This is a genomic window from Streptomyces sp. NPDC002057 (assembly GCF_040296665.1).
Classification (GTDB): Bacteria; Actinomycetota; Actinomycetes; order Streptomycetales; family Streptomycetaceae; genus Streptomyces.
The window spans coordinates 1-55,910 of record NZ_JBEOXR010000025.1 but is presented as its reverse complement, the minus strand read 5'-3'; the positions used below and the strand labels follow the sequence as shown (position 1 = coordinate 55,910).

Genomic DNA, 55,910 nt, shown 5'->3' with positions numbered 1-55,910 from the left:
CTCGTCGCAGTCGGGATGCGTGTACGCGCAGAGCAGCGCGTAGTCGTGGGAGTCGAGGTCGTGCTGCTCCCAGACCCCCGAGCCCTCCAGCATCCCCATCTCCCGCGCCCAGTCCCGGGTGTGCGTGCGGGCGGCCTCCACATGGGGGTTGAGCCGTGCCGGATACGGAACATAGAAATCCGGCATAACGAAGGGCTGAGGCATGTGCTGGGGGGCCTTCCGGTGAGCGAGGTCGTTGTCGGGCCCACCTTTACCCGTCGCCCGTACGGCGCACGCGATCTTCCGAATAGTCCTATGAACGCCGACGGGGTGGTGCCGGACAGCCCGCCCGGCACCACCCCGCACCTTTCGGCCAGACCTCCGTCAGGCCCGGGAAACCCGCACGTCAGACGCCTTGACGAAGGCCACCCGATGGCCGAACTGAATCTGGTAGTACTCCTCCTGACCACGCACCACCTGGTGCCCACTGCTGTCGAACACCGGCGCGAAGTAGTACTCGCCCGGGGTCCGGTCGCCCACCACGTACCGCTGCCCCGCGAGCAGCCGGTACGGCAGCGGCGACACCGCCTGCACCGGCACCCCCGCCGGATACGCCGAGGCCTCCGGGTAGGCCCGCCCGTACACCGGCACCGACGCGAGCCCCTCGCGGGGCTCCAGGACGAGACCCCGGACGTTCACGGCCGTCGGCTCCTTCCGCGGATTGTGGAACCACGCCTTCTGCCCGAGGTACCAGATCGCCGTCCACTCGCCCCGGCGCTCCGCCACCGCGTAGCTCTGCCCCGTGGAGGCCCGCGCCCCGGTGTCGTTGACCCCGGTGGTCGACGCCTCCCCGCCCGGCCGCAGACCGATGTCCGTCACCAGGGGCGCGTCCGGGTCCGGCCCGGTGTGCAGGCGCACCGCCCCGCTCCCGTGCGGCGCGCACGCCACCCCCGCCGTCACACACCCCGTGTAGACCGGCCGGTGGTCGCCGTAGTCGGGCCGGATCGTGACCACTCCGGCCGCCGGACCGGCGCTCGGCGTGATCGGACGGCCGAGCAGCCGGAAGTAGTGCGCCCAGTCCCAGTACGGCCCCGGGTCGGTGTGCATGCCCCTGATCGTGGACGTCACCGTGCCGGGCACGTTGTCGTGGCCCAGGACGTGCTGCCGGTCGAGCGGGATGTCGAACCGGGCGGCGAGGTACCGGACCAGCCGCGCCGACGTCCGGTACATCGCCTCCGTGTACCAGGAGTCGGGCGCCGTCAGGAAGCCCTCGTGCTCCAGACCCACCGACTTGGCGTTCACGAACCAGTTGCCCGCGTGCCAGCCGACGTCCTTGAGCGCCAGGTGCTGGGCGATGTGCCCGTCGGAGGAGCGCAGCGAGTACTGCCAGGACACGTACGTCGGGTCCCGCACCAGGTCCAGGGTGGTGTCCCAGACCGCCTCGGTGTCATGGATCACGATGTAGTCGATCGACTGGGCGGAGGGCCGGTCCGCCTTGTCGTGGTTGCCGTAGTCGCCGTCGCCGAACTCCTCGTACGGCGCGGGGATCCACTCGCAGGCCACCGTGCGCGGACACTCCACGGGCCCGGACCCGGGCCGGCGCAGCCCGAGGCCGGCCAGCTGCTCCGTGGCGGGCGCGACCGCCGGCGCGGCCCGGAGCGTCACCACCTGTCCGCTGTCCGTCGTCCGGGACTCCCCGGTCCGGATCACGTCGAACACGTCGTTCGCGTACGTCGTCGCCGTGGCCGAGTCGTCCGCGCCCGAGTAGCGCGCCACCGCCCCGAACCACGCGGCCGGGTCCGCGCTCGCCGGAAGCCCGGCCTCCCGCTGCGCCGCGGCGAGCAGCGCCGCCCCGCCCTCGATGTTCGCCGCCGGGTCGGTCCGCAGCTCCTCGCCCGGAATCCCGGACAGCGCGGACGCCCGCTCCAGGGTGCGCAGTCGCGCGGGCAGCGAACCCGCGGCCGGGACCGGTGCGTGGCCGCCCGGGCGCACGGCCCGGGAGGAGTCGCCGCGCGCGTCCTCCGTGTCCTCCGAATGGTGCGGGACGGCCTCGGTCAGCGCCGTCACCGCGTCCGTCAGGTGCATCGGCCCGTAGCCCCCGGTCACGCTCGGCGCACCGCCGTGCGAGTCCCAGCGCGACTGGAGGTACGAGACGGCGAGCAGCACGCTCTCGGGTACGCCGTGGCGTGCGGCGGCCCGCGCGAAGTCGCCCTGGAGCGAGCCGGACGCGGGCACACCGGCACCGGCCGGCGGAGCGGCCGACAGCAGGGGCAGGAGCAGGGCGGCGGACGCGAGGGCGACCACCGTTCGTGGTCGACGACGTGAAGCCGTACGAGGCAAGGCAGCCTCCAGAGGCGGGGGTGACACCGGGGGTGCGGGACCGAACCCGTACAGGGGTATCGGCTCCCGGACGATCCGTCAATCACGCCTCAGAAAAGAGAAGTTCCCACGTCAGAGCGGGAAAGGAGGCCATCCGGCGGAGTTTCGCGGCGACGGGCCCCGGGCCTGGGGCGCGTCAGTGGAGTGGACCACTGGCCAGGCTCCGGGACGCGCGGCGGGGGCGTACACGCCAGTGCGCCGCGTCCCGGTGTGTCGGCACCGGGCGCACGGCGCACCCTCCCCCGTGTCGTCGGTCGGACCCGCCCGTTCAGCGCGTCCCGACCGCCGCGCGCACGGCCCGCCGTGCCATGGCGCAGTCGTCGTGCAGCCGCCTCAGAAGCAGCCGCTGTTCCTCACCGGGCGCGAGCGCCCCGGTGGGCACCGGCACGGAACCGGCCGGCGGAGCCTCCTTCATGGTGCGGTGCACCGCCGTCTCGTAGGTACGGATCTCCCGCGTCAGCACGATCATCAGGTTGACCAGGAAGGCGTCCCGGGAGGCCGGACCCGCCTGCTGGGCGAGCTGACTGATCTGCCGCCGGGCCAGCGGGGCGTCCGCGAGGACCGCCCACAGGGTCGCCAGGTCGTATCCGGGCAGGTACCACCCCGCGTGCTCCCAGTCGACCAGGACCGGTCCGGTGGGGGAGAGGAGGATGTTGGAGAGCAGGGCGTCACCGTGACAGAACTGCCCCATGCCCTGACGGCCACCCGCGTGCGCCAGACCGTGCAGCAGCTTCTGCAGGTCGTCACGGTCCCGGTCGGTGAAGAGACCGAGCTCGTGGTAGCGGGCGATCCGGGTGCCGTAGTCCAGCGGGGCGTCGAAGGTCCCGGTCGGCGGCCGCCAGGCGTTGAGCCGGGTGATCGCGCCGAGCGCGGCCCGGACGTCGGCCCGCGGCGGAGCCTCGACGGGGTGGCGCGAGAGCGCCGCGGCCCGCCCGGGCATCCGCTCGATCACCAGCGTGCAGTTCTCCGGGTCCGCCGCGATCAGCCGCGGCGCCCGCACCGGCGGACGGTGGCGGACGAAGGAGCGGTAGGAAGCTATCTCGTGCCGGAACCGCTCGACCCACGCGGGGGAATGGTCCAGTAAACACTTCGCGACCGCCGTGGTCCGCCCGGTCGTCCCGACGATCAGTACCGACCGGCCGCTGCGCCGCAGCACCTGCACCGGGTTGAACTCCGGGCAGATGCGGTGGACGGAGGCGATCGCCATCTTCAGCTGCGCCCCCTGGGGGCCTGACAGATCGATTCTCCCGCTGACCGTCTGGGTACCCGTGCCGGCCGCCCAGCGCCTCGGCCGTACGGCCTGGGGGGCGGGAGCGAGGTAGGGCCCGGCGCCGGCCGGGACGATGCGGTGCTGCGGCCGGGGCGGGGCGGACACGGAGGACGATGCTGTGTACATGGAGGTGACAGATCCCTTCGTGGTCCGACGAGTTGCGTGCGTCGCCCCGCCCGCCCCCCGGTCCGCACCCTGGGGAATGAGGGCCGGTCGGCGGGGCGGGGTGGCGCTTTCCTACCTGACACCCGGGCGCGGGTGGCGGAACATCGGGCGCACCCTGGCGAACCCTGGCGAATAGTCGCCAGCCCTATGACAGGGGGTTACTGTCAACTCAGCCGAGAACCTGGGGGCTTAGACGTGACCGGACAAACCAACACCCGCCTGGCAGACCTCTTCGGCCTGGCCGGCTGGTCCAAGGGCGAACTCGCGAGACTCGTCAACCGGCAGGCGGCGGCCATGGGCCACCCGCAGCTGGCGACCGACACCTCGCGGGTCCGGCGCTGGATCGACCGCGGTGAGACCCCGCGCGATCCCGTTCCCCGGGTGCTGGCAGCACTGTTCACCGAGCGACTCGGCCGTGTCGTGACCATCGAGGACCTCGGGTTCGTACGACACGGGCGCGCCGGAAAGCGGCAGGACGTCAGGAAGACGGAGAACCCTGACGGGCTGCCCTGGGCACCCGATCGTACGGCGGCGGTCCTCACCGAATTCACGGGAATGGACCTCATGCTCAACCGACGCGGCCTGGTGGGCGCGGGTGCCGCGCTTGCCGCCGGCTCCGTACTCAGCAACGCCATGCACGACTGGCTGCAGACCGACCCCGCACGCCAGTCCACCCCCCAGCGTGCCACCGATCCCCTCCACGCCGACCCCGCCGGGTTCGACCGCTACGAGGCCGCCCCCATCGGGTCGGAGGAGATCGAGGCACTGGAGCACTCGGTGGAGGTGTTCCGCGCCTGGGACGCCTCCCGGGGCGGCGGCCTCCAGCGCAAGGCGGTGGTGGGCCAGCTCAACGAGGTGGGCGGCATGCTCGCCTACCGCCACGCCGACCACCTCCAGCGGCGCCTGTGGGGCGTCGCCGCCAACCTGGCCGTCCTCGCGGGCTGGATGTCGCACGACGTCGGCCTCGAACCCACGGCCCAGAAGTACTTCGTGATCGCCGCCCACGCGGCCCGCGAGGGCGGCGACCGGCCCCGGGCCGGTGAGGCCCTGTCCCGCGCCGCACGCCAGATGGTGCACCTGGGCCGGCCCGACGACGCGCTCGACCTCATGAAGCTCGCCAAGGACGGCTCCGGCGAGCGGGTGCTGCCCCGGACCCGGGCCATGTTCCACACGATCGAGGCCTGGGCGCAGGCCTCGATGGGCCGCGGGCAGGCCATGCGCCGCACCCTCGGAGAGGCCGAGGACCTGTTCGTGTCCGACCGGCGCGACGAGCGGACGCCGAGCTGGATGCAGAACTTCGACGAGGCGGACATGCACGGCATGCAGGCCCTCGCCTACCGGACCCTCGCCGACCACGACCCCACCGCCGCGGTCCCCGCGCAGCGCCACGCCAAGCTGGCGATCGAACTGCGGCGCGGCGGCCACGACCGCTCGAAGCTCTTCGACCACATCTCGCTGGCCTCCGCCTGCTTCATCGCCGACGACCCGGAGCAGGCCGACCGGTACGCCAGGCTCGCCCTGATGTCGATGGGGGAGACCTCCTCCCACCGCACCTGGGACCGGCTGCGGGAGATGTACCGGCTCACCGGGCAGTACGCCGGCTACGCCAGGATCGAGCACCTGCGTGAGGAGATCGAGCAGGCCCTGCCGAGGTCGCCGGTCAACCGTCCGAGGACGGGACAGGCCTGAGGGGCCGACCGGCCCGTCGTCCGCCACGGCGACCACGACGGCGACGGCAGGAGCGGTGCGGGCACGTGGGCGCACCCGCCGAGGACGACACGGGCACGAGGGATCGACCGACCGAGCACGGGGCAGGCCCACGGGGCCGACCGACCGGGGACGGTCCGCTTCCGAGCGGCTCGGGCCGGACCGGCAGGCGTCAAGTGGCGCTCGGTGCGAGGTGGTTCAGTTCCCGACCCGGACCACCATCACGCAGGCGTCGTCCGCGCGCTGTTCCTCACCGAACTCCTCCACCACCGCACGCACACCGTCCTGGGCGTCCCTCGCGCCGGAGAGCCGGTGTCCCAGGGCGAGCAGTCGTCGCGTGCCCGTGTCGTCGTCCGCGCCGCTGCCCCGGGTCAGCCCGTCGGTGTGCAGCACGATCAGGTCGCCGGGGCGCAGCCGGGTCTCGGCCTCGTCGTACACGGCCCCGGTCGTCGCCCCCAGGAGGACACCCTCGGGGCGCCGGAGGGCGTGCCCCGTCCCGTCGCGGAACAGCAGCGGGGCGGGGTGGCCGGCCTGCGCCCAGGTCAGCGTCTGGGCGACCGGGTCGTAGCGGCAGCACATCGCACTGCCGAGCGCGGGCTGTACGGAGGTCTCCAGGAGCTGGTTGAGATGGCCCATGAGCGCGGCGGGCCGGATTCCGGCCACGGCCATGCCCCGCAGCGCGCCCAGGAGCATGGCCATCGAGGAGGTCGCGGCGACCCCGTGGCCCGTCAGGTCACCCACGGTGAGCAGCGCGTCCCCGTCGGGCAGGGCCAGCGCGTCGTACCAGTCGCCGCCGATCAGACCGGTGCTGGCGGCCGGGAGGTAGTGGGCGGCCACGTCGAGCGGGGCGGGGCCGCCGTGCGCGAAGCTGAGCGAGCCCCGCCACGGCGGGAGCACCGCCTCCTGGAGCTCCACGGCGACCCGTCGCTCGGTCTGCTCGATGTGGCGGCTGCGCTCCAGGGTGTCCCGGCTCTCGCGCACGGCCCGCTCGCTGCGCCGGAGTTCGCTGACGTCGCGGAGGACGGCCCACATCGAGGCGGTGCAGCCGTCGGCGTCGAGCACGGGCTCGCCGGTCATGTGCACCGTCCGCACACAGCCGTCGGTCCGCACGATCCGGAACTCGCCGTCGATCGGCTTCCCGTCGATCAGACAGTCCGTCACCATGCTCTGGAGGACGGACTGGTCCTCGGCGAAGACCATCGTGGGCATCTCGTCCAGCGACATGGGGCCGCTCTCGCGGGTACGTCCGAAGATCTGGTACAGCTCCTCGGACCAACTGACCTCGTCGGTCAGGAGGTTCCACTCGGCGCTGCCGACGCGGGCGAGCAGCGATCCGGTGCGCTGCGGGGCGGCCGCGCCGTACGCGGTGCCGGGGTCGGTCGGGAGGGCCGTGTCGACGACGGGGTCGGGCGCCGGCTCGACGGCGACCTCCTCCGGCGCGCCCGCCCGGAGCTGACCCAAGTGCGCTCCGAGATCGTCCAGTTGGTGGACCGCCAGGTCGCAGAGGGCGCGCTGCCAGCGCTGCTGCGGATCGTCGTCGTTCACCACGGCGTCCCGGCGCACGGCGGCGAGCTCGCCGCGCAGACGGCGGGTCTGTGAGATCAGCGCGTCCACCGCGCCCGGCTCCGGCTGCTGGGCGGGGCGGTCCGCGAACAGTGGGGACGGCATGTCGTACTCCGATACAGGCGCGGCACGGCCAGGCCAGGTGCGAAAGGGAGGCCCGCATACGACTGTTGCACAGCGGGGGACGGCCCGTAAGGGCTTTGGCAACACTCGATCCGGTGGTGCTTCCGGCATATGCCAAAGGCCCGGCGATTATCGGCCAGGCCGCGACGCGTTACGGTGCGGGGGTGGTGAACGACGACGGAATCGGCACGGTGGGCACGCGCACGGCGGTCACGGGCGGGGCGGGTACGAGCACGGGGACGGGCACGACGGACGAGGTACGGAGAGGCCCGGCGGGGGCCACCGCCACGGGCACCGCGTTCCTCCTCGCGGCCGCGCCCGCCGGACGCGGGCGTGCCATGGACGCCGCCTCCGTGCTGCCCGCCCTCGCCGCCGTGCCGCCCGGGGTCCTCACCGGCACCACCACCGCCACCGTGGTCGAACTCGCCGACCCGCTCGACCCGCAGACCGTCCTGACCCGGCTGCGCGCCGCCGCGGCGAGCCCCGGTCCCCTGGTCCTCTGCCTCGCGGGACAGCTCCATCTCGACCGCCGGCAGCAGCTGCCCCACCTCGCCCTCGCCCGCACCACCCCGGCGACGCTCCGCTACACGGCGCTGCCCTGGCACTGGCTCGCCGGCGAACTCGGCGTGCGGGCCCCCGGCACCACGACCGTCGTCGCGGACCTCGCCGCCGACGCGGCCGTGTGGGAACGCCTCGCCGCCGCGCCCGGCCCGCTGCACCTGGGGCCCGGACCGGTCCTCTACGGACGGATCTCCCCGGCCCCGCGCCGGGGAGAGCCCCTGGCCCCCGACTACCTGCGCTCCTGGGCCGAACTCTGGCGCTCCGGCGCCCGGCTCCCCCACCCCACGCTCCACGCCGAGTCCGCCGCCCACGCCGCCTCGGCCCTGCCCGGCTCGCTCTTCCTGGCGCCCGCGCCCGCTCCCGCGCGGACCCCGGAGCAGGACCCGCACCCGACGATCCTGGCCGCCGCCATGGCGGGCCGGCACGGAGAGGCGGCGGCGGTCGCCGCGGCCTGGGAGAGCGAGGCCCTGCGCCGCCACGGCCCCCGGTCCGGGGAGGCCGTCCACTGGACCGAGGTACGGGCCGATCTCGCCCGCCTCGCCGGGGACCCCGCCCGCAGCTGCGAACTGTGGCTCGCCGCCGCCGAGGCGCGGCTCGCCCTGCGTCAGCCGACGGACGACCCCGACGTCGAAGGGGCCGTGGACCGGGCCCACCACCAGTGGGGAGAGATCGGCGACCCCGCTCGGGCCCGCGCCCTCGGCCCCGCCCTGATCTCCCTGCGGGAACGGGTCCCCGGCCGCCGACCCGGGGCGCTGGCCGCCCTGCGCCGCCGCATGGCCGCCTGAACCCCGACCGCCGCACGTACCGCGCTCTCCCGAAAGGCCGCCGCGTGACCTCCCTCGCCGTCGCCCAGCGTTCGCTCGCCGACCCGTCCGTACGCCATCCGCTCTGGCCGCCGCTCACCCAGGGGTGCCCGGTCACCTCGACCGACGAGGTCGCCCACCCCCTCGACATCGACTACGCCTACGACGAGGTCCCCGCCGACCTGTTCACCCGCCCCGCCGCCCACGGCCTCGAACGGTGGGCCCCGCTGCTCCCGCCGCTCGCCGCCCCCGGCCTGGGCGAGGGCAACACCCCGCTGGTCCGACTCCCCGACGGCGTCTGGATCAAGGACGAGTCACGCAACCCGACCTGGAGCCACAAGGACCGGCTCAACCGCGTCGCCGTCAGCGCGGCGGTCGCCTCGGGCGCGCGCGGCATCGTCGTCTCCTCCTCCGGCAACCACGGCGCGGCGGCCGCCGCCTACGCGGCCCGCGCCGGGCTGCCCTGCGCCGTCTTCACCTCCCCGGACGCCCCGCCCGCCGTCGCCTCCCATCTGCGCGCCTACGGAGCGACGGTGCTGACCGTCCCGTACGCGTCGGTCAAGCCCCTTATGCGGCGCATCGTCGACGAGCTCGGCTTCCAGAGCGTCAGCAGCGTCACGGACACGGGTCACACCGGACACCCCTTCGGCCCCGAGGGCTACAAGACCCTGGCGTACGAGATCGCCCTCGATCTCGGGCGGGCTCCGGCCGCTGTGCACCTCCCCACCGGATACGGCGAGTTGCTCTTCGGGGTGGCCAAGGGGTTCCAGGAGCTCGCGCGGCTCGGGGTCACCGACTCCGTCCCCCGCGTGTACGCCGTCGAGCCCTCGGCGGCCGGCGCCCTCACCGAGGCGCTCCGCACCGGCGTGCCGGTCGCGCACGTCCCGGTGGGGCCGACCACCGCGTACGCCATCGACTGCGCGGTCAACAGCTATCGGGGTGTCCGCGCCGTCCGTGACACCGGAGGCGCGGCCCGCACGGTGACGGACCGGCACATGGCCTCCGCCGTCGCGGAGCTGGCCGCGCAGGGGCTCTGGTGCGAGACCTCCGCCGCCGCCGGACTCGCCGGACTGCGCGCGCACGGACCGCGCGAGGACGACGGCCCCGTGGTGTGCGTGGTCACCTCCAGCGGCTACAAGGACATCGGCACCGCGCGCGACACGTACGCACCGACGGCCCCGGACTGGCCGTCGATCCAGGCAGCCCTGACGGCCGCCGGGACGTGAGGGCCCGGGAACCCCCGAGGGGGCGCCGCGCCGATCAGGCCGTGCCCCGGGCGGGGAGGACGACCCGGATGCCGAACTCGTAGGTGCCGGTCGCCTCCGCGATGCCCGTGAAGAGCACGGCGAAGGTCTCCTGGCCCCGCGCCGTGGCGATGCCGCCCAGGTCGAGCACCGCGTCGTCGGACCAGCCGAGGTCGGTGACGAGACCGCGCACCACCTTCTTCGCCTCCGCGTCCTCGCCCGAGAGGAACACCGTGCCGGGACCCTCCAGGGAGTCCGGCGCGACCATCACGTTCCGGTCGACCGTGGCGAGCGTCTTCACCACCCGGGTCTCCGGGAAGGCCTGCTGGATCTCCTCGCCGAGGCTGACGACCGGATGCGAGAGCGTCCCGTCCTCCAGGAACCCCACCCCGACGTCCAGGAGGGTCTTCCCGGCGAGCGCCGGAGCCCCGATCGATTCGAGCACGGCGACCGAGACGGTACCCGGGGTGGCGTTCACCAGGACGTCGGCGTGCGCGGCCGCCGCGGCCGCGCCCACGATCCGTACACCCGCCGCGGCGAGTTCCCCCAGCTCCGAGAGGAGCTCCTCGTCGTCGGGCCGCCGCGACCCGACGACCACGTCATGACCGGACAGTGCCCACGCCGACGCGAGGGCCCGTCCCACATTTCCCGTACCGAGAATTCCGATTCGCATGGCCGTCATCCTGGCGTCCCCTGCCGGCGCGGCGCCTCGGCCAGGAGACCCCACCCATGTCGGTCTCTCGGCCTAGGGCCCGTCCGACCGATCCCGCCGGGGTCCCGGCCGCACCTCGGTCGCACGCACCGAACGCCCCGACCTGATCCGACGCCGATGGTCGGGACAGGCCCCAGGGCCGGGTGCCGCCGGACCGAGGCGGGGCTGAGATGATCGAAGGCATGACCACCGTTCCGCCCTCGGCCCCGAAGCCGGCCCCGACCCCGGCGCCGGGCCCGAAGCCGGCCGGCGCGGCGGCGCCCGCCCCGCACGCGACGCTCACCACCGACCGCCTGCTGCTGCGCCCGGTCCGCGCCGGCGACCTCCCGGCCATGACCCGGCTGTGGACCGACCCCGAGGTACGGCGCCACCTCGGCGGTCCCGTCACCGAGCCCGTCATCCGCATCCGGCGGCGGCGGATCGTCGGCGCGCCCGGTTTCCGTGCCGTGGTCCGGGCCGAGGACGACGTCGTGCTGGGGCTGGTCACCGTGGAGCCCGGCGCGCGCGAGGGCGAGACGGAGGTGTCGTACCAGTTCCTGCCCGAGCACTGGGGTCACGGCTACGCCCGCGAGGCCGTCGCCGCCGTCCTCGACGTCACGCTCCGCGACACGCCCAGCGTGGTCGCGGTGACCCAGCGGGCGAACGGTCGCTCCCGGCGGCTCCTCGAAGCGGTCGGCATGACCCATGCCGCCTCGTTCGTCGAGTACGACGCCCACCAGGTCCTCTACCGGCGTCGGCGCCGAGCCCCATGAACCCTTCCCTCAGCGGACCTTCTCGCCCGCCGCCAGCTTCGCCACCATGCGCTCCAGCCGCCCCGCCCGCCCCTTCGGCGTGCGGGCCTGCCAGAGCCGCATGATCACCAGGTACTGATCGGTCCTCCCCAGCCCCTCGTAGAAGGTCCGCGCCCGCTCGTCGGCCGCCAGCGCCGCCGCGAGATCGTCCGGCACGGTCGCCTCCGCCTGCGACGGGTACGCGGTCTCCCACCGGCCGTCCGCCCGCGCGGCCCGCACCTCGGCGAGCCCCGGGGCGCGCATCCGCCCCGCTGCCGTGAGCGCCTCGACCTTGCGGACGTTCACCTGGGACCAGAGGCTGCGCGCCCGCCTCGGCGTGTACTTCTGCAGGTAGTAGGTGTCGTCGCCGCCCTTGCGCTGCCCGTCGATCCAGCCGAAGCACAGCATGCAGTCGAGGATCTCGGGATTCGTCAGCGACGTGCCCCCCTTGTCCTTCTTGGCGATCCTCAGCCACACCCCGGGCGTGTCGGCGTGGTGGGTGTCCAGCCACGCCTCCAGCTCCGCGGTCTCCGTGACGGTCATCAGCTCGAGCCCGTCGTGCCGCTCCATCGCCGCTCCCCTGTCGTCGTCGTGCGGCCAGGATAGGGACAGCCCCCGGGAATCTCCCGCTCCGGCCTGCGACGATGCCGGAACCTACGTCAAGGAGCTCTGACCCATGTCCTTCCTGGTGATCGGCGAGTGCGTCGCCGACATCGTCCGTGCCCCGGTGGGCTCCGGCGTCGCCGACCGGGTCCACCCCGGTGGCAGTCCCGCCAACGTCGCCTACGGCCTGGGGCGGCTCGGCCGGGACGTCACCCTGCTCACCCAGCTCGCCGACGACCCCACCGGACGGCGGATCGAGGCCCATCTCCGGAGCGCGGGCGTACGGGTGGAGGTCGGGGGCGCCCCCGACCGCACCCCGTCGGCCGTCGTCGGCCTGGACGCGGAGGGCCGGGCCACGTACACCTTCGACATCGCCTGGAGCCTGACGGCCCCCGCGCCGGCCGGTCTCGCGCCCGACCATGTGCACATCGGGTCGATCGCCGCCGTCACCGCACCCGGCGCGGACACGGTCCTCGCCGAGACGAGACGGCTCAGGGACCGGGCCAGCGTCAGCTACGACCCCAACGTGCGGCCCGCGCTGATGGGGGAGCACGGCGCGGCCGTCGCCCGCGTCGAGCGCTGCGTCGCCCTCGCCGACCTCGTCAAGGCGAGCGACGAGGACCTCGCCTGGCTCCACCCCGGCGAGGACCCGCGCGCGGTCGCCGCCCGCTGGCTGGCCCTCGGCCCGGCCGTCGTCCTGGTCACCCGGGGTGCCCGGGGCTCGTTCGCCCTCACCCGGCGGGAGACGGTCGCCGTGGACGCGCCCCGGGTCGCCGTCGTGGACACGGTGGGCGCGGGGGACTCCTTCATGTCCGCCGTCCTGGACACCCTCGCCGGGCGGGGGCGGGAGGAACTCCGCGCGCTCGACGCCGCGTACCTCGCGGGGCTCCTGCGGAGGGCGGCCGCGGCCGCCGCCGTCACCGTCTCCCGGGCCGGCGCCCAGCCGCCCGACCGTTCCGAACTGGACGCGGCCGAAGCCGTGTTCGGCGTCAGATCCGGGCGTGCGTCGTGATGTCCGAGGCGAACTGCTCGACCAGCTCGGGGGTGACCGTCGGCCGGCACTCGCCGATGGCCGCCAGATAGTCGGCGGTGCTCGCCCCGGGCGCGGCGCCGTCACCGGCCCGGGCGCCGGGCGCGAGGAGATCCCGCTCGAAGGAGGCCTGGGCGGCGATCCGGGCCGCGTGCTCGATGTCGGCGGGGGTGAACAGGTCGCTCGCCACGACCAGTTCGTCGATGTCGACGTCCGTCCGGCCGTCGGTGTAGCGGGACCAGATCGCCGCTCGCGCCGCCTTGTCCGGCGTACCGATCGGGATGAGGTAGTCGAAACGCCCGGGCCGCAGGAACGCCGGGTCGAGGGAGCGGATGGAGTTGGTGGCACAGACGAGCAGCCGCTCATCCCGCTCCCGGAACCCCGGTATCAGCTTGAGGAGTTCGTTCGTCACCCCGTGCATGCCGCCGGGCTGCGCGGGCTCCGAGCGCACCGGGGCGATCTCCTCGACCTCGTCGATGAAGACGAGCACCCGCTCCAGCTCGGCGATCCGGGTGAACGCGGACCGCAGGGCCGCGGCGAGGTTCCCCTCGTCGGCGAGGCGGGAGGGCAGGATCTCCACGAAGGGCCAGCCGAGCCGCGAGGCGATCCCGCGGGCGAACGTGGTCTTGCCGGTGCCCGGCGGTCCGAACAGGCAGACCGCGCGCGGCGGTCGCACCCCGTGCCGGCCGGCCCGCTCCGGTTCGGCGAGCGGCAGCACCACCCGGCGCTCGATCAGGTCCTTCTCCCGCTCCATCCCGGCGACCTTGGCCCACAGGTCGCCGGGGAGCAGCCGCCCGCCCAGCTCGTCGAGGAGTCCGGCGGCCGGCCCGTGCAGCGGCTCCACCTTCTCGAAGTAGGCGACGGCGGGCTGACGTGTGTATCCGGCGTTGAGCAGCCCCTCGCCGAGGAGCTCCTCCTCCGGGAGGACGTACGCGATCCGCCCGACCCTGGCGGCCACGAGCCGTCGTTCCAGCTCCACGAGGAGGGCGCTGGCGAGACCGCGGCCGCGCCACGCCGAGGAGATCGCGACGCGCATCACCCACGCCCGTTCGCCGGAGACGCAGGCGAGCGCGGCGCCGATGGGCTTGCCCTGGTGGACGGCGACCACGGCGGGCTGGCGGGTGGTGAGGGCGCCGATGCACTCGGCCAGCGAGAACACGGACTCCTGGCCGAGCTCGGCCGTGGTGTCGATCAGATGGACGACGGCGGCGAGATCGCTCTCGCGGTAGTCGTGGATGTGCCAGTTCACCGGTGGTACCGCCCCTCGTTGGTGCCGTTGCGGCGAGGCTAGGCGGGGTCCCGGGCGCGGGTCGTGCGCCATCCTGCACAAGGGGGTACGGGCGAACGCGCCGTACCGGCTCTATGCGGAGCGGTGCCGGGGAACGCCGAAGGCCCCCGGAAGGAGTTCCTTCCGGGGGCCTTCGTGTACGGACGGCGCCTCAGGGTCCGGGCGTCAACAGCCCGGGAGCCTCGGCGGACCGGGGCCTTCGGCAGGCCGGGACGGTCAGTAGGCCGGGGCCAGCTTCGGGTTCGGGCCGTGCTCGTTCTCGTGCTGGTCGCCCTCGGTGGCGGCGAAGACGATGAGGATGATGGCGCCCACCAGCGGGATCAGGCCGATGAGGACCCACCAGCCGGAGCGGTTGGTGTCGTGCAGTCGGCGGATCGTCACACCGAGGGACGGCAGGAAGATGGCCAGCGAGTACAGCGTGCTCAGCAGCGAGAAGTCGAGCGCCACACCTATCACGGCGAGCACGATCGCGATGATGATGTTGAAGAGCTCGAACATCCAGAATTCCTTGCGGCGCGCTCGGCCGCTGAAGACCGCGTACTTCTTGATGACGTCGATGTACCAGTTCACTTTGTCCCCCCAAGGACTGGGTATGCGTGCGGGAGCCTGTCCCTGTGGAGCAAGCTTTACGCAGAACTTAGGTGGCTGAAACCACATGGGTCAATTCGTTACCGGCCGGTGCCCGTTCCGGGTCCGTAAAGAGCGAACGGCGGCGCCTCCGGGAGTGGAGGGCCGCCGTTCCGGGAGAGGATCAGAACATCACGTCCTTCTCTTGCTCATGAGCAGTCCGCCGGCCGTGAGCGAGAACAGGCAGACGCACGCACCGGTGATCACGTTGCTCAGGACGGTGCCGGTGTCGGGACCCTGTCCGACCACCCACGGGGCGACGATCAGCCACGCGCCCATCAGCAGGACGACGAAGTTCAGGTCCTGCGACCGCTCCGGAACCAGCGACATGCACAGGCCGAGGACCGCGAGGGCGATACCGACGACCAGGTTGCTGATGGCGAGGGCGGGCTGGGTCGCGGAGAAGTGGACCGTCCACGCGGAGATCGCGGCATAGACACCGGCGAGGATCACGAGCTCCTCGACAGCCGCGACACCTCGGGTCTGGAGCATACGGGCATATCGGTCCCGCATTTCCGGCGCGTCCGGGTGTCCCGCGATATCACCAGGACGGTGAGAGACGTCGGCCATACGACTCGCCTCCTTCTGGCGTCATACACCTATGAGCGCACTTGCGACACATGGTGCCGCTGCTTCATTGTGCGCTTATCTGGCCTTTATGTGTAGGTCTGCCCGTTAAGGGATGCGCACAGAATTTGAGCCGTGGATGTGCGGGGACCCGCCAAATGGCGATCTCTGTTCAACAGAATGTGCGGTGCGGAAGTGATCGGACCGACGCATTGTCATGCGCGACGCCGGGTGCTATTCGGGGCGTAGCCTGGAGGTGGACTCGGGGACCGACCTCTCCATCGCCGGGAGCGGATGATGACCGGCATTGTGAAGAAGAGTTTCGACGCGGCGGACGAGACCCGCCCCTTCGAGGACGGCAAGGGCAGGCTCGACCTGGTCAACGGCGAGCGCGGTGCGGTCGGGCGCGCGGTGTTCGAGCCCGGCTGGCAGTGGTCCAAGCACATCAAACCGCTCGCCGGCACCGACAGCTGCGAGGCGTCGCACGTCGGATACGTCGTCAGCGGCCGGATGAAGGTCGTCATGGACGACGGTGACGCGACGGAGTTCGGGGCGGGGGACTACATGGAGGTCAAGCCCGGTCACGACGCCTGGGTGATCGGTGACGAGCCCTGCGTCGCCGTGGACTGGACGGGCTTCGGCGACTACGCGCGCCCGGCCGGCTCCTGACGGCACCCGGCCGGGGGCGGAGCGCCGGGCCGACCCGTGACAGCGCGTCGCCACCGCTCCGGGACGGCGACGGGCGCCGCCCCGGAGCGGCGGTGCGCGCCCGGCTCCGTCACACGGAGGCGGGCTCCTCCGTGGAGCTGCCCGAGGCGATGCCGAACGCCGGGTCCGGGACGGACTCGGGGGCGAGCAGGACCGAGGACGTGCCGTCCACGCCGACCGGCACGTCACCGTCGATGGTCACGCGGCGCAGCTTGCGCACGTGGTCGTCGGAGTCGTCCACGCCGTAGTGCTGGGTGGCGCGGTTGTCCCAGATGGCCACGTCGCCGACCTGCCACTGCCAGCGCACGGTGTTCTCCGGGCGCTCGACGTGCGACTGGAAGAGGCCGAGGAGGGCGCGGGAGTCGGCGCCCGTCAGGCCGCTGATCCGCTGGACGAAGTTGCCGAGCAGCAGCGTCCTCTCGCCGGTCTCGGGGTGGACCCGTACGACCGGGTGCTCGGTGAGGAACTTCGTCGAGGCGAAGATCTCGCGGAAGCGTGCGAGCTGCTCGGGCAGGACGCCCGGGCGCAGCGCGGCGTAGTCGTAGTCGTTGGAGTGCACGGCGCGCAGGCTGTCGGCCAGGGCGCGCAGCGGCTCGGGGAGGTTCTCGTACGCGGTCGCCGTGTTGGCCCACAGGGTGTTGCCGCCGTACGGCGGGATGACCACCGCGCGCAGGATCGAGAAGGCGGGGTAGGCGGGCACGAACGTGACGTCGGTGTGCCACTGGTTGGCCCGGCCGCCGTAGTCCGAGTCGATCGGGAAGGAGTAACGGCCGTCGGCGGAGGGGACGGTGGGGTGGGCGACGGGCGTGCCGAGGAGCCGGCCGAAGGCCTCGTGGGCCTCCTCGTCCAGGTGGTCCTGGTCGCGGAAGAAGACGACCTTGTGGGCGAGGAGCGCCGCGCGGATCTCGGACACGGTCTCTGCGGGCAGGTCGCCGCCGAGGCGGACGCCGGAGATGACGGCGCCGAGGCGGCCGCCGACCTTCTGGACGGTGAGGGTGCTGGTCGCGGTCGACATGGCGGGTCCTTTCGGGGCCGGGGAGGGCCCGGTCGCAATTAATTTCGCAGCGGAAGTAATGAAGGGGTGCGGGGTCCCTGAGGGCCGACGGGTCCCACCTGATCCGTGGGGGACCGAGAGGCCCAGGGGATGCCGTCGGGCCTGTGGGATGCCGTGGGTCTCCGGAGGGTCACCGGAGTCGAGGTGGGTCAGGCGATGGGGCGAGGCCCGCGAGGGCCCGACGTGACGTGACCGGCCGGGCGGTGGGCGGGGAGCCCCGTGGATCGGGCGGGAGGTACGGAGGCGGGACCGGGGAGCCGATCACGCGAGGGGGTCGCGAGGATCAGGCGCCGGAGACGGCGGTACAGGAGGAGGTCGCGAACATGTCCCGGAGACTCGCAGCGGCCGCCACCGGACGTCAAGCGCCCGTCCGCTCCCCGGGCGACCGCCACCGATGGTTGAATCGGCGCCTGCGCGGCCCGGCCACCCCGGTCCGCACCACCCCGCCCAACCGGCCCTGACCTGCGGTGTCTTCCCGCCACGGACAGGGCGGGCCCGGCGCGGGGCCGGGGTGCGCGGCAGACCGGCGGCGCCTACGGCGACCGCTCCGGGAATTCACATCGCCGCAACAGTGACCGGAACCAGTGACCAGAGAGGCACCCATGACGAGGAACTCCCCCCACGCTCCCCGGATGGCGGGCGACGGCCGGCGCGAGGCCAACGCCGCCACCGTCCTGCGCACGGTCCTCGACCACGGACCGGTGGCCCGCGGCGCCGTCGCCAAGCTCTCCGGCCTCAGCCCCGCCGCCGTCTCGCGCCAGGCCACCGACCTCACCCGGCTCGGCCTCCTGCGCGAGCTGCCGGAACTGGCCGGAGGCGGGGGAGTGGGGCGGCCCCAGATCCCCGTCGACCTGCACATCGGCGTCTCCGGCGGGCCGGTCGCCGGAGGTGTCCACCTCGGTGTCCCCGGCTCGACCTTCGCCCTGGTGGATCTCCGCGGACAGGTCCTGGCCCACCGGACGTACCCCCACGACGGCATCGCGCCGGACGGACTGCCCGGTGCCGTCGCCCGCGAACTGCGCGGTTTCCTGGACACGCACACCCGGGGGCGCCCCCTGCTCGGCGTCGGCGCCGCTGTCGGCGGCTGGGTGGATCCCGCCGAGGGGGTGGTCGTCCGCCACCAGGCCCTGGGCTGGCGCCGCCGTCCGCTCGCCGCCGAACTCGCCCGCGGCCTCGGCGGGCGCACCGTGCGCCTGGACAACCACGCCCGTTCCATCGCCCAGTCGGAGATCCTCTTCGGCCGCCCCGCCGCCCGCCGGAGCCTGGTCCACCTCTTCATCGGCAACGTCGTCGACGCGGCCGTCGGGCTCGGCGGGGTCGTCCACCAGGGGCCCGGGGCGGCTGCCGGTGACGTGGCGCACCTGCCCGTACCGGACTCCACGGTCCCCTGCCCGTGCGGGCGTTCGGGCTGTCTGGAGGTAACCGCCTCGAACACGGCCCTCGGTCGCACCGCCGTGCGGCGCGGGATCGTGCCCGAACCGGACACCTTCCTGGTGGTGGACGCGGCGGCCGCGGGGGACCGGCGGGCCGACCGTCTGCTGCGCGAGCGCGCCCGCGCGGTGGGCCGCGCCGTGGCCCTCCTGCTCGACGTCCTCAACCCCGATCTGGTCGTCGTGACGGAGCAGTCGAGCGTCCTCGAACCGGAGTACCTGGAGGAGATCAGGGGGGCCGCGATCGACCTCTCGCACGTCTGTGACGATGCCGAACGCATCGTCAGTCCACATGCTGGACCGGCCACACTGCCCGTCGCGGCAGGCACGGTTCTGCTGAATCCCCTGTTCAGAAGGCCTCTTGAGACGGCCGAGGAGTTGCTGTCACCGGAGGTCGAGAGGTGATGTCGTCTCAGAATGCGGTCAGGCGCGGTTGACCGCCCCGCGGAGCCGCTGTCATATTGCTCCCGTGAATCCGGACATGAGCCTCATCTCCCGCAGGCACGTCGACCTCTGTCGACAGGCCAGCGCGGTCTGTGCCGTCCGCGTCTGACCCAGGCGCCGGCCCCCGCGCCGGCCTCGCCCACCCCGTTCCGGCCCCGCCGGGGGCGGGCCGCCCGTCCGCGCTCCGCTGACGGACCGCGCCCCTGCCCTCCCGGCCGCCGCACCGGCCACCTCCTTCGCGCGCCGCGCCGCCCCTCGTCCGTCCGCCGCGCCGCGCAGCCCGGACCTCCGGCGGCCTCCCGAGCTCCCTTCCGGCTCCCTCCCGCTCCTCTTCCCCCTTTTCCTTCCGCAGCGGATCGAACCCGTGCGCCCCGCGCGCCTCCGCTCTCCCTTCACAGGCAGGCATCGATGACCGAGCTGTCCCCCTCCACGCCCACCGCCCTCTCCCGGCGCACCACCCTGCGCGCCGCGGGCGGCGGCACCCTGCTGCTCGGTCTGGGCCTCGCGGGCTGCCGCTCGGCGGTCTCCGAGACCGAGGCGCCCGCGGCGAAGGCCGGTACGGGGCCCCGTCGCGGCGGCACCCTCACCGTCGCCATCAACTCGGACTTCACGCCGAGCCTGCTCTTCGCCCAGAGCGGCCAGTCGCTCCAGCAGCGGCTGATCTACAACACCCTCACCCGCTACGACGACCAGCTGAAGCCGCAGCCCGAACTCGCCACCTCCTGGGAGTACGCCGAGGACGGCCGCAGCATCACCCTCAAGCTCCGTACCGGCGTCACCTACCACGACGGCCGGCCCTTCACCGCCGACGACGTCGTCTTCGCGGTCAAGAACCTGCAGAACCCGCTCAGGGCGGCCCAGTTGAGGGCGACGGCCGCCGCCGTCACCGGCTTCGAGAAGCGCGGCGACCACGAACTCGTCCTCAAGCTCGCCCATCCGGTGAACAACCTCTTCGACCTCTTCGAATTCATGATCCTCACCGACCGGAACAGCGTCGAGGACGCCGTCACCGGCAAGAAGCTCAACGGCACCGGCCCGTTCAGACTGACCAAGTGGAGCCCCGGCACCGGCCTGAGCTTCACCCGCCACGAGAAGTACTGGCAGCCCGAGCGCCCCTACCTCGACGCCGTCGAGTTCCGGGTCGTGCCCCAGGCCGACGCCCTGCTCTCCTCGCTGCGCACCGGCCAGTCCCAGCTCTCCTTCAGCGTCCCCGGCAAGAACCTCCCCGTCATCGCCTCCACCCCCGAGCTCGCGATCAGCGAGTACAGCACCGGAGGCGGAGCCTTCTACCTCGGCGTCAACACCAGCGTGGCCCCGCTGAACAACAGGACCGTCCGGCAGGCCCTGGCCTGGGGCATCGACCGCGAGCGCATCCTCAAGCAGGTCCTCGGCGGCTACGGACTCGCCTCCGCCACCCCGTGGCCCAAGTCCTCGCCCGCCTTCAGCGAGGCCGGCCGCACCCACTACACGTACGACCCCGGCAAGGCCCGCGAACTCCTCAGGTCCGCCGGTCACCCCAAGCTCGACCTGCCGCTGCTCCACATCAACCTGCCCGGCGACACCGCCGTCGCCGAGGCGATCCAGTACGACCTCAAGCAGATCGGCGTCCAGGTCACCCTCCAGCCCACCGACCCGGCCACCGCCCAGAAGAACCTCATCTCCCAGTCCATGCCCGGACTGTGGACCATGGGTCACGGCTTCGCCCAGGTCCAGCCGTCCACCCTGGCGGTGAGCGCCTACCCCTTCAACGAGGCCAAGAACACGTCCAAGTTCCGCTCCGCCGCCTACACGAAGGTCGTCCGCGAAGCCTGGACCAGCCCCGAGACCGGCGCCCGCGCCAACGCGCTGCGCCGGCAGATCACCGACACCCTCCTCGACGAGGCGTTCATCATCGACCTCGTCATCCGGGGCGCCGTCCAGGTCTCCTCGAAGAAGCTGCACGGCGTCACCCTCAACAAGTTCTCGTACCTCAACCTCGACGACGCCTACCTGGCGGGCTGAGATGCGCGGCTATCTGCTGCGGAGGCTCCCCTCCGCCCTCCTGGTCCTCCTCGTCGCCTCCTTCCTCGTCTTCGCGCTCCTCCGTCTCGTCCCCGGCGACCCCGCCGCCGTCCTCGCCGGACCCGACGCGAGCCCCGAGACCGAGGCGGCCATCCGCGCCCGCCTCGGCCTCGACGCACCCCTGCTCACCCAGTACGTCCAGTGGCTCGGCGACCTCGTCACCGGCGACCTCGGACCGTCGTACGCGATCGGCGGACAGACCGCCGACCTCATCGGCGACAGCCTCGGCGCCACCGTCGAACTCACCCTCGGCGCCCTGTTCTTCGTCGTCGTCCTCGGCGCCGCCTTCGGCATCCTCGGGGCGACCTCCCGCAACCGCTGGATCCTCGGCACCGTACGGATCCTCACCACCGGGGCGCTCGCCGTCCCGCCGTTCGTCACCGGTGTCCTCCTCGTCCTGCTCTTCTCCGTCCTCCTCGGCGTCCTGCCCCCGGGCGGCCGCGTCCCGCTCCTCACCGCCCCCGACCTCGGCGTCCAGTACCTGCTGCTGCCCGCCCTCTGCCTCGCCCTGCCCAGCGCCGCCGTCCTCGGCCGCTACCTCAAGGACGGCATCGAACGCGCCCTCGGCGAGGACTACGTCCGCACCGCCACCGCCGCCGGCATCGCCCCCCGCCGCCTGCTCTGGCGGCACGCCCTGCCCAACGCCCTGCCGCCCGTCGTCACCCTCCTCGGCATGCAGACCGGCAACCTCCTCGGCGGCGCCGTCCTCGTCGAGGCGATCTTCGCCTGGCCCGGCCTCGGGCAGCTCGCCGAACAGGCCCTGGTCCGCCGCGACTACCCCGTCGTCCAGGACCTCCTGCTGCTGCTCGTCACCGTCTTCGTCCTCGTCCAGCTCTTCACCGACCTCGTCCACGCCTGGCTCGACCCCCGGATCAGGTGGGAGTGACCATGACGACCCGCACCGCCAAGCCGTCCCCGGCCCCCGTCACAACGGCCCCGGCCCGCAGGACCCCTCACCCCTACCGGGCCGCCCTCGCCACCGCCCGCGGCCGCACCGGACTCGCCCTCGTCGGGCTCGTCGTCCTGGCCGGGCTCCTCGCCCCGCTCCTCTCCGGGCACGGCCCCACCGACCAGAGCGCCCTCGCGCTCGCCGGCCCCGGCACCCCGGGCCACCCGCTCGGCACCGACGACCTCGGCCGCGACCTGCTCTCCCGCCTGCTCCACGGCATCCGCGCGGACCTCGGCATCATCGCCGTCGCCGTCCCGCTCGGCGCCGTCCTCGGCTGCCTGTTCGCCCTGGCCGCCGCCGCGCACCCGGTCGCCGACACCGTCGTCCAGCGCGTCTTCGACCTGGTCCTCGCCTTCCCCGGACTGATCCTGGCGCTCGCCATCACCGCCGTCCTCGGCCCCGGCAGGCTCCCCGTGATCATCGTCATCGCCCTCGCCGAGATCCCCGTCTTCGGACGGCTCCTACGCACCGGCATCCTCGTCCAGCGCGGCCGGGAGTACGTGACGGCCGCCCGCGTCGGCGGCACCTCGGGCGGCCGGATCCTCACCCGGCACATCCTGCCCAACGCCGCCGACCCGCTCGTCGTCCAGGTCGCCGTCTCCCTCACCGTCGCCGTCTTCATCGAAGGCGCGATGAGCTTCCTCGGTGTGGGGGTCCGGCCTCCGGAACCGACCCTCGGGGCGGTCCTCAGCCAGTCGATGCCCTACCTCGCCCAGGCCCCGCACTTCGCGGCCGGACCGCTCGTGACCGTGACCGCGCTCGTCCTCGGCCTCTCCCTGACCGCCGAGGCACTGAACCGGGAGATACGCCGATGACCACCCCACCGCTCCTCGACGTCCAGGGCCTCGACGTCGAGTTCACCACCCCCGACGGAGGGACGCTGCACGCCGTCCGGGACGTGTCCTTCACCCTCCGCGGGGGCGAGACCCTCGCCGTCGTCGGCGAGTCCGGCTCCGGCAAGTCCACCACCGCCCTCGCCCTGCTCGGGATGCTGCCCGGCACGGGCCGGGTCGCCGGCGGCTCCGTCCGCCTCGACGGGGAGGACCTCGTCACGGCGGGGGAGGAGCGGCTCCGGGCCGTCCGCGGCGTCCGCGTCGGCATGATCTTCCAGGACCCGATGACGGCCCTCAACCCCGTCCTCACCGTCGGCCGTCACCTCGACGAGGTCCTCCGCGCCCACGCGGGCCGGGACCGCGCCACCGGCCGCGACACCACCGGGCGGAGCCCCAGGACCGACCGCCCCGGCACGCCCCCCGGCCGGGACGAGCCCGCCCGCCGTGACAGGGCCGCCCGGCGCGCCCGGGCCGTCGAACTCCTGCGGCTCGTCGGCATTCCCGACCCCGAGCGCCGACTCGACGACCATCCGCACCAGTTCTCCGGCGGTCAGCGCCAGCGCGTCCTCATCGCCATGGCCCTCGCCGGCGAACCCGACATCCTCCTCGCCGACGAACCCACCACCGCCCTCGACGCCACCGTCCAGGACCAGATCCTCACCCTCCTCGGTGACCTCACCCGTACCACCGGCACCGCCCTCGTCCTGATCACCCACAACATGGGCGTCGTCGCCCGCGCCTGCGACCGCGTCCTCGTCATGTACGGCGGCACGGTCGTCGAGGACGGACCCACCGCCGAGGTCCTCAGCCGCCCCCGGCACCCCTACACCGCCGGCCTCCTCGCCGCCGTACCCCGCCTCTCGACCCCCTCCGGCACCCGCCTCACCGGCATCCCCGGCACCCCGCCCGACCTCGGCCTGCCGCTCGCCGGCTGCGCGTTCGCCGCCCGCTGCGCGTTCGCCGAGGACCGCTGCCACACCGCCGCACCCCCGCTGGTCGCCCTCACCGACACCGTGCGCGCCGCCTGCCTGCCCGCCGCCGAACGGGCCGAGCCGCTCCCGCCGCCCCCGCCGCCCGCCCGTATCGACCGGCCCGCCCCCGGAGCCGTCGTCCTCACCGCCGAAGGGATCCGCAAGACGTACAGGGGACGCGGCCGCCGCTCCTTCACCGCCCTCGACGACGTCTCCCTCACCCTCGCGGCGGGCGAGACCCTCGGCATCGTCGGCGAGTCCGGCTCCGGCAAGTCGACCCTCGCCAGGGTCCTCGCCCACGCCCACCCGGCCGACGCCGGCCGGATCCTCCTCGACGGCGAGGACGTCACCCGGCCCGGCCGCGCCGAGCTCCACTCCGTACGCCGCCGCGTCCAGATGGTCTTCCAGGACCCGTACGCCTCCCTCAACCCCCGCATGAGCGTGGCCGAGATCGTCGCGGAACCCCTGCGCGCCTTCGGCATCGGAGCCCCGGGGGAGCGGGCCGCGCGGGTCGCGGAACTCCTCCGCCTGGTCGGCCTCGACCCGGCCGCGGCCGACCGGCCCCCGCGCTCCTTCTCCGGCGGCCAGCGCCAGCGCATCGGCATCGCCCGCGCCCTCGCCCCCGAACCGTCCGTCCTCATCTGCGACGAGCCCGTCTCCGCGCTCGACGTCTCCGTCCAGGCCCAGATCGTCGGCCTCCTCACCGACCTCCAGCGCGACCTCGGTCTCGCCCTCGTCTTCATCGCCCACGACCTGGCCGTCGTCCGCCAGGTCAGCCACCGCATCGCCGTCATGCACGAGGGCCGGATCGTGGAGACCGGCGGCGCCGACGAGCTGTGCGACCACCCCCGGGACCCCTACACGCGCGCGCTGCTCGCCGCCGCGCCCGAACCCGTACCGGTCGCGCCCCCACGCGTCCCCGTCGCGGCCGAGGCGGTGTCCGCGTGAGCGCCTGCTGCACCCCGGGCCGCGGCTGCACGGGAGACGGCGGACAGCCGGAGACCCTCACGCTCCTTCCGCCGACCGCCGCCCGGACCACCCCGAGGTCCCACCCCATGGTGGAGCTGCCCGGCGGGACCTTCCGGATGGGCGACTCCTTCGGCGAGGGATACCCCGCCGACCGCGAGGGACCCGTACGGGAGGTGACCGTCGCGCCCTTCGCGATCGACGCCACCGCCGTCACCAACGCCCGGTACGCCGAGTTCGTCGAGGCCACCGGACACCGCACCGACGCCGAACGCTTCGGCTCCTCCTTCGTCTTCCACCTCCTGCTCCACCCCGCCGCCGAACGCCACGTCCTCGGCCGGGTGCCGCAGGCCCCCTGGTGGCTCGGTGTCGCCGGGGCCGCCTGGCACGCCCCCGAGGGCCCCGGCTCCGACCTAGACGGCCGGGCCGACCACCCCGTCGTCCACATCAGCCACGGCGACGCCCTCGCCTACTGCGCCTGGGCCGGCGCCCGGCTGCCCACCGAGGCCGAATGGGAGTACGCCGCCCGCGGCGGCCTCGACGGCGCCCGCTACCCGTGGGGCGACGAGTTCACCCCGGGCGGCCGGGAGATGTGCAACACCTGGACCGGCGACTTCCCGCACCACTCCGAGCGGCCCGGCGGGTACATCGGCACCGTCCCCGTCACCGCCTACGCGCCCAACGGCCACGGCCTGTACAACACCTCCGGCAACGTCTGGGAGTGGTGCGCGGACGCCTTCGGCCCGGGCGAGCACGTCATCCGCGGCGGCTCCTACCTCTGCCACACCTCCTACTGCAACCGCTACCGGGTCGCGGCCCGCTCCCACAACACCCCCGACTCCTCGACCGGCCACGGCGGATTCCGCTGCGCCCGCTCGCTGCCCCCGGAAGGACCCGCTCCCGCATGACCACCGGCACCCACCGCGACGCGCCCCGGCCCACCCCCGCCCGCCGCGACCCCTACGAGGGCTTCGCCGGCCGCGTCGGCCGCACCTTCGCCGACTCCGAACCCGCCTGGCCCACCCGTACCACCCCGCCCGCCAAGGCCCCCAACATCGTCGTCGTCCTCGTCGACGACATGGGCTTCAGCGACATCGGCCCCTTCGGCTCCGAGATCCCCACCCCGGTCCTCGACGGCCTCGCCGACGACGGCGTGCGGCTCACCAACTACCACACCATGCCGCTCTGCTCACCGGCCCGCGCCGCCCTGCTCACCGGCCTCAACCCGCACCGCGTCGGCTACGCCATGGTCGCCAACTCCGACCCCGGCTTCCCCGGCTACGGCATGGAGATCGCCGACGACATCCCCACCCTCGCCGAACTCCTCCACGACGCCGGCTACGCCACCTACGCCGTCGGCAAGTGGCACCTCGTCCGCGACTCCGCCTCCAACGCGGCCGACCACCGGGGCAACTGGCCCCTGCAGAAGGGCTTCGACCAGTACTACGGCGTCCTGGAAGGGCTCACCAGCCTCTTCCACCCGCACCAGCTCGTCCGGGACAACAGCCCCCTCGACATCGACGAGTTCCCCGACGACTACTACTACACCGACGACATCACCGACCAGGCGATCTCCATGGTGAAGTCGCTGCGCGCCCACGAGCCCGACAAGCCCTTCTTCCTCTACCTCGCCCACAACGCCGTCCACGGCCCCCTCCAGGCCAAGGCCGAGGACATCGCCCGCCACCGCGGCCGCTACGACGAGGGCTGGGACACCCTGCGCGAGCGGCGCTTCGCCGCCCAGATCGCCGCCGGCCTCTTCCCGCCCGGCACCGAACTCCCCGCCCGCAACAGCGAGGCCGGACTCGACGTCCCCGCCTGGGACTCCCTGACGGAGGACCAGCAACGGCTCTACGCCCGCTACATGGAGGTGTACGCGGCCCTCGTCGACAACATCGACCAGAACCTCGGCCGCCTCACCGACACCCTCGACGCCCTCGGCGAACTCGACAACACCATCATCGTCTTCACCTCCGACAACGGCGGCACCGGCGAGGGCGGCGCGGAGGGCACCCGCTCCTACTTCAGCCGCTTCGTCCACCACCCCCGCCTCCCCGGCGACTGGGACCCCGACGTCGACCGCGACCCCGAACTCATCGGCGGCCCTCGCAGCCTCGTCCACTACCCCCGGGGCTGGGGCATGGCCTCCAACACCCCGTTCCGCCTCTACAAGGGCCACACCTACGCGGGCGGCGTCCGCGTGCCCTTCGTCCTCTCCTGGCCCGAGGGGGTCAGGGACGGCCGCCTCGCCACCGGGCTGCGCCCCCAGTACCAGTACGTCACCGACATCACCCCCACCCTCCTCGAACTCGCCGGTCTCTCCCGGCCCGAGACCCGCCGGGGCGTCCCCCTCCAGGAACCGGACGGCATCAGCTTCACCCCCGTCCTCACCGACCCCGCCCACGGCTCGACCCACCCCGAGCAGTACTGCGAGATGACCGGCAACCGCAGCCACTACCGCGACGGCCACAAGCTCGTCACCCTGCACCGGCCCGGCGCCCCCTACGACGACTCCGAATGGGCGCTGTACGACATCCGTACCGACCCCACCGAGATCCACGACCTCGCCGCCGAAAACCCCGCGCTCGTCAAGGAGCTCTCCGAGGCCTGGGAGGAGGCCGCCCGGCTCAACGGCGTCTTCCCGCTGCCCGACCACAGCGGCGCCCTCGCCCGCCGCAACCCCGCCGAGGAGCGGCTCGCCCGCCCCCTCACCCTGCTGCCCGGCACCCCGGAACTGGAGCGCTACCGCTCCTCCCGGCTCGTCTCCCTCCGCTCCTTCGAGATCGCCGTGGCCGTCGACGAGACCGGGGACGGCGTCCTCGTCTCCCACGGAGACCAGGGCGGCGGATACAGCCTGTACGTCGAGAACGGCCGGCTGACCCTCGCGTACAACGAGTACGGCACCCTCCACGAGACCGACGCCGGCCCCCTCGCCCCCGGCCCGCACGAGATCCTCCTCGCCGCCGCGGCCGAGGAGGGACTGCGCTGGCGGTTCACCGTCACCGTGGACGGCGAGCACCGCGCCGCCCCCGACAGCGTCCACCAGCTCATCGGCATGGCCCCCTTCCAGGGGATCAGCGTGGGCGTCGACCGGAAGTCGCCCGTCTCCTGGCCCGTCCACGAACGCCACCGGTCCTTCCGCTTCACCGGCCGGCTGCGCTCCGTCACCTACCGGCCCGGCGCCCCCGGCCCCGACGCGCCCGAGGCCGTCGCCGCCGCGCTCAAGGAGGCCGCGGCGGCCTTCGAGTAGCCGGGCCCGATCCGGGTGGTCCGGCCCGCGCTTGCTCCGGCCCGCGCGTGGTCCGGCCCGCGCGTGGTCCGGCCCGCGCGCGGGCGGCCGGTAAAACCCCTGGCCGCCCGTGCGGGCCCGCGTCACCATGGCCGTATGACGTTCCAGGATCAGGCCGCCCAGGACCCCGAGGTCGCCGAAGCCGTCGCGGGGGAGCTGCGCCTCATGGACCCGGCCGTCCGCGTCTCCCGGGCGCTCGCCGCCGAGCTGCTCGACCCGGAGTTCGTCGAGGTCGGCGCCTCCGGCCGGCGCTGGACGTACGAGGAGATGCTCGCCGCGCTCCCCGAGATGGCCGGCGACACCGAGGGCGGGCCGCGGTACGAACCCGCCGGCTTCACCGGCAGCGCCCTCGCCCCCGGCCTCGTCCACCTCACGTACGAGACGCTCCACGGCGGCCGCAGGGCCCGTCGCAGCTCGCTCTGGCGCCGCGACCCCGCCGCGCCGGACGGTTCGCGTCTGCGGATGTACTACCACCAGGCCACGCCCGTACCCGAGTCCGGCCCTCAGCCGTAGGCGTCGGTGACGCAGTCGACCGCGCACCGTCCCTGCTCGTACCGGCGGCGCAGCGCCGCCGCCGCGTGCCGCCGCTCGACCCCGGCGTACCCGTAGCGGTCCTGTGTCGTCCGGACCACGGCCTCGACGGTGACGATCGCCGGTTCGCCCGCACCGGCGGACCTGCGGGCCACAGCGATCACGTGGTCGGCGGCCCTCTGGAGGTCCCGGGCGTACTCCCGCTGGGCCACGGACCGCGCCCGCGAGGCGGCGAACGGGCGTACCGCCCGCCCCTTCCAGCGCACCCCGGCGGTCACGAGCAGTGCACCGAACAGGACCACGAGCATCCCCACCACGGCATCGGGGTCCCACCTCATCGCCGGCCGCCTTCCCCCAGGACCAGCCCGGCCGTCCGGGCCCTCCGAGTCTAGGGCTCGGGACGCCCCTCCCGAGGCCGTGCCCGCGAGGGTGTCCGGATGTCGGCCTCCCGGCCGACGGGACGGACGAGGAGCCCGGTTCGCTCCACCGGGCGTCCCCGGCCCGGAGCACTCCGGCGGCCCGGTCCGGCGCCCCCGGTCCGGCGCCCCCGGTCCGGCGCCCCCGGACCGGAGGCCCTGGTGGTCCGGTCCGGCGTCCCCGGCGGGAGGTCCCGAGCGTCCGCTCCGGCGTCCGCCCGTTTTGATGTCGGCGGCCGGCGCGTGGTTGTGTGGCCGGTCGGCGAGAGGGGTACGGCATGGCGGGCAGGGCGTCCTTGGGGCGGGACTTCGGGTGGCTGTGGGCGGCGTACGCGGCCGGCACCCTGGGCACCTGGATCGCCTTCAACGCCTTCCCGCTGCTCGCCATCACCGTGCTGCACGAGGGCGCCGCCGAGGTCGCCGCCCTCGCCGCCGTCGGGGCCGCCGTGGGGGCGGCGGTCGCCGTGCCGCTCGGCCCCTGGGTGGAGTTCCGCCGCAAGCGGCCCGTGATGATCGCCATGGACCTCGCGCGGGGCGCGGCGCTGCTGAGCGTCGCCGCCGCCTACGCGCTCGACCGGCTCTCCTTCGTCCAGCTCCTGGCCGTCTCCGTCGTCGTCGCGGCGGCCGACATCACCTTCGGCGCCGCCTCCGGCGCCTTCCTCAAGACCCTCCTGCGGCCGGAGGACCGGCTCGTCGCCCAGGCCAGGTTCGAATCCACGACATGGACCGCGACCGTCCTGGGACCGCCGCTCGGCAGTGGCCTGGTCGCGCTGCTCGGCCCGGTGGCGGTGGTCCTGGCCGACGCCCTGAGCTACCTCCTCTCGGCGGCCGGCATCCGCGCGATCCGGGGGCGCGAGCCCCGGCCGGAGACCGCCCGCGAGAAGCGGCCACCCCTGCGCGCCGGTGATCTCCTGGCGGGCTGGCGGCACATCCTCGCCCACCCCCTGCTGCGTCCGCTGTTCCTCAACACCGTCCTGGTCAACGGCCTGATCATGGCGACCGCGCCGCTCCTCGCCGTGCTGATGCTGGGGCCGCTCGGTTTCGCCCCCTGGCAGTACGGGCTCGCCTTCGCGGTGCCCTGTGTCGGCGGACTCGTGGGCTCGCGGCTCGCCCGGCCGCTCGTGGCGCGCCACGGCCGGCACCGGGTCCTGCTGACCTCGGGGGTGCTGCGCGCGTGCTGGCCCGTCGGGCTGGTCCTCGTCCACCCCGGCACCACCGGGCTGCTGCTCGTGATGGTGGTCGAGTTCGCCCTGATCACCTGCTCGGCCGTCTTCGCCCCGGTGCTCGCCGCCCACCGCCTCGACGTGACGGCGACCGACCGGGTCGTCCGTACCCTCACCGCCTGGTCGGTCACCACGAAGGCCTCCGTCGCGGCCCTGACCGCGCTCTGGGGGCTCCTCGCCGCCGCTGTCGGGCCCCGGGCCGCCATCGGCCTCGCGGGTGTCGTGCTGCTCGCGACCCCGCTGCTCCTGCCGCGCGGGGAGCCGGCCGAGGTCACGGCGGGAGTGGGCTGAGATCAGGGGCCGCGACCACGGGCGAGTGGGCTGAGATCAGGGGGCCGCGACCACGGGCGAGTGGGCCGAGGCCTCGGGGGAGCCGTCAGGGGTCTCGGCGGGAGGCAGCGGGGAGAGCCGAGGATTGACACGTGTAAGTTCACGGTGACAGGCTTCTTCCCCGGCCTCGTGCGCCCCCGCGCAGAAGGAGCAGCACTCCATGAGCAGCACCACCGTCACCACCGCCCGAGGGCCCGTCCGGGGCGAGCGCCGCGCCGACGGCAGCCTCCGCTTCCTGGGCATCCCGTACGCGCGGCCGCCCGTCGGCGACCTGCGGTTCGCCCCTCCCGTACCGCCGGAGCCGTGGACGGAGCCGCTCGACGCCACCGCGTACGGCCCCACCGCCCAGCGCCGCCCCTTCGCCGAGGTCACCACCATTCCCGAGCCCTCGGTCCCGGGTGCCGGCATCCTCAACCTCAACGTCTTCACTCCCGGCACCGCCCCGGCCGCCGCCCTGCCCGTCCTCGTCTGGATCCACGGCGGTGGCTACGTCGCGGGCTCGGCCGCCAGCCCCTGGTACGACGGAGCCGCCTTCAACCGCGACGGCGTCGTCCTCGTCTCGGTCGGCTACCGGCTCGGCATCGAGGGCTTCCTCCACCTGGAGGACGCCCCCGACAACCGGGGCGTACGGGACTGGATCGCTGCCCTGGAGTGGGTCCGGGACAACATCGCGGCCTTCGGGGGCGACCCCGCCAAGGTCACCGTCGCCGGCCAGTCGGCGGGCGGCGGCGCCGTCCAGACCCTGCTCGCGGTCCCCGCGGCCCGGGGGCTCTTCCGTGGCGCCCTCTCCGTCTCGGGCGCCGTCCCGCGGCCCGACGGCCCCGAGGCCGGCCGCGCCGCCGCACGGCTCCTCACCTCCCGCACCGGCGTGCCCGCCACCGCCGCCGCTCTCCGCGACCTCGGCGACGACGAGATCCTCGCCCTCCAGGACCGCCTCGCCGCACCGGGCCCCGACCGCGAGGGCCTGCCGCCCCTCCTGTCCCTCGCCCCCTTCGCCGACGGCGAGCTGATCCCCCTGCCCGCCCTGGAGGCGCTCACGACGGGTGAGGCGGGCGCGGACGTGCCCCTGATGCTCGGTTTCACCGAGCACGAGTTCACGATGTTCCCCGCCCCCGGCCCGGAAGGCCCCCCGCTGCCCGTGCTGCTCGGCGGCCTCGGCCTCGACCCGGGCAGGGCGGACGCCCTCGCCGAGGCGTACGCCGAGGGCGGACCGGAGCGGATCTTCGGCCAGGCCCTGACCGACGCGACGTTCCGCGCCCCGAACCTCGCCGTCGCGGACGCCCGCGCGGAGCGCGACCGCCCCACCTGGCTCTACGAGTTCACCTGGCGCTCACCCCTCGCGGGACTCGCCTTCCACTGCCTGGACCTGCCGTTCGCCTTCGACCTCCTCGACGCCGAGGGAGTCACGGCCGTCGCCGGGGACGCGCCGCCGCGCGCGCTCGCCGACGCCCTGCACCGGGCCTGGGTCGCCTTCGTGACCGACCAGGACCCGGGCCCCGACTGGCCGCGCTACACCGCGGCCCGACGCGCCACGATGATCTGGGACGCCGAGCCACGGATCGCCCACGACCCGGTGCGCCGGGTCCGCGAACTTTGGCTCGACTGAGCGGCGACCGGCCGTCCCGGGGCGCCCGGCCCCGGGACGGCGCCGCCCGGGGCGGACCCCGTGCCGGGGCCCGGGCGGCGGGGCAGGGGAAGGCCGGGCGGCGGGGCCGGGGGAGGCTGGGACCCGGGCGGCGGGGCCGGGGAGAGCCGGGGGCCGGGCGCACCGGGCCCGTGTCACACGCTTTTCATGCGCTGTGCATGGTCCGCCGGTACGGGCGCACCGATGATCGACTGCGTGCCAGGGGCGTGACGGCAGGCCCTCGTTCGTCCCTGGCACACCCGTGCCGTCCGTCGTCGGCGCCCCGCGCGGAGCCGCCCCGCGCCCGCCTCCCCGCCCAAGGAGCCCGCCATGCCCAGCCGCCGCCGCTTCCTCGCCGGCTCCGCCGCCACCCTCGGCCTCGGCGCCCTCCCCGCGACCGCCGTCGCCGAGGCCCAGGCGGCACCGGCGCCGGCCGGGAGCGCGGCGGAGCCGACCCGTCCCCCGAACCTCGTCGTCGTGCTCGCGGACGACCTCGGACACGGCGAACTCGGCGCGTACGGCCAGAAGCTCATCTCCACCCCGCGCCTCGACGGACTCGCCGCGGAGGGGCTGCGGTTCACGGACGCGTACTCCACGGCCGCCGTCTGCGCACCCTCCCGCTGCTCGCTCCTCACCGGTCTGCACACCGGGCACGCAACCGTCCGCGCCAACCCGTCCGGGGCGCAGGGCTCCCTGACCGCCGCCGACACCACCTTCGCCCAGGTGCTCAGGGCCCGCGGGTACCGCACCGGGGTGATCGGCAAATGGGGCTTCGGACCGGAGAGCGCCGGTCAGGACAGCCACCCCAACGCCCGCGGGTTCGAGGAGTTCCACGGCTACATCGACCACGGTCACGCCCACCAGTACTACCCCGCGTACCTGTGGAACAACGGCGTCAAGGAGCCCGTCGCCGCCAACGAGGGCGGCGCCAAGGGCGCCTACGCGCCGGAGCTGCTGCGACGGCGGGCGCTCGACTTCATCGACCGTCACGCGGCCGAACCGTTCCTCCTGCTGCTGACCCCGACCGTGCCCCACGCCCCCAGCGACATCCCCGACCACGGCGCGTACGCCTCCCGGACGTGGAGCGCCGCCAACAAGGGGCACGCCGCCCAGGTGAGCCTCTTCGACGCCCTCGTCGGCGACGTCGTCGACCGGCTGCGCGCCCTCGGTCTGGAGGACGACACGATCCTCCTCGTCACCAGCGACAACGGGCCCCACGAGGAGGGCGGGGTCAACCCCGACCTGTTCGACTCCAACGGCCCGCTGCGCGGCTACAAGCGCAACCTGTACGAGGGCGGCGTCCGCGTCCCCCTCATCGCCTGGGGTCCCGGCCGGGTCCGGACCGGCACGAGCGACCGCCCGACCCCGCTCACCGACCTCCTCCCCACCCTCGCCGAACTCGGCGGCGCCCCCGCCCCCGCCGACGTGGACGGTCTGTCGGTCGCGCCCCTGCTCGCCGGTGGCGCGGACGCCGCGCGCCACGACCACCTCTACTGGTTCCGCGACGAGCGCGGTGTCACCTCCCGCGCCAACGCCCAGGACAAGCAGCGGGCCACCTGGCTGGCCGAGGCGCTGCGCAAGGACCGCTGGAAGGCCGTCCGGTTCGCGCCGGTCCGCGACCACGCCCTGCCCGACGACCAGTGGCAGGTCGAGCTGTACGACCTGGCCACCGATGCCGGCGAGAGCTCCGACCTCGCCTCCCGCCACCCCGCCCGGGTCGCCGAACTGGTCGCGCTGATGCGCTCCTCCTGGCAGGAGACGTACCCCCGGACCGCGTTCGGCACGACCCTCACCGTGCCCTCCCTCGCCGTCCCGGGCCGGCCCTTCACCGTCACCGCCGCGCTCGCCAACGGCTCCGCGCGGCCCTGGAGCGCGCCCGCCGTCACCCTGGGGGCACCCGCGGGCTGGACCGTACGGGCCACCACGGCCACCACCGCCGGACAGCTCGCCCCCGGCGGGCGGCTGACGACCGGCTGGCAGGTCACCCCGCCCGCCGGGGCCCCCGCCGCCACCCCGTGGACCCTCACCGCCGAAGGCACCGCCCTCGCCCCGGGAGGCGCCGTACGGTACGAGGACACGGGCCTCGTCACCACCCCGCCCCCGGCGCCCACCCGCGACAGCCACCTCTCCGACCTCCCCTGGATCCACGCCGTCAACGGCTGGGGCCCCGTCGAACGCGACTCCTCCAACGGCAAGAACGCCGCCGGGGACGGCACCCCCATCGCCTTCGGCGGCACCACCTACGCCAAGGGGCTCGGCGTCCACGCCCACAGCGACGTGGCGTTCCACCTCGGCGGCGCCGGGGACCGGTTCACCGCCCTCGTCGGCATCGACGACTTCTCGGCCCGCCAGAGCTCCGCCGGCGCCACCCGCGCCACGGTGTACGGCGACGACCGCGCCCTGTTCACCAGCCCCGTCCTGACCGCCGCCGGCGGCCCCGTCCCGGTGGACGTGGACGTGCGCGGCGTCCGGGTCCTGCGCCTGGAGGTGGCGGACGCCAACGCCAGGACGTCCTTCGACCACACGTCCTGGGCCCTGGCCCGCGTCACGGTCGTCCGGGGGGCGTGAGACGCCGTCAGTCCTCCGGCGGGACGCAGAGCACCGGGATCGTCGACATGTGCAGGAGCTTGTGGGGTGTCGAGCCCAGGAGGGCGCCCCGCATGGGGCTCTCGCCCCAGCTGCCCACCACGATGACCCGGGCCGCGTGGCGGGTCGCCGCGTCGATCAGGGCCTGGGCCGGCTTCTCGTCGAGCACCTCGACGACGGTCGGCACGCCCGCCCGGTCGGCCTCCGTGACCGCGTGCTCCAGACCGGTGCGGCCCGTCTGGCGAATGGCCTCGTAGTGCGAGCGGTACTCCTCGCCCGTCGGACCGGGGGCCGCCGCACCGTAGACCAGCACCAGTCGCTCGTCGAACGCGGCGGCCACCTCGACCGCGATGCGCAGCGCGCGGGCGGCGCCGGGGGACTCGTCGTAACCCAGCACGACCGACATCTCAGCGCTCCTTGCCGTGGACCATGTCGGGGTCGGCCACGCTCGGGCGTTCCTCCCAGAAGGCGGGCGACCGCAGGCGCCACACGATCATGACGATCACTCCGGTGAGGGCGATCCCGATGCCGATGACGAGCGGCGGGCCCAGACCGAACCACGACGTACCGCTGTACGAGTTCTCCGGGTCCGACATGTCGGAGACCGACCTCACCAGGAGCCAGATCAGGAGTCCGGCTCCGACCAGCGGGCCGAGGCCGATCAGCAGGAAGTTGTGGACGCTCTCCAGGAGGTGCCGCCGGTAGTAGACCGCGCAGGCGATGCCCGTGAGGGCGTAGTAGAACGAGATGAGCAGGGAGAGCGCGGTCAGCGAGTCGAAGAGGGCGTTCGTGCTGATCTGGTTCACCACGAGGTACCAGGCGATGGCGATGCCGGCGACCCACCAGGTGCTCACGTCGGGGGTGCGGAAGCGCGGGCTGATGTGTCCGTAGTGGGCGGGCAGGGCCCGGCGGCGCGCCATGGAGAGCGCCGTCCGCGAGGCCGGGATGATCGTCGTCTGGGTGGAGGCGATGGCGGAGGTCGACACGGCCAGCAGCAGGACCCAGTCCCAGCCGCCCAGGACGTCGGTGGCGAGCTGGGCGAAGATGAACTCCTCCTCGCCCGCGTTCTCCGCCAGGAACGTCGGACCGGCGTACGCGACGACCGCGAAGCCCACGGACACGTACGTGACGAGGAGGATGACGGTCGACCAGAGCCCCGCCCTGCCGGGGGCGGTCGCGGAGTCCTTGACCTCTTCGGTGAGGTTGACCGCAGATTCCCAGCCCCAGTAGATGAAGACGCCGAGCAGCAGACCGCCGGTGAGGGCCGCGCCGCCCGCGCCGAAGGGGTTGAGCCAGCCGAGGGCGGGTTCCACGGAGTCGTACGCGCTGGTGCCGTCGTACACCTTGTAGAGCGCCACGCCCACGAAGATCAGCAGGAAGGCGACCTGGGCCAGAATGAGGACGTTCTGCACCTTTGCCGACAGCTCGGTGCCGATGACGCAGACGGCCGTCATCACGAGGATCAGCAGCACGGTGAGCGACTGGCGCACGAAGGTGTTGTCCACCCAGCTGTCCAGGCCGACGGAGAGCAGCGCGAAGCTCACGGCCACGTCCGCGAGCGAGCCGACGACCAGCACGCCGGTCATCGCGATGGCCCAGCCGCCGAGCCAGCCGGCCCACGGGCCCATGGCCCGCGTGACCCAGGAGAACGTCGTACCGCAGTCCTGGTCGACCTTGTTGAGGTAGTAGAACGCCGACGCGATGAGCAGCATCGGGACGAAGGACGCGAACATCACGCCGGGCGCGTAGATCCCGGCGAGGGCGACGATCGGGCCGATGACGGCCGCGAGGGAGTACGCGGGTGACGTCGAGTTGAGCCCGATGACGAGGGCGTCGACGAAACCGATCGCATTGGCCTTCAAACCCGTGGGTCGTCCTTCGGGTGCGGCATCCTCTGCGGTCATGGGTCCCTCGATCCGGGAGAGGTATTCCTTCATCGTAGGGAGGCCCGACCCCGCCCGCACTCCGGCGACAGCATCGCGCGGCCCGCCGTACCGCACCCGTCACAGAACGGAACGACCGACGCAGAAGGAATGCGCGGACCTCACTACGGCAGCGTCGACGTCTTCCTGGAGGCCCTCACCGACGCCCGACCGGGTGACGTCCTGGTCATCGACAACGGCGGCCGCCGCGACGAGGCCTGCGTCGGCGACCTCGCGGTCCTGGAGGCCGAGGCGTCCGGTGTCGCCGGAGTCGTCGTCCGGGGCCTGCACCGGGACACCCCCGACCTGGTCGGGATCGGGCTGCCCGATTTCTCGTACGGCCGCCACGCGCCCGGCCCCGTCCGCCTCGACCCCCGGGACCCGGACGCGCTGCACACGGCGCAGTTCGGCGCGCACGAGGTGACCGCCGCCGACGTCGTGTTCGCCGACGACGACGGCGTGCTCTTCGTGTCGGCCGCCCGGGTGACGGAGGTGCTGGAGACCGCCCGCGCCCTGTTCCGCACCGAGCGCGAACAGGCCCGTCGCATCAGGGCGGGGGACACGCTCCGCGCCCAGACCCGGTTCGACGCGCAACTGGCGGGCCGCGCCGAGGACCCCTCGTACACCTTCCGGCGGCATCTGCGCCGGATCGGCGGCGCGATCGAGGAGTGATCCCCGGTCCCCGGTGGGCGGGGATCAGCCCTCGAAGCCGACCGTGCCGTCCGGCAGGATCGCCTCCACGCGGGCGCCGTGCTCCACGGTCCGGCTCACCGTGCAGAACTTCTCGTGCGTCAGACGCACCCCACGGGCGAACACCTCGGCGGCCTTGGGGTTGTTGTCCGGCAGCTCGAACTCGTAGCTGACCCGGATCCGGCCCACCCGGCCGTCGTCCTCGGGACCCGACACCGACTCCACCACGATCCTCAGGTCGTCGTGGTCCACGGCCCGGGCGGTCCGGTCGACGACGAGACCACCGCAGCCGCCCATCGCGGCGAGCAGCAACTCCACGGGCGTGAACGAGGGCTGCGCGTCGGCGTCGTCGGCGGCGGCCATCCGCACCTCCGCGCCCCGGTCGTTGCGGGCGGTCCAGTTCCGGTACCCGGTGCGTACGGTCTCGATCCGGTAGTCGGCCATGGCGGCGGTCTCCTTCGTCGTGGTGTGCGTGCTCGTACGGTACGACCGTCCACCCGGACCACCCCACGACACCCGCCCACCCGAACGAACGCGCCGCTCCTCGAACCGGTCGAAGACGCCCACGAACGACGCCCGCGCGCACCCGGCCGGGTGCGCGCGGGATCCGCGTCCGTGGCGGCCCCGGGGATCTCCGGGCCGGCGCGTCTGAGTACCCCGTCCGCACGGCTGAGTACGCCGACCGATGCGCCGCCCGGCCACCCGCTGCTGGACTGTGACCATGACCTCCGAAGCCGGGCGCAGCCGCTCCCTCCAGCACGTCACCGCCACCGGCACGGCACTCGCCGTCGCCCTCGGCCCGCTGGTGATCGGCGCCCTGCTCGCCCGGTCGGTGGGCGGGGACCCGATGGTCTCCGTCAACGCCCTGATCGCGGGCGGCGGCCAGCGGGCCCGGATCTCCCGGGCGCAGCTCCGCTCGGGCGCCCGGCTCCGTCCCCGCGCCCGGTCGTCGGTCCGCCCGCCCCTGCGCTCCCGTACGGCTCCGTTCCCCCGCCGGTCCGGCTCGGTCGAGCGGCCGGCGAGCCTCCGCCGGCCGTGGACCGCGGCCGGCCGGCGCCGGTCGGCCGGGACCTGACGTCACCGGTCCGAACGGCCCCCCGCCGCAACCCGGATGAGCGATGATCGACGCATCCGAGCAGAGCCCGGGGCGCAGCGCCGGACCAGGACGAAGGGCACACCGCATGGCCAGGCGGCACCGCGTGCGCGACGACCACCCCACGAGCGGCACCGGGGACGGAGCCGGCACCAGCCGCCGCCGCTTCCTCGGGTACGTCCTCGCCGCACCCACCCTCACCGTCGCCGCCCAGCTCGGCGCCGAGGCCCTCGCCCCGCGCCCGGCCGCCGCCGCGGCCCCGGCGCTCGTCCCCTCACCGCCGGGACCGGCCGAACTCCTCGACCTCAACGAGCTGCTCACCCTCGCGGCCCTGCCCACCAGCCACCTCATCACCATCCGCCTCGACACGGACGGCACCGCCCACTTCGCCCTGCCGCGCGCCGAGGTCGGACAGGGCGTCACCACCTCCAGCGCCATGATCGTGGCCGAGGAGCTCGACCTGCCCCTCGACAAGGTGCGGGTGACGCTCGCCGACGCCCGCCCCGAGCTGCTCTTCAACCAGCTGACCGGCGGCTCCAACACCACCTACTCCACCTACACCCCGATCCGCGTCGCCGCCGCCGTCGCCCGGGGCAGGCTCCTGCGCGCCGCCTCCCTGGTGCTCGGCGAGGCCGTCTCCACCCTCACCACCAAGGCCGGCGCCGTCGTCTCCCCGGCCGGGGCGCTGCTCGGCTACGGCGAACTCGCCGTGAAGGCCGCCGCCCTCTCCGACACCGCCGTCGCGGTCACCCTCAAGGACCGCGCCCGCTTCCGTGTCATCGGCACCGGGCAGCGCCGTGTGGACGCCCTCGACGCGGTCACCGGCCGCAAGAGGTTCGCGATGGACCTCCAGGTCCCGGACGCCCTGCCCACCATGGTCTGCCGGCCGCCCACCATCAACGGCACGGTCCGGTCCGTCGCCAACCTCGACGAGGTCCGGGCCATGCCCGGCGTCACCGACGTCGTCACCGTCTCCACCGGCGTCGCCGTCCGCGGCCGCACCTTCGGCCAGTGCATCGACGCCGTGCGCGCCCTGCGGGTCGACTGGGGGCCCGGCACCGCCGAGGGCGCCTCCGACGCCACCGTCCTCGCCGAGCTCCGCAGGGCCGAACTCCCCCTGGTGGTGCCGCCGCTGCCGCTCCTCACCAAGGCGGTCGACGCCCGCTTCACCTTCCACTTCGCGAGCAACGCCGCCCTGGAGACCAACTGCGCGATCGCCGACGTCCGGGCGGACTCCGCGGAGATCTGGGCCTCGCTCAAGGCCCCGATCGTCGCGCGGGAGCAGATCGCCGTCGCGCTCGGCCTGCCCGTCTCCGCCGTCCGCGTCCACGTCACCGAGGGCGGCGGCTCCTTCGGCCGCAAGCTCTTCCACGACGCCGCCCACGAGGCCGCCGAGGTCTCCCGGGCCATGGGCAAGCCGGTCAGACTGATGTGGCACCGCACCGACGACTTCCGCCAGGGCCGTACGCACCCGATGTCCACCTCACGGGTCCGCGCCACGTACACGCTCGGCGAGGTCCTCACCTACGAGCAGCGCCACACCTCCGTGGCCACCGACTTCGGCCACGGCATCGGCGAGCTCCTCACGGCGGAGGCGGCCCGGCTGCCCGTCGCCGATCTCACCTTCTCCCAGACGATGTTCCAGCTCACCCAGATCAGCCCCTACCACTTGGGCGTCACCACCCAGCTGCTCTCCGAGACCGACAAGGGCTTCAACACCGGGTCCATGCGCAACATCTACTCGCCCAACGTGCGCTGCGCCCAGGAGCTCGTCATGGACGAACTGGCCAGGCGCACGGGCCAGGACGGGTACGCGATGCGCCGCCGCCTGATGAAGGACCCGCGGGCCCGCGCCGTACTCGACAAGGTCGCCGAGGCGGGGGAGTGGGGGCGGACCATGCCCGCCGGCACCGCCCAGGGCATCGCCGTCCACACCGAGTACCACTCCGCCGTCGCCATGCTCGCCGAGATCGACTGCCGTCCCGCCACCACCGGGCGGCAGATCCCCGGCGCGGTCACCGGGCCCCGGGTGACCAAGGTGGTCTGCGCCGTCGACGTCGGCCTCGCCGTCAACCCGCGCGGCCTGGAGGCCCAGATGATGGGCGGCATCTCCGACGCCATCGCCCTCACCCTGACGTCCGGCCTCCACCTGCGCGACGGACACTTCCTCGAAGGCAGCTGGGACCAGTACTTCTACACCCGGCAGTGGAACACCCCGCCCGAGCTGGAGATCATCGTGATGCCCCCGACCGGCGAGCAGCCCGGCGGCGCGGGGGAGCTGGCCGTCGCCGGCGCCATGGCCGCCGTCGCCTGCGCCTACGGCCGGGCCACCGGCACGATGCCGACGGTCTTCCCCGTCAACCACGCCGACCCGCTCGCCTTCACCCCGCTGCCGACCGTCCCGCCCGTCCCCGCCTCGCCCACCGACGGCCGCGACCGCGCCCTCTGAGCTCTCCGAGACCTGGAGTACCCGTGCCTCAGCACACCTTCATCCTGAACGGCAGGGCCGTCACCGCCGATGTCGAGGGCGACGTCCGGCTCCTCTGGGTCCTGCGTGACGTCCTCGGCGTCACCGGGCCCAAGTACGGCTGTGGGGTCGGCGTCTGCCGTGCCTGTACGAGCCACCTCAACGGCAGGGCGTTCACGCCCTGCGCCGTACCGGTCGAAGACCTCGGCCCGCAGGACGAGGTCACCACCATCGAGGGACTCCCCGACACCGTCGGCGGCGACCTCCACCCGATGCAGGAGGCCTGGCTGGACCTCGACGTCGCCCAGTGCGGCTTCTGCCAGCCCGGTCAGATCATGACCGCCGTGGCGGAGGTCCGCCGCGCCAGGGCGGCCGGCCGGGAGATCACCGAGGCCGACCTCGACACGATCCGCAACATCTGCCGGTGCGGCACCTACCACCGCATCCGCCAGGCCGTCCTGGAGGGCGCCCGCAGGATGGAGTGACCCCGGAGTCCGTCCGCCCCACCGTCCGCCCCCGCCGTCCGCCCTACCGGGCGGATGGCGCCGGTGAGGGCGCCGCCGGGTTCTCCCGCACGACGTCCAGGTACTCCGCCACCGCGTCCCGGTTGCGGGTGAGGCAGCGGATCCGCTCGGTCATCCGGTCCCGTTCGTCCTCCAGGGTCGCCAGCATCTCCGGGGTGGCGTCCGGGAAGTGGATGATCCGGGGCTTGTTCAGGCAGGGCAGGATCTGTTTGATGATCCGGGTCGGCAGGCCGGCCTCCAGCAGGCCCCGGATCTGCAGCACCCGGTCCACGTTCGAACCGTCGTACTCCCGGTAGCCGTTGGGCAGCCGGTCCGCGACGATGAGGCCCTGCTCCTCGTAGTAGCGCAGCAGTCGGCGCGGTGTTCCGGTGCGCTCCGACAGTTCCCCGATCCGCATGGGACGCCCCCTTCAGGTACACGCTTGACCCTCACATCAATGTGAGGGTTCGAGCATAGGCGCATGGCCAACCACACCACGGCGGCGGCCCGTTCGGCCGCGCCCTCCGTCCCCGCCTCCGCCGGCCGACTGCCCCTCGCGGCCCTGCTCGCCCTCGCCACCGCGGTCTTCGTCACCAGCCTCACCGAGACCCTCCCCGCCGGTGTCCTGCCCGCCATGAGCGCCGACCTCGGCGTCGGCGAGGCCGCCATGGGCCAGTCGGTCACCGTCTACGCCCTCGGTACGGCCCTCACCGCCGTCCCCCTGGCCGCCCGCACCTCCGGATGGCGCCGCAAGCGCCTGCTGCTCACCTCGGTCGCCGGATTCGCCGCCGCCAACACCGTCACCGCCGTCTCCTCCTCGTACGCCCTCACCATGGGCGCCCGGTTCCTCGCCGGCGTCGCCGCGGGTGTCGCCTGGGCCCTGCTCGCCGGCTACGCCCGCCGCATCGCCCCACCGCACCTCCAGGGCCGGGCGGTCGCCGTCGCCATGACCGGCATCCCGCTGGCGCTCTCCCTCGGCGTGCCGGCCGGTACCTTCCTCGGCGAGGCGGTGGGCTGGCGGTCCGCGTTCACCGCCATGACCGTGATCGCCGTCGGGCTCCTCGGCTGGATCGCCCTCGCCGTGCCCGACCTGCCGGGGGAGGCGCGGGGCGGGCGCGCCCCGGTCGCCCGGACCCTGAGGGTGCCCGGCGTCCTTCCCGTCCTGGCCGTCACGTTCACCCTCGTCCTGGCCCACACCGTCCTCTACACGTACGTCGCCGCCTACCTCGGCCATGTCGGCCTCGCGGGCTCCACCGGCCTCGTCCTGCTGCTCTTCGGCGGCGCCTCGCTCGCCGGGATCTGGGTCACCGGCCGGCTGATCGACCGCGGGCTCCGGATCCTGACCCTGGCCGGAACGATCCTCCTCGCCGTGGCGGCCGCCGTGTTCGCCGTACCGTCCGGCGGCACCGCGCTCGTCCTGACGGCCGCCGTGCTCTGGGGATTCGGCTGGGGCGGCGCTCCCACCCTCCTGCAGACCGCCGTCGCCGACGCGGGCGGCGACGCCGCCGACACCGCGCAGACGATGCTGGTCAGCCTCTGGAACGCGGCGATGGCGGCGGGAGGCCTCGCGGGCGGTGTCCTGCTCGACGTCCTCGGCGCCGGAGCCCTGCCCTGGAGCGTGCTCGTCCTCCTGGTCCCGACCGTGGCCGTCGTGGCGGGCGCCCGCGCCCACGGCTTCCCCGCCCGCCGGTGAACCCGCCCGGCCCCGGTCCGTGTCCGGGTGACCTGGCTCCGGCTCCCGGTCCGTGTCCGGGGAGCCCCGAGGCCCCGACCCCCGGCGGAACGCACGAAGGCCCCCGCCGCGCCGAGGCGGTGGGGGCCTTCGTCTCCGTCACGGAGAGGTCAGACGGCCGGCGGGACCCGGGGCGGGCGTCCCGTACCGCGCGTGAGCACGTAGCCGCCGATGCCCGCGAGGGCGGCGAGGACGCCACCCGCTCCGGTCCAGAGCCAGCGGTCGGACCACCAGCCGGAGGACCAGCCGTCCTCCGGGGCCGCGGCCTCGACGGCCGAGGGCCGGCCGGCGTCGGCGTCGGCCTCCGCCTGGTCGGCGGTCGTCGCCCCGGGCACGAGCGGCGCGGCGAGCGAGCCGTCCGTGGCGTGGGCGCCGCCCTGGTCGCGGAGGCTCACCCCGACCTGGGTGGTGAAGGGCTGGCCGAGGTCCTCGTCCGGCAGGCCGGTGACGGTGAGCCGCACGTAGTAGCTGCCGGGCAGCGGGTCGTTCGCCCAGGCGTCGGCCGAGGCGCGGACCGGGCGCAGCACACAGGACAGCCGCACCGAGGCGGCCTCCTTCGCCGCCGTGCGGGACTGCGTCCCGTACATGCACGGCTGACGCCGCCGCAGCCCGTCGTAGACGTCGATCCGCCAGGTGGCGGGACCGTGCCGCAGGGCCGCGTCGGGCAGGTCGACGGTGGCGTCCACCGTCGGGCGCTGTCCGGTGTCCGCCGGGAACACCCAGTAGAGGTAGTCACCCGTGGCGGCCGGAGCGGTCGCCCGCTGCCCGGGCAGGAACCTCGCGGCGGTACGGAAGGTGGTACCGGCCTCCAGCGGACCGGCGGTGGACCGGGTGTCCTCGTCGGGGGACGCGGTCGCGGACGGGGAGTCGGCCAGGGCCGCCGGGGCCGCGAGACCGAGCAGGGCGGCGCCCGCGAGCGCGGCCGTGGTGAGCGTGCGGACGGTACGCATCAGTGGGTCCTCCAGACAGCGACGCGCCAGCGGGACAGCCAGCCCCAGAGCAGACCGGCCACGAAGCCGACGAGCACCAGCGCGCCCAGCAGCCACCAGCCGCGGCCGAGACCGAACGACGCCACGTCCGAGGCGGTCGAAGGACCGTCGACGACGTCGACCGTCAGCTCGATCGGCATGCCGGGCGTCGTCTTGACCGACGGGGGAGCGGAGAACGAGTTGCTGACCTGGAGACAGACCGTCTCCGCGGCGGGCTTGGCGTCGCCCGGCCCGTCGTCGAGCTCCGGCTTCGGGTAGCGCAGGCCGGTCGAGATCACGTCGGTCCGTCCGTCGCCCGCCTCGGAGCCGCGGACGATCTCCCGGCCGTGCCGGGTGACGGCGCGCAGCAGCACCCCGTAGTCGTTGTTGACGGCACGGTCGGCCGACACGCTGACGGAGGCGCGCAGTTCCTGACCGGGCAGCAGGTCCACCCGGTACCAGCGGTGCTGGCCGAAGGACTCGCGGTCGGTGTACAGGCCGGGCTTCAGCTGCGGCGCGTCGGCGCAGCGCACCGCGCCCTCGGTGGCCACCGGGGTGACGACCGGATCGGCGGCGCGGTCGACGAGCTGACGGACCCTTCGGGAGAGGTCCTCGGTGCGGTGGACCGAGGTGTACGTGCCTCCGGTCGCCTCCGCGATGCAGGTGAGCTGCTGCCGGGTCTTGGCGTCCGGCACCAGGCCCAGGGTGTCGATGACGAGGTGGATGCCCTTCGCCGCGATCTCCCGCGCCACCTGGCAGGGGTCGAGCGGGGCGCAGGTGTCCTCGCCGTCGGTGATGAGCACGATCCGGCGGGTGGCGTCACCGCCCTCCAGGTCCTTGGCCGCGCCGAGCAGCGCCGGGCCGATCGGCGTCCACCCCGTGGGCGCCAGGGTCGCCACGGCGGTCTTGGCCTCGGTCCGGTCGAGCGGGCCGACCGGGTAGAGCTGCCGGGTGTCCTTGCAGCCGCGCTTGCGGTCCTGGCCGGGGTAGTCGGCGCCCAGGGTGCGTATGCCGAGCTGAACCTCCTCGGGCACCGCGTCGAGGACCTCGTTGAAGGCCTGCTTGGCCGCCGCCATGCGGGACTTGCCGTCGATGTCCTTGGCCCGCATGGAGCCGCTGACGTCGAGGACCAGCTCGACCTTGGGGGATTCCTTCGGCGCCGGACCGTCCGCGGTCGCGCTCGTCGGCAGGAGCGCGAGGCTCAGGGCGGCGAGCAGCGCGCAGGCCCCGGTCGCCAGCCGTTTTCTCGTGATCATCGCCGGATCGTATTGATGATCCTCCGACAATCCAAAACGAGGGCGGGGGCCGGGGTCTGACACACGGTCGGTGACGGGGGCGGGCCCGGCGGTTCCGCGCGGGGGCCGCCGGAGTCAGCGGTGCTCGGGGTTCGGGAACTCCGGCCTGCAGCCGGCGTCCCACGCCGCGCGCTGGTTGCCGTGGGCCGGGACGCCGCCCGCCCGCTTCAGCAGCCCCGCCACGTGCATCAGGTTCCACGCCATGAAGGTGGTGTTGCGGTTGGTGAAGTCGTTCTCGGGACCGCCCGAATCCGGGTCCAGGTAGGAGGGACCGGGACCGGCCTCGCCGATCCACCCCGCGTCCGCCTGGGGCGGGACCGTGTACCCCAGGTGCTGGAGGCTGTAGAGGACGTTCATCGCACAGTGCTTCACGCCGTCCTCGTTGCCGGTGATCAGACAGCCGCCCGCCCGACCGTAGTACGCGTACTGCCCCGCGCTGTTGAGGAGACTCGAACAGGCGTAGAGCCGCTCGATCACCCGCTTCATCACCGAGCTGTTGTCGCCGAGCCAGATCGGCCCGCACAGGACGAGGATGTCGGCGGCCATCACCTGCTCGTACAGCGCGGGCCAGGCGTCCGTCTCCCAGCCGTGCTCCCTCATGTCCGGCCACACCCCGGTCGCGATGTCGAGGTCGACGGCCCGCACGAGGGAGGTCGTCACGCCCTGCGCGGCCATGACCGACCGGCTGCGCTCGATCAGCCCCTCGGTGTTGCTGACCTCGGGGGAACGTTTGAGCGTGCAGTTGAGATAGAGAGCGCTGAGATCGTCGTACCGGTACTGGCGGGATTCGGGCATGGCCATCGGTGCTCTCCTCGCACACGGGGACGGCCCCTCCCGGGACCACTCCCAGCCTGGTCACCCCCGCGCCGCCGGGCCACCCGGAGCGACCGAACGCATGAGGGCAGGAGGGCGGAGAGGACAGGCGCGCGCTCAGAACGCCGTGGTGCCGGCGGGGCCCGTCGGGTCGGCGTCCGGGAGGGGGCGGGCCAGCACCCGCTGGGCCGGATCCTGGTGCCCGCCCGAGGCGAGGATGCGGACCTCGTCCCGGTCGCTGATCTCCGCCCGGATGATGCCCGAGGCGTCCTCGTAGACCGGATGACCGCCGGAGCCCTTGAAGAGGGTGCGCTCGACGACCACGACGTCCAGGGTCGCCCCCGCGCCGTCGGCGAACACCAGCTCGTACCTGAGTGTGCTCATTCGCCCTATTTTACGCTGATGGGCCCGACTCCGGCCCCCGCCCGGGCCGCCGCGAAACCGCTGGTTAGAGTGGGGGGAGGTGGCGCCGCCGCACCAGGGTCGGGCGCGAGACCGGGCCGACTGTCGACCACAGGGTCCCGTACCACCACGAGCCCGCCCCCCTGCCTCGCCCGGCCCACGGCCGCCTGCCCCGGAAACGCACCCCCCATGAGCACCGACACCGCCCTGCGCCCCGACCCCGCCGCCGACCCCGGGGGCCGACGCCCGTGGTGGCCCCGGATGGCCGGCCGGGCCCCCGCGCGGCCCACCCCCGCGGCCGCCGTCCACAGCGTCAGCGCCGCCACGGCCGCCCTCCTCGCGCTCGTCGCGATCGGCGCCGCCCTGCACGAACCGGTGCTGATACCGCCCCTCGCCGCCAGCGCCGCCCTCGTGCACTGCGCCCCCGCGCTCCCCCTGGCCCAGCCGCGCAGCGTGGTCGTCGGCCACCTCCTCGGCGCCGCCACCGGGTACGCGGTGGCGGCGCTCGCGCACGGCAGCGCGTGGGCCGCCGCCCTCGCCGCCGGCGTCACCCTCGCGCTCACGACCCTGGCCAGGACCCCGCACTCGCCGGCCTGCGCCACCGCCGTCGTCATCGTGCTCCAGGCACCCGCGCCGGCCAGGTTCGTCCCCCTCCTGTTCGGGTCCACGCTCCTGCTCGTGCTGACGGCGTTCGCCGCCTCCCGGGTCCGGCGCGGAGCACCGAGGTACCCGGCCTACTGGTGGTGACCCGACCCGACCGGCGGGAACCCGTCAACTCCGTGGGACGGAGCGGGGGATGAGCCGGGCGGACCGGGGTACCCGATGCCCATTCGAATCACTAGGAGGAACCATGGGCGTGGGTGTGTTCATCATCATGATCGCGGTCGGAGCCATTCTCACCTTCGCGTCCGACTGGCAGCTCGACGGAGTCAACCTCGATCTGGTCGGTCTGATCCTCATGGCCGTCGGCATCATCGGAACGGCCGTCTACACCAGCATCCTGCGTCGCCGTCGCGTCGTCGTCCCGCCGGTCGCCCCCACGGTGACCCAGGACGACCGGCGGGACCTGCTCTGAGGGCCTGAGGGACGGTGTCCCTCACCGCCCCGGCCGGCACCGCACGAGTCCGGCACCACACGAGAGGGGTGGCCACGCGAACCGCGTGGCCACCCCTTCTCCCTGTTCCTCTCCGTCCCGGGGCCGGCGGCTCCGTCCCGCGTCAGCGGTCGAACGTCACCGCCGCGTGGATCGTCTTGCCGTCGGCCTGCGTGTCCACGCTCACCTCGCGGCACAGCCGCAGCACGATCGGCCAGCCGAAGCCGCCGGGACGCAACTCGTCGTGCAGCTCGTAGAGCGGGGACGCCGTACTGGCGTCGGACACGGACACGGTCACGCGGTCGCGACCGATCCCCAGCCCGAATCCGGTGACGCCGCCCGCGTGCCGGTGGGCGTTCGTGACCAGCTCCGAGGTGACGAGGAGCAGGTCCTCGATCTGGGCGGGGTGCAGGGGGCCGAGGCCCGCGAGCGTGTGGCGGACGGCCTGCCGCGCCTGCGCCGGTGTACGGACCGGGGAGGGTCCGGCGTCCTCCGTGTCGCGCGGGTCCGTCCCTGACGCCCGGGACCGGGTGTCGCTCCGGGTGTTCATGGCGGGTCCCTTTCTTCCTGCTTCACCTGGTTCATCAACACGTGATGTGTTTCGCCTGCCCGTTCGACCCGGAGTGATGCGTCCCACCTGGGGCGGGAGCGGCCGTCGACGGATGAGGAGTGCGCCTGGGAAGCGCGGGTACGCGGAAATGGACCGCTGAACGCACCCTGAGGCAGAGGAGGTTGTCGCCGTGCGGACCGAACCGGCCGAGACGACGACGTACGCGACGACGACGGACGTGACGAACGGCACGCGTGAGGACCTGCCCGTGCTCGACGCTCCCCACGAGCTCCCGCCCCATGACGCGCGGGCGCTGTCGAAGGTCTTCTTCCGCGAGCTGGCGGTGCGGGAGGAGGGGACGGAGGGGCATCAGTACGTCAGGAACACCCTGATCGAGATGAACATGTCGCTCGTGCTGTACGCGGCGAGGAGGTTCCGCGCGCGCGGCGACGAGATGGAGGACATCGTCCAGGTCGGCATGGTCGGCCTGATCAAGGCGATCGACCGCTTCGACCTCTCCCGCGAGGTGGAGTTCGCCACCTTCGCCGTGCCGTACATCGTGGGCGAGATCAAGCGGTTCTTCCGCGACACCAGCTGGGCGGTGCACGTCCCGCGCCGGCTCCAGGAGGCGCGGGTGGAGCTGGCGAAGGCGACCGACGAGCTGAGCTCGCGGCTCGGCCGGGCCCCCAGGACCGCCGAGCTCGCGCCGCTCATGGAGCTGTCCGAGGAGGAGGTGGTCGAGGCCCAGGTCGCCGCCAACGGCTACAACTCGACCTCCCTGGACGCCGCGATCGTCGGCGGCGACAGCGAGGACGACGACGCCGCCCTGGCCGACCTGATCGGGCGGGAGGACCCCGCGCTCGAACTGTTCGAGGACTTCCACACCCTCGCCCCGCTCGTGGAGGCCCTCGCCCCGCGCGACCGGCTCCTGCTGCACCTGCGGTTCGTCGAGGAGCTGACGCAGACCGAGATCGGCGAGCGCATCGGTGTCTCGCAGATGCACGTCTCGCGACTCCTCGCCCGGAGCCTGAACAGGCTGAGGGAAGGCATGCTCCAGCCGGGTACGGACGGCTGATCCGTGGCCGGCGGCGCGGGCCGACGGCCGGGAGGGGGTGGGGTCCGGCGGAGTCCGGACCCCACCCCCTCCCCGTTCTCAGTGGACCTGGTCCGGGGGCGTGGCGATGTAGGAGGGCCGCCGGACCGGGGCGGCGAAGGGTGCCTCCGGCCGGTTCTCCACGCTGTTGAAGACGAGGAACACATTGCTCCGGGGGTACGGGGTGATGTTGTCGCCCGACCCGTGCAGGGCGTTGCAGTCGAACCAGGTGGCCGATCCCGCGGGGCCGGTGAAGTGCCGGATGCCGCAGGCCTCGGCGAAGGTGGTCAGCGCCTCGTCGGACGGGGTGCCCGCGTCCTGCATCCGGAGCGACTTCTTGTAGTTGTCCCTGGGGGTGGCGCCGGCGCAGCCCAGGAAGGTGCGGTGCGAGCCCGGCATGATCATCAGGCTGCCGTTGGTGGTGTGGTTCGGGGTGAGCGCGATCGACACCGAGACGGTCCGCATCTGCGGCAGGCCGTCCTCCGCGTGCCAGGTCTCGAAGTCCGAGTGCCAGTAGAAGCCGCTGGCGCCGAAGCCGGGCTTGACGTTGACCCGCGACTGGTGGACGTAGACGTCGGAGCCGAGGATCTGGCGGGCGCGCCCGACGATCCGGGGATCCTCGGCCAGTCGGCCGAAGATCTGGCTCAGCCGGTGCACCTCGAAGACGGAACGTATCTCCTGGGAGTGGGGTTCGACGATCGACCGCTCGTCGGCCCGGAGGGCGGGGTCCGTGACGAGCCGGTCCAGCTCCGCCCGGAGCACGTCGACCTCGTCCGGGGTGACGATCTCGTCCACCGTGACGAAGCCGTCGCGGTCGAACTCCTCCAGTTCACGGGCCCAGAAGGGGCCCGGCGTGCCGGGCTCGGACCACACGACGGGGTCCTTGCGGCCGATCAGTTCCTCCTTCGGGCCACGGGTGGGGTAGAGGTCGACGGGGCGGGTGGGTGCGGAGGGCATGAGGGAGTGCGCTTCCTTTCTCGGACGGGTCCCGGTGGGTGGGGGTGCCGTGGGTCAGGCGTCGTCCCGGACGGACTCGTCGGGCTCGGTGAGCAGGGGGTAGACGCCGTTCTCGTCGTGGTCCTCGCGGCCCGTGACGGGCGGGTTGAAGACGCAGAGGCAGCGGAAGTCCCGCTTGACCTTGAGCGTGTGGCGTTCGTGACCGTCGAGCAGGTACATCGTCCCGGGCACGATCGTGTACGTACGCCCCGTCTCGTGGTCGGTGAGTTCGGCCTCGCCCTCTGTGCAGACGACCGCCTCGACGTGGTGCGCGTACCACATGGACGTCTCGGTGCCCGCGTACAGCACCGTCTCGTGGAGGGAGAAGCCGACCCGCTCGCGGGCCAGCAGGATGCGCTTGCTCTCCCAGGTTCCCGAGGCGGCCCTCACGTGCCGCTCGGTGTTCTCCAGCTCGTCGAAGGAACGGACGATCATGGCTGTGACCTTTCGGTTCTCGTGGGCGAAGGGGGCTTCGGGGACGGGGGTCAGGCGGTGTGGCGGACGGAGCGGGCCAGGATGCCGAGGCCCTCGTCGAGCTCGTCGTCGGTCACGGTCAGCGGAGGCAGCAGCTTGACCACCTCGCCGCGCGGGCCCGAGGTCTCCACCAGCAGGCCGGTCTCGAAGGCACGCCGGCACACGGCGTCGGCGCGCTCCCCGTCGGCGAACTCCAGGCCCCACACCAGACCGCGGCCGCGGACCGCGAGGCCGGTGCGGCCGTCGCCCCCGCACAGGTCGAGCAGGGCGCGCTCCACCCGGTCGGCCCGGGCCAGGGTGCGCGAGCGGAGGGCGCCGTCGCGCCAGTGGGCGTCGAGGGCGGCCGTGGCGGTGACGAAGGCGGGGTTGTTGCCGCGGAAGGTGCCGTTGTGCTCGCCGGGCTGCCACACGTCCAGCTCGGGCCGGAAGAGGCAGAGCGCCATCGGCAGGCCGTAGCCGCTGATGGACTTGGACAGGGTGACGATGTCGGGCGTGATGCCCGCCTCCTCGAAGGAGAAGAAGTCACCGGTGCGTCCGCAGCCCATCTGGACGTCGTCCACGATGAGGAGCATGTCGTGCCGGCGGCAGAGCTTCGCGAGCTCGCGCAGCCACTCGGCCCGGGCGACGTTGATGCCGCCCTCGCCCTGGACGGTCTCGACGATGACGGCCGCCGGGTGGTCGAGGCCGGATCCGGCGTCGTCCAGGAGCCGCTCGAACCAGAGGAAGTCGGGGGTCCGCCCGTCGAGGTAGTCGTCGAACGGCATGCGGATGGCGTGGTTCAGCGGGACGCCCGCGCCGGCGCGCTTGGCGGCGTTGCCCGTCACGGCGAGCGAGCCGAGCGACATCCCGTGGAAGGCGTTGGTGAAGGAGACCACGGTCTGCCGCCCGGTGACCTTGCGGGCGAGTTTCAGGGCGGCCTCGACGGCGTTGGTGCCGGTGGGGCCGGGGAACATCACCTTGTAGGGCAGGGCGCGGGGCTCCAGGACCGTCTCGTGGAAGGTCTCCAGGAAGGCGCGCTTGGCGGTCGTCGACATGTCGAGGCCGTGGGTGACACCGTCCCCGGCGATGTAGTCGAGGAGGGCCCGCTTGAGGGCCGGATTGTTGTGGCCGTAGTTGAGTGAGCCCGCACCGGCGAAGAAGTCCAGGTACGGACGCCCCTGCTCGTCGTACAGCCTGGTGCCGCTGGCGCGTTCGAAGACCACGGGCCAGGCGCGGCAGTAGCTGCGAACCTCCGATTCGAGGGTCTCGAAGACGGAGGGGGCGGCGATGTCGGTCAGGGTCACGTGTCTCTTCTCCAGAGTGGGTTCGGGGCGTGGGGCGCGCGGACGAGGGGGCTCAGGACGCCGGGGGAGCGACGGGGCCGATGCGGTACAGCACCTCGGACTCGTGCCCGGCCGCCGGGAAGGAGGCCGACGGGAAGAGGACCTCCTGCGTCAGGTGCGCGCCGTGGCGGCGTGCGTAGGACCGGAAGAGCCGGTCGGACGCCAGGTTTCCCGGCGTGACGGTCGCCTCGACACGGCTGATTCCGTGCTCGGCCGCCACCCGTGCGGACAGAGCGTCGAGCAGGGTCCCGGCTACCCCGCTTCCGCGGTGCGAATCCTCGACGGCGATCTGCCAGACGAAGAGCGTCTCCGGCGCGTCGGGCCTCAGATAGCCGGTCACGAAGCCGATCGGGCGTCCGGAGGCGTCACGGGCGACGGCGGTCGTGTCGGCGAAGTCACGGCACCACAGCAGATAGCTGTACGGCGAGTTGAGGTCGAGTTCGCCCGAGCCGCGTGCGATCCGCCAGAGCTCGGCGCCGTCCGCGATCGTCGGGGGTGTCGTACGGGCAGTGGTCCTCGTGGCTGTGGTCATGGGCGCCGAAGCTACCGAGTAGATCTCGGAACTTCCTGGCCCAGCGGGGTTGTCCGCTGCGCCTGGACGTGATAATTGGGCCGACGTCTCCAGAGAGGCTAAACGCGAGCTTGATCACGCGGAAAACGCGTACAGAACAGGACGAAGTGACCGTTTATAACGGACAGGTAACGCATTGGGGGTGTGTCATTCGGTCCCGTCAAAAGCGTGAGACGATCCGCCATTTCGCGTTTGAGGGCCCCGGGAGCGGTCATGCGTACGGGTCCGTCTCGCACGGAAGCCGGGCCGGGTGTGCGACCCGGCCCGGCTTCGTGTGGTGGGGAGACGGCGGACTACCAGATCGCCTCGACCCACTCCGGGTGGTCGATGAACGGGTTCCGGTTGCCCTGGTAGGTGCTGTGGATGACGTCGTTGCGCCGCTCCTCGAACGCGCTCGGCGGGTCCTGCTCGTTCCACTGCTTCAGGACCGAGAGGCGGCCGTGGAAGCGGACGCTGCCGTTGGTGGTCGACTCGTTGGGCTCCAGGTCGGCCCAGGCGTCGTCGCCCTCGTAGCGGACCGCCATGTAGAGGATCATGCGGGCCACGTCACCCTTGTCGGCGTCGCGCGGCTCGAAGGAGTTGCTGTCCGTGTAGCTGCCGGGCGCGCCGCTGACCGGGCTGCCGCCGTTGTCGAAGTCCTTGTTGCCGCGGATGCTGTTGACCTGGACGTCCGCCGCGCGCAGGTGGTGCAGATCGGTGCCGGGGCCGGCCGAGGTGCCGAAGTTGCCGTGGGACTGGGCCCAGGTGTGCTCGCGGTTCCAGTCGCCGACGTCACCTCCGTTGAGGCTCTTGCTCCGCGAGGTTCCGCTGTAGAGCAGGATCACGTTGTTGGTGTTGTTGGGGTCCTGGTCGGCGACCTTCAGCGCGTTCCAGACCGCGTCGTACGAGATCTTGCTCTGGCTGCCGATGATGGTGTGCAGCGAGGACTTGAGGCTCGTGCCGGTCTTGCCGATCGCGTTCTTGTAGTACGTGCTGTCGTACGCGGTGGTCGTGGCGCCTGCGGGAGTCGCGGTGACCGCGGGGAGCGTGACGCCGACGAGGGTGGCGGCCACGGCCGCTGCCCACACCTTCCATCTGTCGATCCGCACAACGGACATGGGGGGCCCTTTCCCGGGGACGGTACGCGCGGGCGGCGGGGGCCGGCTCAAGGCTCCCGCTGTCTACGCGTGTTGACTTCGTGTCACCGGGAGGGTGGCATGCGACAGGTACCTGTCATGTAACGCGGAGGAGGCTGTTCAGTGACGTTCTCGCATATGGCGTCGCCGAACAGCCCCGAAGGTCCCGCTTCCGGAGCGTTCAGGCGCCCCGGACGTCCACCGGCATCCCCTTCGGCTCCTTGATCCGCTTCATGATGATCTGGGAGTTGACCTCGGTGACCCCGGTCAGGGTGGTCAGCCGCTCGATCCACAGCCGCTCGTACGCCGCGAGGTCGGCCACCGCGATCCGCAGCAGGCAGCCGGGGCTCCCGAACAGCCGGTACGCCTCGATGACGTCCGGCACGTCCCGGAGGGCCTCCTCGAAGGCCTCCACCGTCTCGCGGTCGCGCCGCACCTCCACCGAGACGAGCACCTCGAAGCCCCGCCCCACCGCCTCCGGATCGATGATCGCCCGGTAGCCCCGGATCACCCCGTCCTGCTCCAGCTGGCGCACCCGCCGCAGACAGGGGGACGGGCTGAGCCCCACCCGCTGGGCCAGCTCCTGGTTGCTCAGCCGGCCGTCGTTCTGGAGCTCGCGCAAGATATGGAGATCGATTCGGTCCATGGCGCAATTATCTACCACGATGAAACATTTCAGCGGGGGACTTCGCAATCGTATTGCGCGCATTCTGTCCTATCGTTGCCAAGCAGGGTGATTTCGGCACGGAGCAAGGGCGGCAGTGATGAAGCGGACGAACCACGGAGGAGCGCGCCGGATCGTCGTCATCAGCACCGGTGGCACGATCGCCAGCCGCTGGCAGGGCACCGGGTACGCGGCCGACGCCTCCGGCAGCGACGTCCTGGCCACCGCGCCGCTCCCCGAGGGCGTCACCGTCGAGGTCGTCGACCTCTTCAACGTCAACAGCTCCCGGGTGACCGCGGCCCACCAGCTCGCCCTCCTGCGCACCGTGCACGAGACCCTCGCCGACCCCGGTGTCGACGGCATCGTGATCACCCACGGCACCGACACCCTGGAGGAGACCGCCTTCCTCCTCGACCTGCACCACACCGACTCCCGGCCCGTCGTCCTCACCGGCGCCCAGCGGCCCTTCGGCACCGGCGACGGGGACGGCCCCGGCAACCTGTACGACGCGCTCCAGGTCGCCTCCACCGTCAGTGACCTCGGCGTCCTCGTCGTCTTCGACGGACGTGTCCACGCCGCCCGCGGCACCGTCAAGACCCGGACGCTCGCCGCCGACGCCTTCTCCGACCCCTCGGCCGAGCGCCTGGGCCGTGTCGGCTTCTCCCGCGTCGACATCGAACGGCAGCCGGAGCGCCCGACGCCCCTGCCGCTCCCCGCCGCCGCGTACAAGGCGGACCCCGCCGCCACCGGGCCCGACGCCCTGCCGCTGCCCCGGGTCGCCATCGTCACCCACCACTCCGACGGCGACCCCCTCCTCCTGAACGCGGCCGTCGCCGCGGGCGCCCGGGGCATCGTCCTCGTCGCGACCGGTGCGGGCAACGCCACGCCGGAGATCGCCGCCGCCGTCGCCGACGCGGTCGCCGAGGGTGTCCTCGTCGCCGTGACCACCCGTGTCCCCGCCGGACCGCTGGCCGAGATCTACACCGGCGGCGGAGCCGTCGACCTCGTCGCCGCCGGGGCGCTCCTCACCGGCACGCTCCGGGCCGCCCAGGCGCGGATAGCCGTTCTCGCCACGCTCCTCGCCGACGGCGGCGCGGGCGACCCCGTCCGCAGCACGGCGCTCCTGCGCCGCCTCCTCGACGGACCGGTCCGCGCGGAACCGGCCCTCGCCACCGGCGGCTCCCGCTCGGCCTCGGCCGTGGCCGCCCGCGCCTGACCCGGCGCACACAGAACCCCGGCTCGCGGGCCGAGCGCGGCGGGGACCGCGCACCAGGGCAGCAGGGAGAGCAGCTGTGGCACGGGCGTGACCGCGTCCGTGCCGAGGAGGCGGCAGGCCGTGAG

53 protein-coding genes (1 of these 53 running past the window's edge) are annotated in these 55,910 nt (G+C 73.5%); 27 read left to right on the top strand and 26 right to left on the bottom strand.

Going from position 1 to position 55,910, the window contains the following annotated elements; translation table 11 throughout:
* The 3 genes from ABT129_RS20400 to ABT129_RS20390 form a co-directional block, all read right to left on the bottom strand.
* Window positions 1-204, bottom strand: the start of a protein-coding gene (locus ABT129_RS20400; protein WP_351903143.1) for a terpene synthase family protein. It extends 1,995 nt beyond the left edge of the window; the window shows 204 of its 2,199 coding nt (coding positions 1-204); it begins with the start codon at window positions 202-204; its stop codon lies beyond the left edge, outside the window.
* A 159-nt stretch (window positions 205-363) separates the two neighbouring features.
* Window positions 364-2,283: an N-acetylmuramoyl-L-alanine amidase gene (locus tag ABT129_RS20395; RefSeq protein WP_351903140.1), complete on the bottom strand. Its 1,920-nt coding sequence runs from the start codon at window positions 2,281-2,283 to the stop codon at window positions 364-366.
* A gap of 343 nt (window positions 2,284-2,626) precedes the next feature.
* The gene (locus ABT129_RS20390; protein ID WP_351903137.1) at window positions 2,627-3,754 is read right to left on the bottom strand and encodes an aminoglycoside phosphotransferase family protein; all 1,128 of its coding nucleotides are present in this window, start codon (window positions 3,752-3,754) and stop codon (window positions 2,627-2,629) included.
* A 234-nt stretch (window positions 3,755-3,988) separates the two neighbouring features.
* On the opposite strand from ABT129_RS20390, the gene ABT129_RS20385 reads away from it, so the two are divergent.
* On the top strand, window positions 3,989-5,482 hold the full coding sequence (locus tag ABT129_RS20385) for a DNA-binding protein NsdB (protein ID WP_351903135.1): 1,494 nt from the start codon (window positions 3,989-3,991) through the stop codon (window positions 5,480-5,482).
* Window positions 5,483-5,698: 216 nt separating this feature from the next.
* On the opposite strand, the gene ABT129_RS20380 is transcribed toward ABT129_RS20385, so the two are convergent.
* Window positions 5,699-7,168, bottom strand: a complete 1,470-nt coding sequence (locus ABT129_RS20380) for a PP2C family protein-serine/threonine phosphatase (RefSeq protein WP_351903132.1) — start codon at window positions 7,166-7,168, stop codon at window positions 5,699-5,701.
* A 182-nt stretch (window positions 7,169-7,350) separates the two neighbouring features.
* On the opposite strand from ABT129_RS20380, the gene ABT129_RS20375 reads away from it, so the two are divergent.
* Window positions 7,351-8,532, top strand: a complete 1,182-nt coding sequence (locus tag ABT129_RS20375; RefSeq protein WP_351903129.1) for a hypothetical protein — start codon at window positions 7,351-7,353, stop codon at window positions 8,530-8,532.
* A 44-nt stretch (window positions 8,533-8,576) separates the two neighbouring features.
* A complete protein-coding gene (locus tag ABT129_RS20370) occupies window positions 8,577-9,776 on the top strand; it encodes a threonine synthase (protein WP_351903126.1) in 1,200 nt (399 codons plus the stop codon).
* A 34-nt stretch (window positions 9,777-9,810) separates the two neighbouring features.
* Here the strand turns inward: ABT129_RS20370 and ABT129_RS20365 are convergent, their stop codons facing one another.
* Window positions 9,811-10,467 carry an NADPH-dependent F420 reductase gene (locus tag ABT129_RS20365; protein ID WP_351903123.1) on the bottom strand — a complete coding sequence of 219 codons (657 nt, stop codon included), beginning with the start codon at window positions 10,465-10,467 and terminating at the stop codon, window positions 9,811-9,813.
* A 221-nt stretch (window positions 10,468-10,688) separates the two neighbouring features.
* Here ABT129_RS20365 and ABT129_RS20360 point away from each other — a divergent pair, with 221 nt between their 5' ends.
* On the top strand, window positions 10,689-11,258 hold the full coding sequence (locus tag ABT129_RS20360) for a GNAT family N-acetyltransferase (RefSeq protein ID WP_351903120.1): 570 nt from the start codon (window positions 10,689-10,691) through the stop codon (window positions 11,256-11,258).
* 9 nt (window positions 11,259-11,267) lie between these two features.
* Here ABT129_RS20360 and ABT129_RS20355 read toward each other — a convergent pair whose 3' ends face one another.
* Window positions 11,268-11,846, bottom strand: coding sequence for a YdeI/OmpD-associated family protein (locus ABT129_RS20355; protein WP_351903117.1), 579 nt, complete (start codon window positions 11,844-11,846; stop codon window positions 11,268-11,270).
* A gap of 106 nt (window positions 11,847-11,952) precedes the next feature.
* Here ABT129_RS20355 and ABT129_RS20350 point away from each other — a divergent pair, with 106 nt between their 5' ends.
* Window positions 11,953-12,891, top strand: a complete 939-nt coding sequence (locus tag ABT129_RS20350) for a carbohydrate kinase family protein (protein WP_351903114.1) — start codon at window positions 11,953-11,955, stop codon at window positions 12,889-12,891.
* Here the strand turns inward: ABT129_RS20350 and ABT129_RS20345 are convergent.
* From ABT129_RS20345 to ABT129_RS20335, 3 genes are all read right to left on the bottom strand, one after another.
* Window positions 12,869-14,158 carry an ATP-binding protein gene (locus ABT129_RS20345; RefSeq protein ID WP_351903111.1) on the bottom strand — a complete coding sequence of 430 codons (1,290 nt, stop codon included), beginning with the start codon at window positions 14,156-14,158 and terminating at the stop codon, window positions 12,869-12,871. The two genes, ABT129_RS20350 and ABT129_RS20345, sit on opposite strands and share 23 nt — an antisense overlap.
* Before the next feature lie 255 nt (window positions 14,159-14,413).
* Complete coding sequence (locus ABT129_RS20340) at window positions 14,414-14,767, bottom strand: DUF805 domain-containing protein (RefSeq protein WP_351903108.1); 354 nt, start codon at window positions 14,765-14,767, stop codon at window positions 14,414-14,416.
* A gap of 189 nt (window positions 14,768-14,956) precedes the next feature.
* On the bottom strand, window positions 14,957-15,316 hold the full coding sequence (locus ABT129_RS20335; RefSeq protein WP_351903105.1) for an SPW repeat protein: 360 nt from the start codon (window positions 15,314-15,316) through the stop codon (window positions 14,957-14,959).
* Window positions 15,317-15,688: 372 nt separating this feature from the next.
* On the opposite strand from ABT129_RS20335, the gene ABT129_RS20330 reads away from it, so the two are divergent.
* Window positions 15,689-16,060, top strand: coding sequence for a cupin domain-containing protein (locus tag ABT129_RS20330; protein WP_351903102.1), 372 nt, complete (start codon window positions 15,689-15,691; stop codon window positions 16,058-16,060).
* Window positions 16,061-16,169: 109 nt separating this feature from the next.
* Here the strand turns inward: ABT129_RS20330 and ABT129_RS20325 are convergent, their stop codons facing one another.
* Complete coding sequence (locus ABT129_RS20325) at window positions 16,170-17,114, bottom strand: TauD/TfdA dioxygenase family protein (protein WP_351903099.1); 945 nt, start codon at window positions 17,112-17,114, stop codon at window positions 16,170-16,172.
* 641 nt (window positions 17,115-17,755) lie between these two features.
* Here ABT129_RS20325 and ABT129_RS20320 point away from each other — a divergent pair.
* The 9 genes from ABT129_RS20320 (at window position 17,756) to ABT129_RS20280 (ending at window position 28,609) form a co-directional block, all read left to right on the top strand.
* Window positions 17,756-18,988, top strand: coding sequence for an ROK family transcriptional regulator (locus ABT129_RS20320; protein ID WP_351903096.1), 1,233 nt, complete (start codon window positions 17,756-17,758; stop codon window positions 18,986-18,988).
* A gap of 76 nt (window positions 18,989-19,064) precedes the next feature.
* Window positions 19,065-19,136, top strand: a complete 72-nt coding sequence (locus tag ABT129_RS20315) for a putative leader peptide (RefSeq protein ID WP_327166350.1) — start codon at window positions 19,065-19,067, stop codon at window positions 19,134-19,136.
* Window positions 19,137-19,435: 299 nt separating this feature from the next.
* A complete protein-coding gene (locus ABT129_RS20310) occupies window positions 19,436-21,028 on the top strand; it encodes an ABC transporter substrate-binding protein (RefSeq protein WP_351903093.1) in 1,593 nt (530 codons plus the stop codon).
* A 1-nt stretch (window position 21,029) separates the two neighbouring features.
* On the top strand, window positions 21,030-21,974 hold the full coding sequence (locus tag ABT129_RS20305; protein WP_351903090.1) for an ABC transporter permease: 945 nt from the start codon (window positions 21,030-21,032) through the stop codon (window positions 21,972-21,974).
* Window positions 21,971-22,852, top strand: a complete 882-nt coding sequence (locus ABT129_RS20300) for an ABC transporter permease (RefSeq protein WP_502981826.1) — start codon at window positions 21,971-21,973, stop codon at window positions 22,850-22,852. Before ABT129_RS20305 ends, ABT129_RS20300 begins: the two co-directional genes overlap by 4 nt.
* Entirely contained in the window at window positions 22,849-24,789 is a 1,941-nt protein-coding gene (locus ABT129_RS20295) for a dipeptide ABC transporter ATP-binding protein (protein ID WP_351903084.1), read from the top strand. The genes ABT129_RS20300 and ABT129_RS20295 overlap by 4 nt, the downstream gene beginning before the upstream one ends.
* A 107-nt stretch (window positions 24,790-24,896) precedes the next feature.
* Window positions 24,897-25,715 (top strand): formylglycine-generating enzyme family protein, encoded by an 819-nt coding sequence (locus ABT129_RS20290; protein WP_351903257.1) that lies wholly within the window; start codon window positions 24,897-24,899, stop codon window positions 25,713-25,715.
* Complete coding sequence (locus tag ABT129_RS20285; protein WP_351903081.1) at window positions 25,712-28,057, top strand: arylsulfatase; 2,346 nt, start codon at window positions 25,712-25,714, stop codon at window positions 28,055-28,057. Before ABT129_RS20290 ends, ABT129_RS20285 begins: the two co-directional genes overlap by 4 nt.
* A gap of 135 nt (window positions 28,058-28,192) precedes the next feature.
* Complete coding sequence (locus ABT129_RS20280; RefSeq protein WP_351903079.1) at window positions 28,193-28,609, top strand: nuclear transport factor 2 family protein; 417 nt, start codon at window positions 28,193-28,195, stop codon at window positions 28,607-28,609.
* Here ABT129_RS20280 and ABT129_RS20275 read toward each other — a convergent pair.
* On the bottom strand, window positions 28,600-28,965 hold the full coding sequence (locus ABT129_RS20275; RefSeq protein WP_351903076.1) for a hypothetical protein: 366 nt from the start codon (window positions 28,963-28,965) through the stop codon (window positions 28,600-28,602). The two genes, ABT129_RS20280 and ABT129_RS20275, sit on opposite strands and share 10 nt — an antisense overlap.
* A gap of 356 nt (window positions 28,966-29,321) precedes the next feature.
* Here ABT129_RS20275 and ABT129_RS20270 point away from each other — a divergent pair, with 356 nt between their 5' ends.
* The 3 genes from ABT129_RS20270 to ABT129_RS20260 all read left to right on the top strand — a co-directional run bounded on the left by ABT129_RS20270 (window position 29,322) and on the right by ABT129_RS20260 (window position 34,788).
* Window positions 29,322-30,557, top strand: a complete 1,236-nt coding sequence (locus ABT129_RS20270) for an MFS transporter (protein WP_351903073.1) — start codon at window positions 29,322-29,324, stop codon at window positions 30,555-30,557.
* A 199-nt stretch (window positions 30,558-30,756) separates the two neighbouring features.
* Complete coding sequence (locus tag ABT129_RS20265; protein ID WP_351903070.1) at window positions 30,757-32,202, top strand: carboxylesterase/lipase family protein; 1,446 nt, start codon at window positions 30,757-30,759, stop codon at window positions 32,200-32,202.
* Window positions 32,203-32,550: 348 nt separating this feature from the next.
* Window positions 32,551-34,788: a sulfatase family protein gene (locus tag ABT129_RS20260; protein WP_351903067.1), complete on the top strand. Its 2,238-nt coding sequence runs from the start codon at window positions 32,551-32,553 to the stop codon at window positions 34,786-34,788.
* A 7-nt stretch (window positions 34,789-34,795) separates the two neighbouring features.
* On the opposite strand, the gene ABT129_RS20255 is transcribed toward ABT129_RS20260, so the two are convergent.
* Both ABT129_RS20255 and ABT129_RS20250 read right to left on the bottom strand, forming a co-directional pair.
* Window positions 34,796-35,212: a universal stress protein gene (locus ABT129_RS20255; RefSeq protein ID WP_351903064.1), complete on the bottom strand. Its 417-nt coding sequence runs from the start codon at window positions 35,210-35,212 to the stop codon at window positions 34,796-34,798.
* A gap of 1 nt (window position 35,213) precedes the next feature.
* Entirely contained in the window at window positions 35,214-36,710 is a 1,497-nt protein-coding gene (locus tag ABT129_RS20250; RefSeq protein WP_351903061.1) for an APC family permease, read from the bottom strand.
* Window positions 36,711-36,839: 129 nt separating this feature from the next.
* On the opposite strand from ABT129_RS20250, the gene ABT129_RS20245 reads away from it, so the two are divergent.
* Window positions 36,840-37,400: an RraA family protein gene (locus ABT129_RS20245; protein WP_351903058.1), complete on the top strand. Its 561-nt coding sequence runs from the start codon at window positions 36,840-36,842 to the stop codon at window positions 37,398-37,400.
* Between the two features lie 24 nt (window positions 37,401-37,424).
* Here ABT129_RS20245 and ABT129_RS20240 read toward each other — a convergent pair whose 3' ends face one another.
* Complete coding sequence (locus tag ABT129_RS20240; protein WP_056564110.1) at window positions 37,425-37,862, bottom strand: OsmC family protein; 438 nt, start codon at window positions 37,860-37,862, stop codon at window positions 37,425-37,427.
* Between the two features lie 277 nt (window positions 37,863-38,139).
* Here ABT129_RS20240 and ABT129_RS20235 point away from each other — a divergent pair, with 277 nt between their 5' ends.
* The 3 genes from ABT129_RS20235 to ABT129_RS20225 all read left to right on the top strand — a co-directional run bounded on the left by ABT129_RS20235 (window position 38,140) and on the right by ABT129_RS20225 (window position 41,463).
* Complete coding sequence (locus ABT129_RS20235; protein WP_351903054.1) at window positions 38,140-38,493, top strand: hypothetical protein; 354 nt, start codon at window positions 38,140-38,142, stop codon at window positions 38,491-38,493.
* 106 nt (window positions 38,494-38,599) lie between these two features.
* Entirely contained in the window at window positions 38,600-40,960 is a 2,361-nt protein-coding gene (locus ABT129_RS20230) for a molybdopterin cofactor-binding domain-containing protein (protein ID WP_351903051.1), read from the top strand.
* Between the two features lie 23 nt (window positions 40,961-40,983).
* Entirely contained in the window at window positions 40,984-41,463 is a 480-nt protein-coding gene (locus ABT129_RS20225) for a (2Fe-2S)-binding protein (protein WP_351903048.1), read from the top strand.
* Window positions 41,464-41,506: 43 nt separating this feature from the next.
* Here ABT129_RS20225 and ABT129_RS20220 read toward each other — a convergent pair whose 3' ends face one another.
* A complete protein-coding gene (locus ABT129_RS20220; RefSeq protein WP_351903045.1) occupies window positions 41,507-41,899 on the bottom strand; it encodes a MerR family transcriptional regulator in 393 nt (130 codons plus the stop codon).
* 63 nt (window positions 41,900-41,962) lie between these two features.
* Between ABT129_RS20220 and ABT129_RS20215 the strand changes: the two genes are divergently transcribed.
* Window positions 41,963-43,174: an MFS transporter gene (locus ABT129_RS20215; RefSeq protein ID WP_351903042.1), complete on the top strand. Its 1,212-nt coding sequence runs from the start codon at window positions 41,963-41,965 to the stop codon at window positions 43,172-43,174.
* Between the two features lie 149 nt (window positions 43,175-43,323).
* On the opposite strand, the gene ABT129_RS20210 is transcribed toward ABT129_RS20215, so the two are convergent.
* The 4 genes from ABT129_RS20210 to ABT129_RS20195 all read right to left on the bottom strand — a co-directional run bounded on the left by ABT129_RS20210 (window position 43,324) and on the right by ABT129_RS20195 (window position 46,673).
* Window positions 43,324-44,163: a hypothetical protein gene (locus tag ABT129_RS20210; RefSeq protein WP_351903039.1), complete on the bottom strand. Its 840-nt coding sequence runs from the start codon at window positions 44,161-44,163 to the stop codon at window positions 43,324-43,326.
* On the bottom strand, window positions 44,163-45,437 hold the full coding sequence (locus ABT129_RS20205) for a VWA domain-containing protein (protein ID WP_351903036.1): 1,275 nt from the start codon (window positions 45,435-45,437) through the stop codon (window positions 44,163-44,165). The genes ABT129_RS20210 and ABT129_RS20205 overlap by 1 nt, the downstream gene beginning before the upstream one ends.
* Window positions 45,438-45,551: 114 nt before the next feature.
* Entirely contained in the window at window positions 45,552-46,277 is a 726-nt protein-coding gene (locus ABT129_RS20200; protein ID WP_351903034.1) for a flavodoxin family protein, read from the bottom strand.
* A gap of 129 nt (window positions 46,278-46,406) precedes the next feature.
* Window positions 46,407-46,673 carry a DUF6296 family protein gene (locus ABT129_RS20195; RefSeq protein ID WP_351903032.1) on the bottom strand — a complete coding sequence of 89 codons (267 nt, stop codon included), beginning with the start codon at window positions 46,671-46,673 and terminating at the stop codon, window positions 46,407-46,409.
* Between the two features lie 207 nt (window positions 46,674-46,880).
* Between ABT129_RS20195 and ABT129_RS20190 the strand changes: the two genes are divergently transcribed.
* Complete coding sequence (locus tag ABT129_RS20190) at window positions 46,881-47,438, top strand: HPP family protein (protein WP_351903030.1); 558 nt, start codon at window positions 46,881-46,883, stop codon at window positions 47,436-47,438.
* 103 nt (window positions 47,439-47,541) lie between these two features.
* Window positions 47,542-47,766, top strand: a complete 225-nt coding sequence (locus ABT129_RS20185) for a DUF6458 family protein (RefSeq protein WP_351903028.1) — start codon at window positions 47,542-47,544, stop codon at window positions 47,764-47,766.
* Between the two features lie 142 nt (window positions 47,767-47,908).
* On the opposite strand, the gene ABT129_RS20180 is transcribed toward ABT129_RS20185, so the two are convergent.
* The gene (locus ABT129_RS20180; RefSeq protein WP_351903025.1) at window positions 47,909-48,334 is read right to left on the bottom strand and encodes an ATP-binding protein; all 426 of its coding nucleotides are present in this window, start codon (window positions 48,332-48,334) and stop codon (window positions 47,909-47,911) included.
* 190 nt (window positions 48,335-48,524) lie between these two features.
* Between ABT129_RS20180 and ABT129_RS20175 the strand changes: the two genes are divergently transcribed.
* Window positions 48,525-49,409, top strand: coding sequence for an RNA polymerase sigma factor SigF (locus ABT129_RS20175; RefSeq protein WP_502981824.1), 885 nt, complete (start codon window positions 48,525-48,527; stop codon window positions 49,407-49,409).
* A 78-nt stretch (window positions 49,410-49,487) separates the two neighbouring features.
* Here ABT129_RS20175 and thpD read toward each other — a convergent pair whose 3' ends face one another.
* From thpD to ABT129_RS20145, 6 genes are all read right to left on the bottom strand, one after another.
* A complete protein-coding gene (gene thpD, locus ABT129_RS20170; protein WP_351903021.1) occupies window positions 49,488-50,384 on the bottom strand; it encodes an ectoine hydroxylase in 897 nt (298 codons plus the stop codon).
* Between the two features lie 54 nt (window positions 50,385-50,438).
* Entirely contained in the window at window positions 50,439-50,858 is a 420-nt protein-coding gene (locus ABT129_RS20165) for an ectoine synthase (RefSeq protein ID WP_351903018.1), read from the bottom strand.
* A gap of 50 nt (window positions 50,859-50,908) precedes the next feature.
* Window positions 50,909-52,174, bottom strand: coding sequence for a diaminobutyrate--2-oxoglutarate transaminase (gene ectB / locus ABT129_RS20160; RefSeq protein ID WP_502981831.1), 1,266 nt, complete (start codon window positions 52,172-52,174; stop codon window positions 50,909-50,911).
* A gap of 58 nt (window positions 52,175-52,232) precedes the next feature.
* Complete coding sequence (gene ectA, locus ABT129_RS20155; protein ID WP_351903012.1) at window positions 52,233-52,751, bottom strand: diaminobutyrate acetyltransferase; 519 nt, start codon at window positions 52,749-52,751, stop codon at window positions 52,233-52,235.
* A 332-nt stretch (window positions 52,752-53,083) separates the two neighbouring features.
* Complete coding sequence (locus ABT129_RS20150; protein ID WP_351903009.1) at window positions 53,084-53,887, bottom strand: endonuclease I family protein; 804 nt, start codon at window positions 53,885-53,887, stop codon at window positions 53,084-53,086.
* Between the two features lie 199 nt (window positions 53,888-54,086).
* Complete coding sequence (locus ABT129_RS20145) at window positions 54,087-54,551, bottom strand: Lrp/AsnC family transcriptional regulator (RefSeq protein WP_125667971.1); 465 nt, start codon at window positions 54,549-54,551, stop codon at window positions 54,087-54,089.
* Window positions 54,552-54,669: 118 nt separating this feature from the next.
* Between ABT129_RS20145 and ABT129_RS20140 the strand changes: the two genes are divergently transcribed.
* Window positions 54,670-55,785, top strand: a complete 1,116-nt coding sequence (locus ABT129_RS20140) for an asparaginase (protein ID WP_351903005.1) — start codon at window positions 54,670-54,672, stop codon at window positions 55,783-55,785.
* Window positions 55,786-55,910 lie beyond the last annotated feature (125 nt).

Coding starts and splice junctions, on each gene's coding strand:
- ABT129_RS20200 (WP_351903034.1), bottom strand. CDS start 46,277: ATGGCCATGCCCGAATCCCGCCAGTACCGGTACGACGATCTCAGCGCT.
- ABT129_RS20260 (WP_351903067.1), top strand. CDS start 32,551: ATGCCCAGCCGCCGCCGCTTCCTCGCCGGCTCCGCCGCCACCCTCGGC.
- ABT129_RS20295 (WP_351903084.1), top strand. CDS start 22,849: ATGACCACCCCACCGCTCCTCGACGTCCAGGGCCTCGACGTCGAGTTC.
- ABT129_RS20150 (WP_351903009.1), bottom strand. CDS start 53,887: ATGTCCGTTGTGCGGATCGACAGATGGAAGGTGTGGGCAGCGGCCGTG.
- ABT129_RS20380 (WP_351903132.1), bottom strand. CDS start 7,168: ATGCCGTCCCCACTGTTCGCGGACCGCCCCGCCCAGCAGCCGGAGCCG.
- ABT129_RS20330 (WP_351903102.1), top strand. CDS start 15,689: ATGACCGGCATTGTGAAGAAGAGTTTCGACGCGGCGGACGAGACCCGC.
- ABT129_RS20350 (WP_351903114.1), top strand. CDS start 11,953: ATGTCCTTCCTGGTGATCGGCGAGTGCGTCGCCGACATCGTCCGTGCC.
- ABT129_RS20180 (WP_351903025.1), bottom strand. CDS start 48,334: ATGAACACCCGGAGCGACACCCGGTCCCGGGCGTCAGGGACGGACCCG.
- ABT129_RS20230 (WP_351903051.1), top strand. CDS start 38,600: ATGGCCAGGCGGCACCGCGTGCGCGACGACCACCCCACGAGCGGCACC.
- ABT129_RS20145 (WP_125667971.1), bottom strand. CDS start 54,551: ATGGACCGAATCGATCTCCATATCTTGCGCGAGCTCCAGAACGACGGC.
- ABT129_RS20215 (WP_351903042.1), top strand. CDS start 41,963: ATGGCCAACCACACCACGGCGGCGGCCCGTTCGGCCGCGCCCTCCGTC.
- ABT129_RS20365 (WP_351903123.1), bottom strand. CDS start 10,467: ATGCGAATCGGAATTCTCGGTACGGGAAATGTGGGACGGGCCCTCGCG.
- ABT129_RS20210 (WP_351903039.1), bottom strand. CDS start 44,163: ATGCGTACCGTCCGCACGCTCACCACGGCCGCGCTCGCGGGCGCCGCC.
- ABT129_RS20325 (WP_351903099.1), bottom strand. CDS start 17,114: ATGTCGACCGCGACCAGCACCCTCACCGTCCAGAAGGTCGGCGGCCGC.
- ABT129_RS20290 (WP_351903257.1), top strand. CDS start 24,897: ATGGTGGAGCTGCCCGGCGGGACCTTCCGGATGGGCGACTCCTTCGGC.
- ABT129_RS20205 (WP_351903036.1), bottom strand. CDS start 45,437: ATGATCACGAGAAAACGGCTGGCGACCGGGGCCTGCGCGCTGCTCGCC.
- thpD (WP_351903021.1), bottom strand. CDS start 50,384: ATGCCCTCCGCACCCACCCGCCCCGTCGACCTCTACCCCACCCGTGGC.
- ABT129_RS20360 (WP_351903120.1), top strand. CDS start 10,689: ATGACCACCGTTCCGCCCTCGGCCCCGAAGCCGGCCCCGACCCCGGCG.
- ABT129_RS20190 (WP_351903030.1), top strand. CDS start 46,881: ATGAGCACCGACACCGCCCTGCGCCCCGACCCCGCCGCCGACCCCGGG.
- ABT129_RS20235 (WP_351903054.1), top strand. CDS start 38,140: ATGACCTCCGAAGCCGGGCGCAGCCGCTCCCTCCAGCACGTCACCGCC.
- ABT129_RS20305 (WP_351903090.1), top strand. CDS start 21,030: ATGCGCGGCTATCTGCTGCGGAGGCTCCCCTCCGCCCTCCTGGTCCTC.
- ABT129_RS20140 (WP_351903005.1), top strand. CDS start 54,670: ATGAAGCGGACGAACCACGGAGGAGCGCGCCGGATCGTCGTCATCAGC.
- ABT129_RS20245 (WP_351903058.1), top strand. CDS start 36,840: ATGCGCGGACCTCACTACGGCAGCGTCGACGTCTTCCTGGAGGCCCTC.
- ABT129_RS20195 (WP_351903032.1), bottom strand. CDS start 46,673: ATGAGCACACTCAGGTACGAGCTGGTGTTCGCCGACGGCGCGGGGGCG.
- ABT129_RS20335 (WP_351903105.1), bottom strand. CDS start 15,316: ATGCTCCAGACCCGAGGTGTCGCGGCTGTCGAGGAGCTCGTGATCCTC.
- ABT129_RS20320 (WP_351903096.1), top strand. CDS start 17,756: ATGACGAGGAACTCCCCCCACGCTCCCCGGATGGCGGGCGACGGCCGG.
- ABT129_RS20280 (WP_351903079.1), top strand. CDS start 28,193: ATGACGTTCCAGGATCAGGCCGCCCAGGACCCCGAGGTCGCCGAAGCC.
- ectA (WP_351903012.1), bottom strand. CDS start 52,751: ATGACCACAGCCACGAGGACCACTGCCCGTACGACACCCCCGACGATC.
- ABT129_RS20165 (WP_351903018.1), bottom strand. CDS start 50,858: ATGATCGTCCGTTCCTTCGACGAGCTGGAGAACACCGAGCGGCACGTG.
- ABT129_RS20220 (WP_351903045.1), bottom strand. CDS start 41,899: ATGCGGATCGGGGAACTGTCGGAGCGCACCGGAACACCGCGCCGACTG.
- ABT129_RS20250 (WP_351903061.1), bottom strand. CDS start 36,710: ATGACCGCAGAGGATGCCGCACCCGAAGGACGACCCACGGGTTTGAAG.
- ABT129_RS20185 (WP_351903028.1), top strand. CDS start 47,542: ATGGGCGTGGGTGTGTTCATCATCATGATCGCGGTCGGAGCCATTCTC.
- ABT129_RS20310 (WP_351903093.1), top strand. CDS start 19,436: ATGACCGAGCTGTCCCCCTCCACGCCCACCGCCCTCTCCCGGCGCACC.
- ABT129_RS20265 (WP_351903070.1), top strand. CDS start 30,757: ATGAGCAGCACCACCGTCACCACCGCCCGAGGGCCCGTCCGGGGCGAG.
- ABT129_RS20285 (WP_351903081.1), top strand. CDS start 25,712: ATGACCACCGGCACCCACCGCGACGCGCCCCGGCCCACCCCCGCCCGC.
- ABT129_RS20355 (WP_351903117.1), bottom strand. CDS start 11,846: ATGGAGCGGCACGACGGGCTCGAGCTGATGACCGTCACGGAGACCGCG.
- ABT129_RS20275 (WP_351903076.1), bottom strand. CDS start 28,965: ATGAGGTGGGACCCCGATGCCGTGGTGGGGATGCTCGTGGTCCTGTTC.
- ABT129_RS20270 (WP_351903073.1), top strand. CDS start 29,322: ATGGCGGGCAGGGCGTCCTTGGGGCGGGACTTCGGGTGGCTGTGGGCG.
- ABT129_RS20240 (WP_056564110.1), bottom strand. CDS start 37,862: ATGGCCGACTACCGGATCGAGACCGTACGCACCGGGTACCGGAACTGG.
- ABT129_RS20255 (WP_351903064.1), bottom strand. CDS start 35,212: ATGTCGGTCGTGCTGGGTTACGACGAGTCCCCCGGCGCCGCCCGCGCG.
- ABT129_RS20390 (WP_351903137.1), bottom strand. CDS start 3,754: ATGTACACAGCATCGTCCTCCGTGTCCGCCCCGCCCCGGCCGCAGCAC.